The sequence below is a fragment of the Amycolatopsis sp. NPDC001319 genome, from assembly GCF_042896185.1.
Classification (GTDB): Bacteria; Actinomycetota; Actinomycetes; order Mycobacteriales; family Pseudonocardiaceae; genus Amycolatopsis.
This window is the reverse complement of record NZ_JBIAWY010000013.1, coordinates 111,448-168,117: the sequence shown is the minus strand read 5'-3', so window position 1 is coordinate 168,117 and position 56,670 is coordinate 111,448. Positions and strand designations below refer to the sequence as shown.

General features: G+C 70.3%; 53 protein-coding genes (2 of these 53 cut by a window edge). 25 read left to right on the top strand and 28 right to left on the bottom strand.

Annotation, left to right across the window (positions count from 1 at the left end; translation table 11 throughout):
• Positions 1-103: the 5' portion of a hypothetical protein gene (locus ACFY1H_RS38970; protein WP_386954989.1), read on the bottom strand. Its footprint begins 92 nt before the window's first position; 103 of the gene's 195 nt are visible here — the first part of the coding sequence; the start codon lies at positions 101-103; the stop codon falls past the left edge of the window.
• A gap of 71 nt (positions 104-174) precedes the next feature.
• Entirely contained in the window at positions 175-1,146 is a 972-nt protein-coding gene (locus tag ACFY1H_RS38965) for a magnesium transporter CorA family protein (RefSeq protein WP_386954987.1), read from the bottom strand.
• 131 nt (positions 1,147-1,277) lie between these two features.
• Here ACFY1H_RS38965 and ACFY1H_RS38960 point away from each other — a divergent pair, with 131 nt between their 5' ends.
• Positions 1,278-2,267, top strand: coding sequence for an MCE family protein (locus tag ACFY1H_RS38960; RefSeq protein ID WP_386954984.1), 990 nt, complete (start codon positions 1,278-1,280; stop codon positions 2,265-2,267).
• Here the strand turns inward: ACFY1H_RS38960 and ACFY1H_RS38955 are convergent.
• Both ACFY1H_RS38955 and ACFY1H_RS38950 read right to left on the bottom strand, forming a co-directional pair.
• Entirely contained in the window at positions 2,264-3,157 is an 894-nt protein-coding gene (locus tag ACFY1H_RS38955; RefSeq protein ID WP_386954981.1) for a class I SAM-dependent methyltransferase, read from the bottom strand. The two genes, ACFY1H_RS38960 and ACFY1H_RS38955, sit on opposite strands and share 4 nt — an antisense overlap.
• Positions 3,158-3,453: 296 nt before the next feature.
• The gene (locus ACFY1H_RS38950) at positions 3,454-4,374 is read right to left on the bottom strand and encodes a PAC2 family protein (RefSeq protein ID WP_366579505.1); all 921 of its coding nucleotides are present in this window, start codon (positions 4,372-4,374) and stop codon (positions 3,454-3,456) included.
• 179 nt (positions 4,375-4,553) lie between these two features.
• Between ACFY1H_RS38950 and ACFY1H_RS38945 the strand changes: the two genes are divergently transcribed.
• From ACFY1H_RS38945 to ACFY1H_RS38915, 7 genes are all read left to right on the top strand, one after another.
• Complete coding sequence (locus ACFY1H_RS38945; RefSeq protein ID WP_386954978.1) at positions 4,554-5,066, top strand: PH domain-containing protein; 513 nt, start codon at positions 4,554-4,556, stop codon at positions 5,064-5,066.
• Positions 5,067-5,140: 74 nt separating this feature from the next.
• Positions 5,141-6,595, top strand: coding sequence for a PH domain-containing protein (locus tag ACFY1H_RS38940; protein ID WP_386955184.1), 1,455 nt, complete (start codon positions 5,141-5,143; stop codon positions 6,593-6,595).
• Between the two features lie 204 nt (positions 6,596-6,799).
• Positions 6,800-7,495: an IclR family transcriptional regulator gene (locus ACFY1H_RS38935; RefSeq protein WP_386954975.1), complete on the top strand. Its 696-nt coding sequence runs from the start codon at positions 6,800-6,802 to the stop codon at positions 7,493-7,495.
• A 16-nt stretch (positions 7,496-7,511) separates the two neighbouring features.
• Complete coding sequence (locus ACFY1H_RS38930; protein ID WP_386954972.1) at positions 7,512-8,006, top strand: GNAT family N-acetyltransferase; 495 nt, start codon at positions 7,512-7,514, stop codon at positions 8,004-8,006.
• A 152-nt stretch (positions 8,007-8,158) separates the two neighbouring features.
• Positions 8,159-8,356: a hypothetical protein gene (locus ACFY1H_RS38925; protein ID WP_220243923.1), complete on the top strand. Its 198-nt coding sequence runs from the start codon at positions 8,159-8,161 to the stop codon at positions 8,354-8,356.
• On the top strand, positions 8,335-8,760 hold the full coding sequence (locus ACFY1H_RS38920) for a VOC family protein (protein WP_366579513.1): 426 nt from the start codon (positions 8,335-8,337) through the stop codon (positions 8,758-8,760). The genes ACFY1H_RS38925 and ACFY1H_RS38920 overlap by 22 nt, the downstream gene beginning before the upstream one ends.
• A 1,150-nt stretch (positions 8,761-9,910) precedes the next feature.
• Positions 9,911-10,966, top strand: coding sequence for a DUF2891 domain-containing protein (locus tag ACFY1H_RS38915; RefSeq protein ID WP_386954969.1), 1,056 nt, complete (start codon positions 9,911-9,913; stop codon positions 10,964-10,966).
• Here the strand turns inward: ACFY1H_RS38915 and ACFY1H_RS38910 are convergent.
• A complete protein-coding gene (locus ACFY1H_RS38910) occupies positions 10,963-12,219 on the bottom strand; it encodes an aspartate aminotransferase family protein (RefSeq protein ID WP_386954965.1) in 1,257 nt (418 codons plus the stop codon). The genes ACFY1H_RS38915 and ACFY1H_RS38910 overlap by 4 nt on opposite strands.
• 15 nt (positions 12,220-12,234) lie before the next feature.
• Entirely contained in the window at positions 12,235-13,416 is a 1,182-nt protein-coding gene (locus ACFY1H_RS38905; RefSeq protein ID WP_386954962.1) for a CaiB/BaiF CoA transferase family protein, read from the bottom strand.
• Positions 13,417-13,580: 164 nt separating this feature from the next.
• Between ACFY1H_RS38905 and ACFY1H_RS38900 the strand changes: the two genes are divergently transcribed.
• The gene (locus ACFY1H_RS38900; protein ID WP_386955181.1) at positions 13,581-15,554 is read left to right on the top strand and encodes an NPCBM/NEW2 domain-containing protein; all 1,974 of its coding nucleotides are present in this window, start codon (positions 13,581-13,583) and stop codon (positions 15,552-15,554) included.
• A gap of 322 nt (positions 15,555-15,876) precedes the next feature.
• On the opposite strand, the gene ACFY1H_RS38895 is transcribed toward ACFY1H_RS38900, so the two are convergent.
• Genes ACFY1H_RS38895 through ACFY1H_RS38880 form a run of 4 tightly spaced genes read right to left on the bottom strand, consistent with a single transcriptional unit; the run spans position 15,877 to position 22,032 of the window.
• Positions 15,877-16,662, bottom strand: a complete 786-nt coding sequence (locus ACFY1H_RS38895; protein ID WP_386954959.1) for an SDR family NAD(P)-dependent oxidoreductase — start codon at positions 16,660-16,662, stop codon at positions 15,877-15,879.
• Positions 16,663-16,664: 2 nt separating this feature from the next.
• Positions 16,665-18,350, bottom strand: coding sequence for a hydantoinase B/oxoprolinase family protein (locus ACFY1H_RS38890; protein WP_386955178.1), 1,686 nt, complete (start codon positions 18,348-18,350; stop codon positions 16,665-16,667).
• Positions 18,344-20,401, bottom strand: a complete 2,058-nt coding sequence (locus tag ACFY1H_RS38885) for a hydantoinase/oxoprolinase family protein (protein ID WP_386955175.1) — start codon at positions 20,399-20,401, stop codon at positions 18,344-18,346. The genes ACFY1H_RS38890 and ACFY1H_RS38885 overlap by 7 nt, the downstream gene beginning before the upstream one ends.
• On the bottom strand, positions 20,401-22,032 hold the full coding sequence (locus ACFY1H_RS38880; RefSeq protein WP_366579522.1) for a thiamine pyrophosphate-binding protein: 1,632 nt from the start codon (positions 22,030-22,032) through the stop codon (positions 20,401-20,403). The genes ACFY1H_RS38885 and ACFY1H_RS38880 overlap by 1 nt, the downstream gene beginning before the upstream one ends.
• Positions 22,033-22,194: 162 nt before the next feature.
• Between ACFY1H_RS38880 and ACFY1H_RS38875 the strand changes: the two genes are divergently transcribed.
• Entirely contained in the window at positions 22,195-23,571 is a 1,377-nt protein-coding gene (locus tag ACFY1H_RS38875; protein WP_386954956.1) for a wax ester/triacylglycerol synthase family O-acyltransferase, read from the top strand.
• Positions 23,572-23,574: 3 nt separating this feature from the next.
• Here ACFY1H_RS38875 and ACFY1H_RS38870 read toward each other — a convergent pair whose 3' ends face one another.
• Positions 23,575-24,549, bottom strand: a complete 975-nt coding sequence (locus tag ACFY1H_RS38870; protein ID WP_386954953.1) for an aldo/keto reductase — start codon at positions 24,547-24,549, stop codon at positions 23,575-23,577.
• Positions 24,550-24,661: 112 nt separating this feature from the next.
• Between ACFY1H_RS38870 and ACFY1H_RS38865 the strand changes: the two genes are divergently transcribed.
• A complete protein-coding gene (locus ACFY1H_RS38865) occupies positions 24,662-25,900 on the top strand; it encodes an MFS transporter (RefSeq protein WP_386954950.1) in 1,239 nt (412 codons plus the stop codon).
• On the opposite strand, the gene ACFY1H_RS38860 is transcribed toward ACFY1H_RS38865, so the two are convergent.
• Positions 25,878-26,348, bottom strand: a complete 471-nt coding sequence (locus ACFY1H_RS38860) for a MaoC family dehydratase (RefSeq protein ID WP_366579528.1) — start codon at positions 26,346-26,348, stop codon at positions 25,878-25,880. The genes ACFY1H_RS38865 and ACFY1H_RS38860 overlap by 23 nt on opposite strands.
• A 65-nt stretch (positions 26,349-26,413) precedes the next feature.
• Here ACFY1H_RS38860 and ACFY1H_RS38855 point away from each other — a divergent pair, with 65 nt between their 5' ends.
• Positions 26,414-27,121 carry an ArsR/SmtB family transcription factor gene (locus ACFY1H_RS38855; RefSeq protein WP_386954947.1) on the top strand — a complete coding sequence of 236 codons (708 nt, stop codon included), beginning with the start codon at positions 26,414-26,416 and terminating at the stop codon, positions 27,119-27,121.
• 396 nt (positions 27,122-27,517) lie between these two features.
• On the opposite strand, the gene ACFY1H_RS38850 is transcribed toward ACFY1H_RS38855, so the two are convergent.
• The 3 genes from ACFY1H_RS38850 to ACFY1H_RS38840 all read right to left on the bottom strand — a co-directional run bounded on the left by ACFY1H_RS38850 (position 27,518) and on the right by ACFY1H_RS38840 (position 30,152).
• Entirely contained in the window at positions 27,518-27,778 is a 261-nt protein-coding gene (locus ACFY1H_RS38850; RefSeq protein WP_366579532.1) for a hypothetical protein, read from the bottom strand.
• Positions 27,779-27,840: 62 nt separating this feature from the next.
• The gene (locus ACFY1H_RS38845) at positions 27,841-29,223 is read right to left on the bottom strand and encodes an amidase (protein ID WP_366579534.1); all 1,383 of its coding nucleotides are present in this window, start codon (positions 29,221-29,223) and stop codon (positions 27,841-27,843) included.
• A complete protein-coding gene (locus ACFY1H_RS38840; RefSeq protein WP_386955173.1) occupies positions 29,220-30,152 on the bottom strand; it encodes a D-2-hydroxyacid dehydrogenase in 933 nt (310 codons plus the stop codon). Before ACFY1H_RS38840 ends, ACFY1H_RS38845 begins: the two co-directional genes overlap by 4 nt.
• A 163-nt stretch (positions 30,153-30,315) precedes the next feature.
• On the opposite strand from ACFY1H_RS38840, the gene ACFY1H_RS38835 reads away from it, so the two are divergent.
• The 3 genes from ACFY1H_RS38835 to ACFY1H_RS38825 are packed head-to-tail and all read left to right on the top strand — an operon-like array spanning position 30,316 to position 32,536.
• Positions 30,316-31,056: an Asp/Glu/hydantoin racemase gene (locus ACFY1H_RS38835; RefSeq protein WP_366579537.1), complete on the top strand. Its 741-nt coding sequence runs from the start codon at positions 30,316-30,318 to the stop codon at positions 31,054-31,056.
• Between the two features lie 46 nt (positions 31,057-31,102).
• Positions 31,103-31,837: a maleate cis-trans isomerase gene (locus tag ACFY1H_RS38830; protein WP_386954942.1), complete on the top strand. Its 735-nt coding sequence runs from the start codon at positions 31,103-31,105 to the stop codon at positions 31,835-31,837.
• Between the two features lie 3 nt (positions 31,838-31,840).
• The gene (locus tag ACFY1H_RS38825; RefSeq protein WP_366579541.1) at positions 31,841-32,536 is read left to right on the top strand and encodes a GntR family transcriptional regulator; all 696 of its coding nucleotides are present in this window, start codon (positions 31,841-31,843) and stop codon (positions 32,534-32,536) included.
• A 289-nt stretch (positions 32,537-32,825) separates the two neighbouring features.
• Here ACFY1H_RS38825 and ACFY1H_RS38820 read toward each other — a convergent pair whose 3' ends face one another.
• The 3 genes from ACFY1H_RS38820 to ACFY1H_RS38810 form a co-directional block, all read right to left on the bottom strand.
• On the bottom strand, positions 32,826-33,296 hold the full coding sequence (locus ACFY1H_RS38820; protein ID WP_386954938.1) for a DUF4262 domain-containing protein: 471 nt from the start codon (positions 33,294-33,296) through the stop codon (positions 32,826-32,828).
• An 84-nt stretch (positions 33,297-33,380) separates the two neighbouring features.
• Complete coding sequence (locus ACFY1H_RS38815) at positions 33,381-34,439, bottom strand: tartrate dehydrogenase (protein WP_366579545.1); 1,059 nt, start codon at positions 34,437-34,439, stop codon at positions 33,381-33,383.
• Positions 34,436-35,899 (bottom strand): NAD-dependent succinate-semialdehyde dehydrogenase, encoded by a 1,464-nt coding sequence (locus ACFY1H_RS38810; RefSeq protein WP_386954935.1) that lies wholly within the window; start codon positions 35,897-35,899, stop codon positions 34,436-34,438. Before ACFY1H_RS38810 ends, ACFY1H_RS38815 begins: the two co-directional genes overlap by 4 nt.
• Before the next feature lie 111 nt (positions 35,900-36,010).
• Between ACFY1H_RS38810 and ACFY1H_RS38805 the strand changes: the two genes are divergently transcribed.
• Positions 36,011-37,270, top strand: a complete 1,260-nt coding sequence (locus ACFY1H_RS38805) for an aspartate aminotransferase family protein (protein ID WP_386954932.1) — start codon at positions 36,011-36,013, stop codon at positions 37,268-37,270.
• Positions 37,271-37,273: 3 nt separating this feature from the next.
• Complete coding sequence (locus tag ACFY1H_RS38800) at positions 37,274-37,774, top strand: DUF3830 family protein (protein WP_364050084.1); 501 nt, start codon at positions 37,274-37,276, stop codon at positions 37,772-37,774.
• Positions 37,775-37,848: 74 nt separating this feature from the next.
• Here the strand turns inward: ACFY1H_RS38800 and ACFY1H_RS38795 are convergent, their stop codons facing one another.
• Entirely contained in the window at positions 37,849-38,154 is a 306-nt protein-coding gene (locus ACFY1H_RS38795) for a winged helix-turn-helix transcriptional regulator (RefSeq protein WP_366579551.1), read from the bottom strand.
• An 854-nt stretch (positions 38,155-39,008) separates the two neighbouring features.
• Here ACFY1H_RS38795 and ACFY1H_RS38790 point away from each other — a divergent pair.
• Both ACFY1H_RS38790 and ACFY1H_RS38785 read left to right on the top strand, forming a co-directional pair.
• Positions 39,009-40,382: an FAD-binding oxidoreductase gene (locus ACFY1H_RS38790; RefSeq protein ID WP_366579553.1), complete on the top strand. Its 1,374-nt coding sequence runs from the start codon at positions 39,009-39,011 to the stop codon at positions 40,380-40,382.
• A gap of 30 nt (positions 40,383-40,412) precedes the next feature.
• The gene (locus ACFY1H_RS38785) at positions 40,413-41,966 is read left to right on the top strand and encodes an acetolactate synthase large subunit (RefSeq protein WP_366579555.1); all 1,554 of its coding nucleotides are present in this window, start codon (positions 40,413-40,415) and stop codon (positions 41,964-41,966) included.
• A gap of 112 nt (positions 41,967-42,078) precedes the next feature.
• On the opposite strand, the gene ACFY1H_RS38780 is transcribed toward ACFY1H_RS38785, so the two are convergent.
• Positions 42,079-42,654, bottom strand: a complete 576-nt coding sequence (locus tag ACFY1H_RS38780) for a helix-turn-helix domain-containing protein (protein ID WP_366579557.1) — start codon at positions 42,652-42,654, stop codon at positions 42,079-42,081.
• A 126-nt stretch (positions 42,655-42,780) separates the two neighbouring features.
• Here ACFY1H_RS38780 and ACFY1H_RS38775 point away from each other — a divergent pair, with 126 nt between their 5' ends.
• Both ACFY1H_RS38775 and ACFY1H_RS38770 read left to right on the top strand, forming a co-directional pair.
• Positions 42,781-43,515 (top strand): SDR family oxidoreductase, encoded by a 735-nt coding sequence (locus tag ACFY1H_RS38775; protein ID WP_366579559.1) that lies wholly within the window; start codon positions 42,781-42,783, stop codon positions 43,513-43,515.
• A gap of 24 nt (positions 43,516-43,539) precedes the next feature.
• Positions 43,540-44,163, top strand: coding sequence for an NADPH-dependent F420 reductase (locus ACFY1H_RS38770; RefSeq protein WP_386954926.1), 624 nt, complete (start codon positions 43,540-43,542; stop codon positions 44,161-44,163).
• 54 nt (positions 44,164-44,217) lie between these two features.
• Here the strand turns inward: ACFY1H_RS38770 and ACFY1H_RS38765 are convergent, their stop codons facing one another.
• The 5 genes from ACFY1H_RS38765 to ACFY1H_RS38745 all read right to left on the bottom strand — a co-directional run bounded on the left by ACFY1H_RS38765 (position 44,218) and on the right by ACFY1H_RS38745 (position 49,302).
• The gene (locus ACFY1H_RS38765) at positions 44,218-45,627 is read right to left on the bottom strand and encodes an MFS transporter (protein WP_386954924.1); all 1,410 of its coding nucleotides are present in this window, start codon (positions 45,625-45,627) and stop codon (positions 44,218-44,220) included.
• A gap of 186 nt (positions 45,628-45,813) precedes the next feature.
• The gene (locus ACFY1H_RS38760) at positions 45,814-46,290 is read right to left on the bottom strand and encodes a hypothetical protein (RefSeq protein WP_386954921.1); all 477 of its coding nucleotides are present in this window, start codon (positions 46,288-46,290) and stop codon (positions 45,814-45,816) included.
• A gap of 9 nt (positions 46,291-46,299) precedes the next feature.
• Positions 46,300-47,208: a PDR/VanB family oxidoreductase gene (locus tag ACFY1H_RS38755; protein ID WP_386955171.1), complete on the bottom strand. Its 909-nt coding sequence runs from the start codon at positions 47,206-47,208 to the stop codon at positions 46,300-46,302.
• A gap of 20 nt (positions 47,209-47,228) precedes the next feature.
• A complete protein-coding gene (locus ACFY1H_RS38750; RefSeq protein WP_386954918.1) occupies positions 47,229-48,425 on the bottom strand; it encodes a Rieske 2Fe-2S domain-containing protein in 1,197 nt (398 codons plus the stop codon).
• Between the two features lie 73 nt (positions 48,426-48,498).
• Positions 48,499-49,302, bottom strand: a complete 804-nt coding sequence (locus tag ACFY1H_RS38745; RefSeq protein ID WP_386954915.1) for an IclR family transcriptional regulator — start codon at positions 49,300-49,302, stop codon at positions 48,499-48,501.
• Positions 49,303-49,506: 204 nt separating this feature from the next.
• Here ACFY1H_RS38745 and ACFY1H_RS38740 point away from each other — a divergent pair, with 204 nt between their 5' ends.
• Positions 49,507-50,685, top strand: a complete 1,179-nt coding sequence (locus ACFY1H_RS38740; RefSeq protein WP_366579573.1) for an SPFH domain-containing protein — start codon at positions 49,507-49,509, stop codon at positions 50,683-50,685.
• A gap of 48 nt (positions 50,686-50,733) precedes the next feature.
• Here ACFY1H_RS38740 and ACFY1H_RS38735 read toward each other — a convergent pair whose 3' ends face one another.
• Positions 50,734-50,949, bottom strand: a complete 216-nt coding sequence (locus ACFY1H_RS38735; protein WP_386954912.1) for a hypothetical protein — start codon at positions 50,947-50,949, stop codon at positions 50,734-50,736.
• Positions 50,950-50,977: 28 nt separating this feature from the next.
• Here ACFY1H_RS38735 and ACFY1H_RS38730 point away from each other — a divergent pair, with 28 nt between their 5' ends.
• Complete coding sequence (locus tag ACFY1H_RS38730) at positions 50,978-52,171, top strand: hypothetical protein (protein WP_386954909.1); 1,194 nt, start codon at positions 50,978-50,980, stop codon at positions 52,169-52,171.
• Between the two features lie 17 nt (positions 52,172-52,188).
• Here the strand turns inward: ACFY1H_RS38730 and ACFY1H_RS38725 are convergent, their stop codons facing one another.
• Positions 52,189-52,584 carry a DUF3761 domain-containing protein gene (locus ACFY1H_RS38725; protein ID WP_386954906.1) on the bottom strand — a complete coding sequence of 132 codons (396 nt, stop codon included), beginning with the start codon at positions 52,582-52,584 and terminating at the stop codon, positions 52,189-52,191.
• A gap of 254 nt (positions 52,585-52,838) precedes the next feature.
• On the opposite strand from ACFY1H_RS38725, the gene ACFY1H_RS38720 reads away from it, so the two are divergent.
• Positions 52,839-53,933 (top strand): FAD-dependent oxidoreductase, encoded by a 1,095-nt coding sequence (locus ACFY1H_RS38720; RefSeq protein WP_386954903.1) that lies wholly within the window; start codon positions 52,839-52,841, stop codon positions 53,931-53,933.
• Between the two features lie 55 nt (positions 53,934-53,988).
• Positions 53,989-54,537 carry a dihydrofolate reductase family protein gene (locus ACFY1H_RS38715; RefSeq protein WP_386954900.1) on the top strand — a complete coding sequence of 183 codons (549 nt, stop codon included), beginning with the start codon at positions 53,989-53,991 and terminating at the stop codon, positions 54,535-54,537.
• Positions 54,538-54,698: 161 nt separating this feature from the next.
• Here ACFY1H_RS38715 and ACFY1H_RS38710 read toward each other — a convergent pair whose 3' ends face one another.
• Positions 54,699-56,670, bottom strand: partial view of a hypothetical protein gene (locus ACFY1H_RS38710; RefSeq protein ID WP_386954897.1) — the 3' portion only. 821 nt of this gene lie beyond the right edge of the window; the window shows 1,972 of its 2,793 coding nt (coding positions 822-2,793); the start codon falls outside the window, past its right edge; it ends in the stop codon at positions 54,699-54,701.

The following is a 56,670-nucleotide window of genomic DNA, read 5'->3' as shown; positions in this document are numbered from 1 at the left end:
CCACGGCGAGCGCCGCCTTCCGGCGCACTTCCTCCTGGTGCGCCAGGTTTTCCTCGGTCATCAGGTCCGCGGCCGGGTGCAGCCCGGCGCTGAAATCACGCATGCCTGTTCTCCCCGAAGTGCGAAATCCCTTCCGCTCCGGACCTACCCGGGTGCGCGCGGGGTGAAACGCGATCAGAGCCAGTCGCGGCGCTTGAACGACGCGTACAGCCCCACCGACAGCAGCACAATGGCCACTGTGGACACCCAGAACCCGGACGTGGCCTGGAATCCCGGGTACGGCACGTTCTGCCCGTAGAACCCGGTCACCGCCGTGGGCACCGCGATGATCGCGGCCCAGCTGGTGACCTTCTTCATGATCGTGTTGAGCCGGTTGCCCTGCAGGTTCAGCTGCGTCTCGCGCACCGTCGCCACCAGGTCGCGCAACGACTCCGTCCACTCCGACGCGCGCAGCACGTGGTCGTAGACGTCCTGGAAGTACGGCATCATCACGCTGTCGACCAGGTGCTGGTCGCGCCGCATCACGGTGTTCACGACCTCGCGCATCGGCAGCACCACGCGGCGCAGCGCCGTGAGGCTCTTGCGCAGCCGGAACGAACGCCGTTGCAGCTCACGCTGGTCGGGCCGCTCGTCGAAGACCAGGTCCTCCAGCGCCTCGATCTGGTCGTCGAGCGCCTGCACGCTGTCGAAGTGCCCGTCGACGATGTAGTCGAGCAGGCCGTGGAGCAGGAACGCGACGCCGGACTTCGCGAGGTCGGCCGAGGCGTCCCACCGCTGCGCCACGGCGTCGATGTCGAACCCGTCGTCCTTGCGCACGGTCACGAGCGCCTGCTTCGTGACGAACGCGGCGAGCTCCGATTTCGTGACCATGCCGGTGTCGGCGTCGAAGTGCGCCGAGTACGCGATGAGGAAGGAATGCGTGTCGTAGCGGTCGAACTTGGGCCGCTGGTGTTCTTCGGCCGCGTCCTCGACGGCCAGCGCGTGCAGGCCGAGCTCCTCCCGGATCGAGGCGAGGTCGTCTTCGGTCGGCTCGCAGAAGTCGAGCCAGACGGTGGTGGCCGGGTCCTGCAGGTAGTCGGAAACCTGCTCGACCGGGAAGTTCTCTTCGACCAGCACGCCGTCGCGGTAGACCCGCGTGAGTGCCACGCCGCGCCACCTTCCGCCGGGGAACCTTTCGACGAAAAGTACCCGCAGCCGATCTCCGCCGAACCCACCGGCGTCCACCGAAGGTGTTGTGTGACTGGCATCACCACTGCGGCTGCGGCACTGTTCACGCTGTGCAGTCCGCCCGAGGTCCCCGCCACCCCGTCCGCACCGCGCTGGTGGGGCTCACGGTGCTCGCCCTCGGCATCGTCACCGCACTCAACGCCCGGAATCTGCCCGTGATCGGCGACGGCACCACGTACGCCGCCGAGTTCACCGAAGCCGCCGGGCTGCGCGACGGCAACGACGTGCGCATCGCCGGCGTCGAGGTCGGGCGCGTGTCCGCGGTGACCCTCGACGGCGCTCGCGTGCGGGTGTCGTTCAAGGTCAAGGACGCGTGGCTCGGCGACGGCACCACGGCCGCCATCAAGCTGAAAACGGTGCTGGGCCAGAAATACCTCGCGCTCGATCCGGCGGGCGCCGGCTCACTTGACCCGGAAGTGCCCATCCCGAGCTCGCGCACCACCGTGCCCTACGACGTGCTCGACGCGTTCCGCGATCTCTCGGCCACAGTCGACCACATCGACACCACGCGGCTCGCGCACAGCTTCGACACGCTCGCCACGACGTTCGCCGGCACTCCCGCCGACGTCCGGACCGCGCTCGGTGGCCTCTCCCGCCTGTCGGACACCATCGCCTCCCGCGACGCGCAGCTGACCGCACTGCTGGCCAACACCCGCGCGGTGTCCTCGACGCTCGTCGACCGCGACGCGGAAGTGCAGCTTCTGCTCGCCGACGGCAACCTCCTGCTCGACGAGGTCGCGCGCCGCGAGTCCGCCATCTCCACCCTGCTCGACGGCTCGCGGCGCCTCGCCACCGAGCTGTCGGGCCTCGTCGCCGACAACGACCAGACCCTCGCCCCGACGCTCGCCGGCCTCGACCAGCTCACTTCCTTGTTGCAGCGCAACCAGGATTCCCTTGCCCGCGGCGTGAAAGCGCTTGCCCCGCTCCTGCGCCTGGGCACCAATCTCGCGGGCAACGGCCACTGGGTCGACGGCTACCTGTGCGGTCTGGTCCTCCCGTCGATCGGGCCGCTGAACGAGCAGGGCTGCTACCCGCGTTAGGGCGTGATCTTCCTGCTCGCGGAATCCGCCGCCTCCTGCGCAGGAGCCTCGTACCCCGGCACGTGCGTGATCCGCACCGTCACCTGGTTGTCGTTGTACGTATAGGCCTCGTACGTGAACTCGATACCCGTCTTCTCGACGTGTTCCATCCACGCGCGGTACTCGTGGCGCTTCCAGCCGGGGAAGTTGAAGAACTCGTCGAAGTGCACGATGCTGCCCGGGCGCAGGCGCGGGCCGACGTTGTCGAGCACGGTTTTCGCGGAGCTGTAGAGGTCGCCGTCCACGTGGAGGAAGTCGACGTGGCCCGGGTGCTTCTTCAGGAATCCCGGGAGGCTGTCGTTGAAGAGGCCGACGACGAGTTCCGCGCCGGGGACGTCGGGCAGGTCGTCGCGGGCGAAAGCGCCGGCGGGCATGCCGTTGAGCCAGGCCTCTGGCAAGCCTTCGAAGGAGTCGAAGCCGTAGACCTCGACCCCGCCGCGCGCGGCGGCGATGGTGCGCAGCGTGTTGCCCGACGCGACGCCGAACTCGAGTGCCATGCCACCGGTCGGGGCCAGCGACAACGCGAACCTCAGCGTCTCGGGCGGGCTGCCGAAGTGGCGGGCACCGACGAGGTTCTCGCGGGCGAACACGTTGCTCTCGAGCGCGGCGTCCTGATCACCGGCGTACACGATGTCGCGGCGGCTGCGGATCTCGAACTCCACCACCCGGTCGAGCAACCGGTCACCCTGGCGGACGATCTCCTCGCGGAGCTCGTCGCGGATCCGGTTCAGCTGATCGGTGTACGGGTCATGCAGACGGGTGGCCACCCGGTGCAGCACCAGGCCGGCTTTCCGCCGCAGAGCCCCGCCCAAAGTCCTTGCCGTGAAACGATCTTGGTGCGGCTGGGTCATTCCGGGACGATATACAACAACCGGGCACCATTTCGAGGCGGCCGGTTTACCGGCGGGTAACGGCAAGCGTCCACTGTGTACCGATCAGTGGCAGGGGTGGCTGCCCGTGGTCCGAACGTCACCCGCCGCACCCCTACGGGCAGCTTGCCGGAAACCCCCAGGGCCGATCATGGCATGGTGGCGACCATGACGAAGCGAATGTGGTGGGCCTGGCAGACGGTCCGCTCGGCGGCGATCGCGTATCGCACCGGGCGCAGACGGGCCCGCTACTGAGCACAACACCATCCGCCGGCGCGTCAGCGATCCGGTGAGTCCCCACCCTGCTCGGCCAGGAACCGCTCGAACTGCGAACCGAGCTCCTCGGCCGTCGGCATGTGCTCCTGCGACTCGGCCAGCAGGCTGTCGCGACCGGAGGCTTCGACGAACGTGTCGTACTGGCGCTCCAGCGCGCGCACGACGTCGGCGACCTCGTCGGACTCCGCGACCTGGCGGTCGATCTCCGCGGTCGCGACCTGCGCGGCGACGCGCAGCTCACCGTCGGGCAGGTGCAGGCCGGTGGCGCGCTCGAGGGACTCCAGCACCAGCAGCGCCGCCGACGGGTAGGCCGACTGCGCGAGGTAGTGGGGCACGTGGGCGGCGAAGCCCATCGCGTCGTGACCCCATTCGCCCAGGCGGTACTCCAGCAGCGCCGACACGCTCCCGGGCACCTGCATGCGGTTCGGCAGCGGCTGGTGGTCGCCGCCGATGAGGCTCTCACGCGTGGCGTGGGCCGTGACGCCGAGCGGACGCGTGTGCGGGGCGCCCATCGGGATGCCGTGGAAACCGACGGTCAGGCGCACACCCCAGCGCTCCACCAGGTGCTTCACGGCCGTGGCGAAGCGCTCCCACTCGTGGTCGGGCTCGGGGCCGGACAGCAGCAGGAAGGGCACGCCGTCGGTGTCGTGGAGGAGGCGAACGGCCAGCTCAGGGGCCTCGTAGTCCTCCCAGTGGTCCACCGCGTAGGTCATCGGCGGGCGCCGGGAGCGGTAGTCGATGAGGCGGTCGACGTCGAAGCGCGCGATCACGCGGTTCTCGACCTCGTTGGTCAGGTGGTCGGTGACGAGCCTGCCGGTGGAGCCCGCGTCCATGAAACCGTCGAAGAAGTGCAGGAGCACGGCTCCGTCCAGGTCGGGGACGTCCGAGTCCACCTCGTACAGTTCCTCGGGATCGAATCCCACCGGAATCCTCCTGCTGATCGCTGTCGTGCACAGGCTTAAGTGGTTGTAACGCGGCGCCACCGCGAATCCATCCCGCCCGCGGCCGAAATAGTAACGCCACGCACTCGCCGGGGCCCCGGATCGGGGCACAGTGACACTTGTCGTGGCCACGATCACGACAGTTCAGGCACGCTGAGCAGGTGACCGCAGAAGAACCCGCCGCGTTGAGCCTCAGCCTTCGACCACCCGAGCACCGGGTGAGCCGCAAGGCCATCGGCCACTGGACGGCGTCGGCGGCGATCGGCTGGCTCGTCGTGATCGGGGTGCAGGCGGTGGTGGTGGCCACGAGCGACGACCCGCCGTCGTGGCTGTCGGTGACGCTCGTGCTCTGCTGCGTGCTCGGGCCGCTGCACCTGCTCGTGATGCCGCAGTGGCGCTACCGCGTGCACCGGTGGGAGGTCACGGCGGAGGCTGTGTACACGCAGTCGGGCTGGCTCAAGCAGGAGTGGCGGATCGCGCCGATCTCGCGGATCCAGACCGTGGACATCGAGCGCGGCCCGCTGGAGCAGCTGTTCGGGCTGGCGCGGATCACGGTGACCACGGCGTCGGCCGCGGGTCCGCTGCGGATCTCCGGGCTCGACCACGACCGGGCCGTCGCGCTGGCCGACGAGCTGACGCGCACCACTCAGGCCGTGCGCGGGGACGCCACGTGAGCGCGGCGCTGCCGGCGACCACGCAGGCGTACGAGGGCACGGCGGAAGCCCCGTGGCACCGGCTCGACCTGCGGATGCTGCTGATCCGGCCGGTGCTCGACCTCGTGCGGTCGCTGCCCGTGCTCGTCGGCGCGCTGCTGCTGGGCTCGGGCAACAGCTGGCAGTGGATCGGGCTCGCCTTCACCGCGCTGACGATCGCCACCGGTATCTCGCACTGCCTCACCTCGCGCTACCGCATCACGGACACGCAGGTGGAATGGCGCACGGGGCTGTTGCTGCGCAAGCAGCGGGCCGTCCCGCGAGACCGGATCCGCACCGTCGACGTGGTGTCGGAGCCCAAACACCGGTTGTTCTCCCTGGCCGCGGTGCGGATCGGCACCGGACGGCACTCGCACGGGAAGGGGCCGGGCAAGGACGAGCTGGTGCTCGACGCCGTCACCCGCGAGGAAGCGCAACGGCTGCGGACCCTGCTGCTGCACCGGAAAGCCATGCCGGCCGACGTCGTGGCGCCGCCGGAGCAGCTGGTGGCGGCCGTGGACCGGAAGTGGCTGCGGTACGCGCCGTTCACGCTCTCCGGCATCGCGGTGGTGGGCGCGATGCTCGGCACCGTCTACCACTTCGCGCACGAGCTGAACCTCGACCCGGTGCGCTACGGGCCGCTGCGCGAGCTCGCCGACCGCGTGACGCAGGAACCCGTGTGGCTCACGGTGGCCGCGGCGGCGATCGGCCTGCTGCTGCTCGTGTCGGTGCTTTCGGTGGGCGGCTACGTGCTGTCGTTCTGGAACTTCCGCCTCACGCGCGAGCCGGGCGGCACGCTGCACATCCGGCGGGGCCTCATCACCACGCGGTCGGTGTCGATCGAGGAAGACCGGCTGCGCGGGGTCGAGCTGAAAGAACCGTTGCCACTGCGAATGGTCGGCGGTGCGAAGTGCGTGGCGGTGGCCGCGGGCCTGCGCGAAGGCAAGGGCGCCGACAAGGGCGGCGGGCTGCTGCTGCCGCCCGCGCCGCTCGGGCGCGCGCAGGAGGTGGCGGGTGAGGTGCTGGGCGAGGACGTTGCGGGCGCGGCGCTCGTGCGGCACCCGCGGCAGGCGTTGAACCGGCGGATCACACGGGCGCTGACGAGCGTGCTGGTGCCGGCGGCGGCGCTGTTCCTCCTGGCGTGGGCCGGTGCGTTGCCGGACTGGCCGTGGCAGCTCGCGCTGGTGCTGGTGCCGTTCGCGGTGCTGGTGGGCTGGGACCGTTACCGCACACTGGGCCACGCGCTGGCCGGCCGCTACCTCGTCACGCGCTCGGGTTCGCTGGCGCGCACGACGGTCGCGGTGCGGCGCGACGGGCTGACCGGGATCGTCGTGGCACGCTCGTGGTTCCAGCGGCGCGCCGGCCTCGTCACGGTGGTCGCGCCGATCGCGGCGGGGCGCGGCCGCTACCACGTGGTGGACGTCGGGGAAAGCGCCGGACTCGCGCTGGCCGACGCGACGGTGCCGGGGTTGCTCACGCCGTTCCTGGTCTCCGGGAAACGGGCCGAATAACCGGCCGTGATCATTCCGGTGAATTCACTGCACGCGATTGTTCTCCGCATGTGGTAATTTATTCACTTGTCGTGCGCGCGAGTCTGGTCGCAGACCACGAAGAGGTTTCGAATGCCGCCTTCCGAAGAAATCGCTGCAAGCTCTGCAAGCCCCGAGCGGCCGCGCCGAACGGCAGGCACAAGCAGTTCGCGCAAGGTTCTCCAGGTGCTGCTCGCGTTCTCCGAGCACCGCTGGGAGGCGAGCGTCGCGGAGCTGGCCGAGGTGATCGGCAGCCCGGTGGCCACGACTTATCGCTACGTGCAGCTGCTGAAGGAACTGCAGCTGCTCGAAGAGGCGCGCTCGGGCCGCTACCACGTGACCAGCCAGGTGATGCCGCTCGCGCGCGCCGCGCGGCTGGCCAACGACGTCGCCCGGATCGCCCGCCCGACCATGGAGGAGGCGTCGCGCGAGCTCGGCGAGACGATCCTGCTGTTCCAGCATTTCGGCGACCTCGCCGTGTGCACCGATCGGGTCGAATGCGACCGTGCCATGCGGTTCACGTTCCAGCCCGGGCACTCGATCCCGCTCGGCGCCGGCGCGACCGGCAAGATGCTGCTCGCCCTGCTGCCCGACGGCGAACGCGAGCAGCGCGTCGCGGAGATCGCGCGCGAGCACGGGATCGAGGTGCGCGAGGAGCTGAAGCTCGCCCTGGCGAACCGCTACGCGCAGAGCTGGGGCGAGATCGAGGACGGCGTGTGGGCGTGTTCGGTGCCGGTGGAAACGGGGCGGACGCGGCCGAGTGTGCTCTCGCTCGTGGGGCCCGCCGCGCGCATCAGTGACGCCGCGCGGGCCGAGGCGATCAGCGCGTTGCAGGTGTATGCCGAGCGCATCAAGAAAGCAGTTTCGTCGTATTCGATGTAGCGGGTAGGAATGGGGGATGATCCGGCTCGCTCGTGCTTCCGACCTGCCGTTGCTGGGCGAACTCGAACGCGCGGCCGGGGAGCCGTTCCGCGGGCTGGGGATGGCGGCCGTCGCGGATGACGAACCGTTTTCCGTGGCGGAGCTGCTGCCTTACCAGGCCGGCGGGCGGTGCTGGGTGGTGGATGCGTCGGGTGTGGTGGCGGCGTACCTGGTGGCGGATGTCGTGGACGGCAACGGGCACGTCGAGCAGGTGTCGGTGCTGCCGTCTTTCGCGCGCCGGGGGCTGGGCCGGGAGCTGATCGAGACGGCTGAGGCGTGGGCCGGTTCGCTCGGTCTCCCGGCGCTGACGTTGACGACCTTTCGTGACGTGCCGTGGAACGCTCCGTACTACGCGCGGTTGGGCTTCCGGGAGCTGCCTTCGGCCTCATGGGGACCTTCGCTGCGCGCCATCCGCGAGCACGAGGCGGCGCTCGGACTGGACCGCTGGCCGCGTCTCGCGATGATTCGCTGACCAGCGGTGTTACCCCTCCGGGGGACATGCGTCGCCCACGAGGGGGACCCGATTTGCGGGCGCCTTCGAACACGTGTTCTACTGGTCGAGCCGGCCCCGGAGGGGGAAGCTCCGCGGGCCGGCACTCTCGGTTTTCAGCGTTTGGAGGCAGCGTGGCAGTCAAGATCACCCACCTCACCAACGGCCAGCAGGTGCGCTTCGCCAACGCCGACGGCGCCCGCCGCTACGCCGAAATCATGGGCGGCGGCGTCGACAAGTGGGCGTTCACCGACGTGCCGGGCGAGTCCGAGCTGCCGAAAATGTCGGGGTCGGTCGTTAACGTCCCGGTATGGCGTATGACTTCCAGGTGACCGTGGACTCCGCGGAACCGCACACCCAGGCCGACTGGTGGGCCGAGACGCTCGGCTGGACCGTCGAACCCAGCGACGAGGCCTTCATCCGCGAGATGATCGCCAAGGGCTACGCGATGGAGTCCGACACCACCATCCACCGGGGCGCCCTGGTCTGGCGCGAAGGCGCGGCGATCTCCCACCCGGAGACGTCGCGCCGCGTCCTGTTCCAGCTCGTGCCCGAAGGCAAGACCGTGAAGAACCGCCTCCACCTCGACGTCCGCGTCGGCGGCCCGGAGAACATGGAGGAGGAATTCGCCAAGCTCCAGGCCCGGGGCGCGACGTTCCTGCACCGAGGCTCTCAGGGCCCCAACCGCTGGATCACCCTGGCGGACCCGGAGGGCAACGAATTCTGCATCGGTTGACGGGTTGGGCTTCGTTTTCCGCGCTTCCGACCACCTCGGCCCCACCCACCTCACGACTCCGGCTCGGCTGACGTGGGGGCAGCCGAGCCTTCGTGGTGACCACGGCCTTGCCGCTCGGACCACCCTTGCCACGCCGGGCGGAACTTGCCACTGCACTCCGGTCGATGCCACCCCGCACGGCGTCTTGCCAACCCGCGCGAAACTTGCCACTCGGCGGCAACCCACGCCATCCCGTACGGCGCCTTGCCACTCCTGGCGAAACTTGCCGCTCCGTCCCTTCGCCCCACGCCACCCCCTACGGCGCTTTGCCGCGCCTGGCGAAACTTGCCACGCCACCCCGATCGATGCCGCCCGCACGGCGCCTTGCCAACCCGCGCGGAACTTGCCACTCGCCGCGGTCAATGCCATGCCGTCAGGTGTCTCGCCAATCAGCGCGGCATCTCGCCACCTCACGGTGCACATCGCCACAACAACGGCACATGCCAAGCGCACTGCTCTTGCCACCGTCTCGACACCATGCCGTCCGCACGACCTCTTGCGACTCGATGCGGCACCTTGCCAAACCGTGCGGAACCTCGCCGCCGCACGCCTAGTCTTGCCACGGCAGCGGCACTGGCAGTGGCAGTGGCAGTGGCAGTGGCAAGCAGCACCTACGGCTCACCTCGCGCCCGCGCTACGCCTGCGAGACGTTGCCATCGGCGGCCCGTCTTGCCGTTCCTCACAGCACCTTGCCACCTAACCCAGCTCCATGCCGCTCAGAGCGAGACATGCCGGCGGGCGCCGCGCTTTGGCGTGGCGGGGGCAGTGAAGTGGCGGTGGCACTTGCCATACCCCGATGCATGGCGGCGTCCATGGCGTCTTGCCCATCGGCGCGGAAACTTGCCATTGGATGTCGCACGTTGCCGCGGCAATGGCGGGCGAGCGGCACGAAACTTGCCACTCCTCTCAACCCTTGCCACACGTATGGAGCTTGCCAACCCACACCGCCTTGCCGAGTGGAGGTGGGTCTTGCCACCGGGTGTGGCAAGTTGTGGATCGGCTCGCTGAGGATCTTGCGGTCAGGCGAGTCGATGTGGGGTGATGCGGGGTGTCCGTGAGCCGGCAGCAGGGGGCGGCCGGTCCAGGTTCTACGGCAGGAGGCCGCACACCCATGACGTCCCGGCGAGAGAAGCAGCTGTTGGCCCGCGCCGCCGAGTACAGTGCCGCCGCGGTGCGCAACGTCAGGAAGGAGTTCCCCAACGACATTCGCAGCACGATGCGGTTCCCCGGGGACTTCCCGAATCGGCCGCGTGAGCTGTATCCCGCGTTCTACGGTTGTTTCGACTGGCATTCCTGCGTCGAGATGCACTGGTTGCTCGTCCGGCTGCTCCGCGCCACCCCGCGCGCAGTACCGACCGACGACATCCGGACCGTGCTCAACGAGCACCTCACCGCCGACGCCCTCCAAGGTGAGGCCGAGACGTTCCGCACCAACGGATCGAGAGCCCGCCCCTACGGCTGGGGCTGGGCGCTGATGCTCCACCACGAAATCGCCACCTGGGACGACCCCGACGCTCGAACCTGGGCGGCGAACCTCGCACCCCTGTCGGCGGCCGTCACCGACGCCTTCCTCGGCTGGCTCCCCAAGCAGACGTACCCCGTCCGCACCGGCGCGCACAACAACAGCGCCTTCGGGCTCTCCCGGGCGCTGCCGTATGCCAGGAGCCACGACGACCCCGCCCTCCTCACTGCCATCCAAGACGCCGCCACCCGCTGGTTCGGCACCGACACCGACTACCCCGCCGCCTGGGAACCCTCCGGCGCCGATTTCCTGTCGGCCGCCCTCACCGAGGCGGAGCTGCAGGCGAGCCTCCTGCCGGCCGACGAGTTCACCGCCTGGTTCGACCGGTTCCTCCCCGAGCTCCCCGACGCGCTCCTCACCCCGGCCACGGTGTCCGACGACAGCGACGGCCAGCTCGCCCACCTCCGCGGCCTCAACCTCAGCCGCGCCTGGTGCTGGCTGCGCGTGGCCGACCGCCTCCCCGCCGCCGACCCGCGCAAACCCCTGCTGACCCGAGCCGCCGAAGCCCACGCGGACCCGGAGCTCGACCACGTCAGCGGCAGCGACTACATGGTCGAACACTGGCTCGCCTGCTACGCCGTCCTGTACCTGACCGCGGGCACTCGTGACCAGGCGACAAACGCCCCGCTACGCACGGAAACCTAGCCCTGCAGCCGGGAAAGCGCCGCCGGAATCGCCGCCGCCAGCAGGTCCAGCTCCTCGTCCCCCGCCACCAGCGGCGGCGACATGGCGATCCCCTTCCCCAACGGCCGCACCAGAACACCCTCGTCGCGCACCAGCCGCTGCAGCTTCCCCGGCGCCCCGGGGTCCGCCGCCAGCACCTCCGCCGACAGCTCCACCGCGGCCAGGAACCCGAGCCCAGCCCGAACCTCGCCCACCAGCGGATGCGAAGCCGCTTCAGCCAACGCGTCCGCCAGCGGCTTCTCCAGGTCTCGCCCGCGCGGGATCAACCCGTCCTTCTCGTAAATGTCCAAGGTCGCCAACGCGGCGGCACAACCCACCGGATGCCCGGCGTAAGTGGCGCCATGCCGCAAAACCGGCGCCCCGGCGGAACCAGTGAAGAACGGCGCCGCCACCTCCGGCGAAACCAGCAACGCGGCCAACGGGATCGTCCCCCCGGTGAGGCCCTTGGCCGTCGTCACCATGTCCGGCCGAACCGCCCACCGGTCGATCCCGAACCACGTCCCCAACCGCCCGAACGCGGCGATCACGCAGTCCGCCACGAAAAGCACGCCGTACCGGTGGCAAACCTCCACCGCGGCCTCGAGATACCCCTCCGGCGGCAACAACACCCCGCCCGCACCGATCACCGGCTCACAGAAGAACGCGGCGACCCGATCCGCCCCCACCCGCAGGATCTCGGCCTCCAAAGCCGCAACGCTGTCGTACGCCACATGCGAAAACCCCGAAGGCATCGGCCCGAACCCCTCGGCGTTGACGGGAATCCCGCCCACGGCCGTGCCGAACCCGTGCGTCCCGTGGTACCCCTGCGTCCGCCCGATGATGTGGGTCTTCTCCGGCCGTCCAGTGTGGACGAAGTGCGCCCGCGCGATCTTCACGGCCGTGTCGACGACATCACCGCCGCCGGAGCCGAGGAACACCTTCGACCCCGGCACCGGGGCGAGCGAAGAAAGCCTTGACGCCAGCTCCAGCGCCGGCTCGTTCGCGTAGTACCCGAACAGGTTGTACGAATCCAGCTTCTCCAGCTGCGCCGTCACGGCCTGGGTGATCTCGGGCCGTCCGTGGCCGAAGTTCGCGTACCAGAGCGAAGCCGTGGCGTCGAAGTAGCGGCGGCCGGCGTCGTCCCACACGTGCGAGCCCGAGCCGCGCGTGATCACGAAGCGGTCGCCGTCGACGGCGCCCATGTCCGCGAACGGGTGCCACAGCGGGTTCTCCATGTACTCCTCCTTGTGTCACAACGAAAGGAACTCGGCGATCTCCGACTCCGAGTACCCGATTTCCGCGAGCACCTCCGCCGTGTGCTGGCCCAGCACCGGCGGCGCCGACGTCGGCCGCGGCTGCGTGTCCGAGGCCTTCACCGGGAAACCCGTGCCGAGGTAGGTGCCGATGGTCGGGTGCGGCAGCCGCACGACCTGGTCGCGCGCGGCGGTCCACGGGTCGGCGTACACGTCGTCGATGTCGTTGATCGGCGCGGCCGGGATGCTCGCCTCGTCCAGCGCCTTCGTCCACTCGTCGACCGTGCGTGTGACCAGCACTTCCTCCAGCAACGCGTTGAGCTCGTCGCGGTGGGCCGACCGCGCGGCGTTGGTCGAGAACCGCGGGTCCTCCGCGATGTCCAGGCCGAGCACGCCGCAGAAGTTGCGCCACAGCTTCTCGCTGCCGACCGCGATGATCAGCCAGCCGTCGGACACGTGGTACGCCTGGTACGGAACGATGCTCGGGTGCGCCGAGCCCATCCGGCGCGGGCGCGGGGTGTCGTAGAAGTGTGCGCCCGCGGCGTAGATGTGCCAGGCGAGCTGCGCGTCGAGCAGGGAGACGTCGAGGTACTGCCCGCGCCCGGTCGTGTGCCGGGCCTGCAGCGCCATCAGCACGCCGATGATCGCCCACGTGCCCGCGTTGAGGTCGGCCACGGGCAGGCCCACCTTGGCGGGCGCGCCGTCGGGCTCGCCGGTCAGCCCCATCACGCCGCCGAGCGCCTGCGCGACGAGGTCGTAGCCCGGCCGGTCGCGGTACGGCCCGGTCTGGCCGAAACCCGTGATCGACACGTGGATCAGCCGCGGGTTCAGCTCGGACAGCGAGGCGTACGACAGGCCCCACCGCTCCAGCGTGCCGGGGCGGAAGTTCTCGACGAGCACGTCCGCGTCGGCCACGAGCCGGCGCACGGCTTCGCGGCCGCGTTCGGACTTGAGGTCGAGCACGATGCCGCGCTTGTTGCGGTTGGCCGCGAGGAAGTACACGGCCTCGTCGCCGACGAACGGCGGACCCCACAGGCGCGTGTCGTCTCCGTGGCCGGGCGGCTCGACCTTGACGACGTCGGCACCCATCTCGCCGAGGTACTGCGTGCAGTACGGCCCCGCCAGGATCCGGGAGAGGTCGACGACCTTGAGACCGTCGAGCGGGCGGACCTCGGGCATGGGCGGCTCCTCGGGCGTCGTCGCGGACCTACGCCTCCTTTCTACCTCCCGGACAACGGATTACCTACCAACGGCCCATTGACGTGAACCGTTCACTCCTGTTGATTTTTGGGTGAGTATGTGCCGCTTTGATGAGTTGGGTTGCGCACTCTGGGAGGTTATTTATGCGTCGTCTTGTGGGCCTGCTGGCGGTTGCGTGCCTGACAACCGGCCTGGCCACCGCCCTCACCACCGCGAGCGCGGAAGCGGCCCCCGCCGCCCCGAACGCCGTCCGGCAGCAAACCGGCGCGCTGCCGCCGATGGGCTGGAACAGCTGGAACAAGTTCGGCTGCAACATCAACGAAGAGCTCATCCGCGAGACCGCCGACGCGATCGTCAGCAGCGGCCTGCGCGACGCCGGCTACCAGTACGTGAACATCGACGACTGCTGGGCCGAGCAGAACCGCAACACCGAGGGCAAGTTCGAGCCCAACCACGAACGCTTCCCGAGCGGCATCAAGGCGCTCGCCGACTACGTGCACGCCAAGGGCCTCAAGCTCGGCATCTACACCAGCGCCGGCACGCAGACCTGCGCGAAGACGATGCCGGGTGCGCTCGACCACGAGGACGTCGACGCGCAGACCTTCGCCGACTGGGGCGTCGACTACCTCAAGTACGACAACTGCAACAACGAGGGCCGCCCGGCCATCGAGCGTTACACGAAGATGGGCGACGCGATCAAGAAAACCGGCCGCTCGATGATCTACGCCCTGTGCGAGTGGGGCGAGAACCAGCCGTGGCTGTGGGGCAAGACCTCCGGCGCGCAGCTGTGGCGCACCACCGGTGACATCAGCGACAACTGGACCAGCATGACCGGCATCCTCGACCAGCAGGTGGGGCTCGAGAAGTACTCCGGTCCCGGCGGCTGGAACGACCCCGACATGCTCGAGGTCGGCAACGGCGGCATGACCGACGCCGAGTACCGCTCGCACTTCGCGCTCTGGTCGCTGATGAACGCACCGCTGCTGGCGGGCAACGACGTCCGCTCCATGCCGGCCACGACGAAGGCGATCCTGGCGAACAAGGACGTCGTCGCCCTCGACCAGGACTGGGCGGGCGTGCAGGGTCACAAGGTGCGCGACGACGGCGACACCGAGGTGTGGACGAAGCCGATGTCGGACGGTTCGGCTGCGGTGGTGCTGTTCAACCGCGGGATCTCGGCCGCGACGATGACGAGTAACGCGTCGGAGATCGGGTTGTCCGGGCGGGATTTCCGGGTGCGGGATCTGTGGAGTGGTGCGGAGACCGAGAGCGCCGGGACGTTGCGGGCGACTGTGCCGAGTCATGGGTCGGCGGTGTTGCGGGTGTGGCCGGCGAAGTTCCCGGCGGCGGCACCGGCGGCGACGTTGTCGCTTGATGCGGGGTCGTATTTTCCGGCTGGGAAGCCGTTTACGGCGCATGTTCGGCTGACCAATGACGGCAGCACCCCGCTTGCCGCGGCTCGGGTGACGGTGTCTTCGCCGGCTGGTTGGCAGATCGACGGGCGGGGTGAGGTGCTCGTTCCCGTGGTGGCGCCGGGGAAGTCTTGGGATCGCGCAGTGACGGTGAAGCCGGTGAAGCCGGGGGCGCAGGTTTCGATGTCGGCGAAGGCTTCGTACGTGACGGGCTGGGGGCGGCGATCGTTGTCGGCTGATGCGGGCGGACCGGTGGTGACGCCGTTCGCGGCCGGGGTGACGGCGATGTCGAAGGCGCCGTTCCTGCTGACGGAGAACGGGTGGGGTCCGGTTGAGCGGGGGACCAGCAATGGGGAGAACCAGGCTGGTGACGGGAATCCGATCACGATCAACGGTCAGGTGTATTCGGATGGGCTGGGGGCGCATGCGCCTTCGTTGGTGCGGGTGTATTTGGGTGGGGGGTGTCAGGCGTTTCATTCGGTTGTGGGGCTGGATGACGAGTTCGCGACCGGGAGTGTGACGTTCGAGGTTCGGGGGGATGGGAAGACGTTGGCTTCGACGGATGTGGTGCGGCATGGGTCGGTGGCGCAGGTTCTGGATGTGCCGCTCGGTGGGGTGCAGGTGTTGGATCTTGTGGTGACGGATGGTGGGGATGGGAATAACACGGATCATGCCGATTGGGCTGATGCTTTGGTGACGTGCTGAGGGTTTTGGTCCTGCGCAGGGGCGTGTTGCGGTAGGTGTGCACCCCGAAGCTGGATTGTGTTGACGGCCGGTGACGTGTTGTCAAGGCGGGAAAGCGTGCCTTGACAACACGTCGCCGGCCGCAAAGAGGCTTCGGATCGGGGTGCCGGGGAGGGGCTGGGTGCAGGTTTCGTCGCGTAGGTGAGCGGCGGTTGGTGGGGTTTGCGCGGCCCGGGTGAGTGCGTGAGTTGGGCAGGCTGGTGGCCGTTTGGGTGGTGGCCAAGCGCCCCAATGTGGCGTTCGGTGCGTTGAGCGCAACGAACGCCGCATTGGGGACGAGGAGTCAGCGGGCGCCCAGGTCGAAGTCGAGGCTGTAGCGGTTCGAGGGCATGGCGCCGGCGGATTTGGCGCCGTCGATGGGGAGGACGGCGCCGTTGATGAAGCGGGATTCGTCGGTGGCCAGGAAGAGGATGGCTTTGGCGACCTCGGTGGCTTCGCCGACGCGGGCGGCGGGGGTGCTGGCGACGAGTTGGTGTTGCTTGGTCTCGAAGTCGTCCGGGGAGGCGAGGGTCGAGCGGAGCATGTCGGTGTCGATGGCGCCCGGGTTGACGGTGTTGGCGCGGATGCCCTGGTGGGCGTGGGCGACGGCGAGGGACTTCGTGAGGCCGACCAAGGCGTGCTTCGTCGCGTTGTAGACGGGGTCGCTGGGGCGGCCCATGACGCCGCCGTTGGACGAGGTCGTGATGATGCTGCCGGAGCGTTGGGCGAGCATGTGGGGCAAGACGGCGCGCGTGCCGAGGAAGGCGGTGCGGACGTTGAGGGCGAAGATGGTGTCGAAGTCCTGCAGTGTCGTCTCGGTGAGGGGTTTGGCGAGGTGGGCGCCGACGTTGTTCACCAGCACGTCGATGCGGCCCGCGTCCTCGATGACGCCCGCGACGAAGTCGTTGACCGCGGTCTCGTCGGTGGCGTCGACGAGCGAGTGGCGGTAGCCGTCCAGGTGGGCGGCCGGTTCGCGGATGTCGCTCGCGAAAACCACGGCGCCCTCGGCCAGGAACTCCTTCACGGTGGCGAGGCCGATGCCCCGCGCGCCCCCGAAGATCACCGCGACCTTGCCGGCCAACCGACCCATGTTCAGTCCCTCCCTCGAAGTTCGGCCACCTCGTAGTCCTCGGGCAGCCTGACCAGCGCGTCCGGCGCGCCGGTGTAGCGCACCACCACGCCGTAGACGGACTCGGCCGCCTCCGCGGAAACGTACCCCGCCACCACGTCGGCCAGGACGTCCGCCACGGCGCGCCGCCGCGGGTCGCCGTAGCCGCCGCCACCGGGGAGGACGACGTCGACCTCGGCGTGCGGGTCCAGGGCCACGCGGCTCTTGGCGGGGAGGTCGGCGCCGCCGGCCAGCCCGAACCGGCCGACGGCGCCCGGAGCACCACCGTCCACACCGGACGCGGCGGCCCGCACCCGGTCGACGTTCCCGTTGACACTCCAGGGAATCCCGCCCAAGGCCGCCATCGTTGTTCGCTGGCCCAGCCCGCCCCGGAACCTCCCGGCGCCACCCGAGTCCACGCGCAGCTCCCGCACGCCCTGCACCAGCGGCGCGCTCGTCTCGATCACCTCGGTGGGCGTCGAGCGCAGGCCACTGGGGAAACCCGTGGTCGAGAGGCCGTCGCGGGACCCGCGCGCGCCCATGCCGCCGGTCTGGAACACCGTGGACATGAAGCCCTCGCCACGCCAGATCGTCATCCACAGCGCGTCGGCACTCGGCGCGACGGGGCAGTCCGGCAGCGCCCCGATCAGCAACGACGGCAGGAAATGCCCGATCAGGTGCCGCGACGCGACGGGCGCCGGCGGCACGCAGTTGAGTACCGAGCCCTCCGGCGCGGTCACGTGCACGGGCCGGAACGAGCCGGCGTTGTGCGGCACCTCCGGCGAGATCGCGGCCTTCACCGCGAAGGACGCGTACGCCCGCGTGTAGTTCAGCACCACGTTGATCCCGCGCCGGCTCTGCGGCGACGAACCCGCGAAGTCCACGTGGATCTCGTCGCCCGCCACGGTCACCGCGACGCGCAGCACGACCGGTTCGTCGTCGAAGCCGTCGGTCACCAGCTCGTTGCGGTACACGCCGTCCGGCAACGCGGTGATCGCCTCCCGCAGTGCGCGTTCGGAGCGGTTCATGATCTCGGCGGCGACGTCGTCCAGCGACGTCAGCCCGAATTCGTCCAGCAGGCGCACGAGAATCGCCGCGCCGACGTCGTTGCCCGCGACCTGCGCGTACAGGTCGCCGATGGTCTCCTCGGGTGTGCGGACGTTGGCGCGGATCAGCCGTTCCAGATCGGCGTTGACCTCGCCGGCGCGGAGGAACTTCAGGATCGGCAGCCGCAGGCCCTCCTCGAAGACCTCCGTGGCGTCCGCGGACACAAGCCGGCCCCCGATGTCCGGCGCGTGGCAGCACGACGCGAACCACGCGACCAGCCGGCCACCGGCGAAAACCGGCGTGGCGACGGTGATGTCGTTGATCTGCCCGGCCGTCTGCCACGGGTCGTTGGTGAGCAGCACGTCGCCGGGCTCCAGCGTCTCCGGCGGGTACTCGGCGACGAAGTGGCGCAGGCCGGTGGCCATCGCGTTGATGTGGCCGGGCGTACCGCCGGTCGACTGGCCGATCATCTCGCCGCGCGAATCGAAGACGGCGCACGCGAGGTCGAGCGATTCGCGCACCACTGCGGAGAACGCCGTGTTGACCAGCGCGTTCTGCTGCTCGGCGAGGATCGAGTGCAGCCGGTTGCCGATCAGGCCCACGAGGATCGGATCGGTCACCAGCTCACCTCCAGGCTCGCGTCGCCGCGCACCACGCAGCGCGCGCCCGGCGGGACGACCACGGTCGACTCGCGTTCCTGCACGATCGCGGGGCCGGTGACCTGCGCGCCCGGCCGCAACCGGTACCGGTCCACCACCGCCGTGTCGACAAATCCACCCGAGAAGTACACCGGGCGGCGGCCGCTGACGGCGTCTCCGGACGCGGAGTCCTTGAGCCGCAACGAAACCTCGGGCGCCGGAGCCGACGAGACCACCCGCCAGTTCAGCACCTCCACCGCCACCGGCGGTCCGCTTCGCCGGTACAACGAGCGGTAGACGTCGGTGAAATCCGCGACCAGGGCGTCCGGCCAAGTCGCGGCCGAAGCCCGCACCGGCACGCGGATCTCGTATCCCTGACCGGCATACCGCATCTCGGCGACGCGCGCGTGGGTCACGTCGGCACCGTCCACACCGGACTCCCGCAGCAGCGCCGCGCCCTCGGCCTCCATCTCGGCGAACCGCGCGTCGACGTCCTCCCACGACAGGTCGAGCACGGCCGCCCGCGCCGAACGCACGAAGTCGAACGCCAGCGGCGCCGTCAGAAACCCGAGCGCGCTCAGCACACCCGCGGCCGGCGGCGCCACCACCGTCGGCGCCCCGAGCGCGCGGGCGACACCGGCGCCGTGCACCGGACCCGCGCCGCCGAACGTGTACATCGGCAGTTTCGCCGGATCCTTGCCGCGCTCCACGGCGTGCACGCGCGCCGCGTTGGCCATGTCCTCGTTCACGCTCGTGTGGATGCCCCAGGCCGCTTCCTCGACGCTCACGCCCAGCGGTTCGGCGATCTTCGTCCGCACCGCCTCGTGAGCCGCCGAGACGTCGAGCGCCATCCCGCCGCCGAGGAAGTACGCGGGGTCGAGGTAGCCGAGCAGCAGGTCGGCGTCGGTGACCGTCGGCTCGGTCCCGCCGCGGCCGTAACACACCGGGCCCGGCTCCGACCCCGCCGAATCCGGCCCGACGGTCAGCAGCCCCAGCGCGTTCACGCGCGCGATCGAGCCACCGCCGACGCCGATCTCGATCATGTCGGTCACCGGCACCTTCACCGGCAGCCCCGAGCCCGGCAGCAGCCGGTACTCGCGGCCGACCTCGAACTCGTGCGTCACCAGGGGCGCGCCGTCGGCGACCAGGCAGAGTTTCGCCGTGGTGCCGCCCATGTCGAACGCCAGCAGGTCGCGTTCCCCGGCCCCGACGCCGAACGCCGACGCGGCGAGCGCCCCGCCCGCCGGGCCGGATTCGAGGATGCGGATCGGATACCGGCCCGCGGTCTCGACGGTCGCGATCCCGCCGTGGGACAACATGATGTGCGGCGCGGGCCGCACGCCGAGCTCACGCAGCCGGCGCGCCAGATCCGCGAGGTACCGCTCGGCGAGGTCCTGCACGTAGACGTTCGCGACGGTGGTCGACGTCCGTTCGAACTCCCGTATCTCCGGCACCACTTCGGACGACAGCGCCACCCGCAGCCGCGGCGCCACTCGCGCCAGCACCTCGGCCGTGCGCCGCTCGTGCGCGGGATTGGTGAAGGAGTGCAGGAAACACACGGCGACGGCGTCGATCCCCCGGGCTTCGAGCTCACGGCCCAGCCGCGCGACGTACTCCTCGTCCAGTCCCGTGTGGACGGTCCCGTCGGCCAGGACCCGCTCCGGCACGTCGAAGCGCAGGTACCGCGGCACCAGCGGCTCGGGCAGCTCGAGGCGCAGGTCGTAGAGCTCGTAGCGGTGTTCGCGGCGCATCTCGAGCACGTCGCGGAACCCCGCTGTGGCGAGCAACGCCGTGCGCGCGCCCTTGCGTTCGATCAGCGCGTTGGTGACGAGCGTGGTGCCGTGCACGAGCTGCTCGACGTCGCCGAAGTCCAGCCCGGCGCGCGCGAACACCTCCGCCAGGCCCTCGGCGACCGCGAGCGCCGGCTCGCGTTGGGTGGTCAGCACCTTCCCGACCGCGACGACCCCGGATTCGCCGAGCACGCACAGGTCCGTGAACGTGCCACCGATGTCGACGCCGACCCGCAGGCCCGTCATCAGCGCGGTTTCCGCGGCCACCGGGGCGAGGTGTTCACCGGCGGCTTCAGCTTCGCCCGCACCACGAGCACGTTGGGCTCGTCCGACTCGATGAACTCGCCCAGCAGCCGGCGGAACGCGCGCCCGAACCCGGACACGCGGTCGGCGTGCACCCCGAACGACCGCGCCAGGCCGACGAAGTCCGGGCTGTCCCAGTCGACCCCGCGGTGCGGCAGGCCTTCCTGGTCCTGGTCGTAGCGCAGCATGCCGTAGCCGCCGTCGTCGACGACCACGACCGTCACGGGCAGCTGCTCCTCCGCGAGCGTCGCGAGATCGCCCACCGCGTAGAGGAAACCGCCGTCGCCGGTCACGCACACCACGCGCCCGGAACCGGTTGCGGCGGCGCCGAGCGACGCGGGGAATCCGTAGCCGAGCGTGCCCCAGCCCATCGGGTACGCCAGCTTGCGCGGTGCGCGCACGCGGTGGAAACCGCCGATCCAGTAACCGGCCACGCACATGTCGGTGACCAGCATCGAGGGTTCCGGCAGCACTTCCTCCAAAGTGGACAGGAAGTCGGCTGCCTGCGGTTCTTCGGTGCGGATGCGCTGGCGCACGCGGCGGCCGATGGACGCCAGCCGCACGGTCAGCTCGTCCAGGCCCGGCCGGCTGGCCGGGCGCAGTGACTCGACGACGCGGCGGGCGTCACCCACCAACGTGATGTCCGGTTTGTAGTTCTTCGCCGCATCGAAGGCGTCCACGTTCACCGCGATCAGCTTGGGCGGCGCGGGCATCAGCCAGTTCTGCGTCATCAGGCCGTCGAAGTCGGTGCCGATGGCGAGCACCACGTCGGCCTCGTCCCACAGCTCGCCGACCTCCGGCGCGTGCACCGGATTCGGGGCCAGGCAAGGGTGATCGAGCGGCAGCAGCCCGCGCGCGGCGAACGTGGTGACCACCGGGGCGGCCAGCCGTTCGGCGAGTTTGCCGATGGCCTCGCCCGCCTCCGCCCGCAACGCGCCGCCGCCGGCCCAGATCAACGGACGCCGGGCGCCGGACAGGAGATCGGCGGCACGCGCCAGGTCCGGCAGGTCGAGCACCCGCTCGGCCAGCGGCTTCGGCGGTCCGCTCGCCTCCGTGGTCTCCCGCAGGTAGTCCGTCGGGATACCGAGGTACACCGGGCCGGTCTGCGGCATCAGCGCCAGGCGCGCCGCGCGGTGGACGGTGGTGCCGATCTGGTCGGCGCGGTGGACGGTGAAGCCGGCCTTGGTCACGGGCGCGAACATCGCCTGCTGATCGGACGTTTCGTGCAGGACACCGCGCACCACGCCGGGGCGCTTGAGCGTGGACGGGATGTCGGTGGCGACCACGAGCACCGGCGCGGCCGAGGCCATCGCCTCGCCCACGGCGCCGAGCGTGTTGGCCGCGCCGGGCCCGGTCGTCACGAGCGCGACGCCGAGTTTTCCCGTGGCGCGGGCATAACCGTCGGCCGCATACCCGGCGGTCTGTTCGTGCCGGACACCGATGATCCGGATTCCCGTTTCCGCCAACGCCTCCCACAGCGGCAGGTTGTGCACACCGGGAAGCCCGAACACGACTTCGGTCCCGAGTGCCTTCAGCGCGTCGCCCAGATGCTGAGCACCAGTCCGTCCTGCCACGGCTGCCACTGTATCCACCGCGGGGAAAGCACCGCACAGTCGTCACCGGACACCGTTTGTCACCAGCGGTTACGCGGTAATGGGCAAGAAAGAGCCCATCGTGCGTAGACTCGGGCTCCGGGGTGCGCCGATGCCCCCGGCGTGGCGGAAGGTGGTCGGAAAATGCCGTTGATGCCCGTGACCGACTCGATGTTCCTGATGGTCGAGACCCGCGAACACCCCATGCACGTCGGCGGCCTGCAGCTGTTCCGCAAACCGGAGACCGCGGACGGCAACTACCTCAGCGATCTTCGCCAGAAGATGCTTGCGACCGACAACATGCGCAGCGTCTTCCGGCGCCGCCCGAGCCGGCCCGTGAACACCGCCGGGTACGTGCGCTGGACCACCGACGCGGAGCTCGAGCTCGACTACCACTTCCGACACTCCGCGCTGCCGCAGCCGGGCCGCATCCGCGAGCTGCTGGAGGTCACCTCCCGCTGGCACAGCACGCTGCTCGACCGGCACCGGCCGTTGTGGGAGATCCACCTCATCGAGGGCCTGCAGGACGGCCGGTTCGCGATGTACTCGAAGATCCACCACTCGCTGATGGACGGCGTCTCCGCGCTGCGCCACCTGCAGGGCACGCTGTCCGACGATCCGAACGACCTCGACTGCCCGCCGCCGTGGGGCAGCCGGCACAACGGGACCGACGGCAACGGCAACGGCCACGCGCAGCCATCGTTGTTCAACCTCGCAGGCAAGACGTTCGACCAGGTCGCGGGCATCGCGCCGGCCGCGGCCAAGGTGGCGCGGGAAGCGTTCCGCGAGCACACGCTCACGCTGCCGATGCAGGCACCGAAGACGATGCTGAACGTGCCCATCGGCGGTGCGCGCCGGTTCGCCGCGCAGTCGTGGTCGCTCGACCGCGTGCGCGCGGTGGCGACCGCCGCCGGCGTCTCGCGCAACGACGTGGTGCTCGCCATGTGTTCCGGCGCGCTGCGCGACTACCTCATCGAGCAGAGCGCCCTGCCCGACGCCCCGCTGATCGCGATGGTGCCCGTGTCGCTGCGCCGCAAGGCCGACGCGGGCGAGGCCAGCGGTAACAACATCGGCGCGTTGCTGTGCAACCTCGGCACCGACCTGTCCGACCCGGCGCTGCGGCTTTCGGCGATCCACACGTCGATGACCAACGGCAAGAAGCTCTTCTCGGAGCTCACACCGCTGCAGACGCTGCTGCTCTCGGGCGTCAACGTGGCGCAGCTGGGCGCGTCGCCGATCCCGGGCGTCGTGAACAACACGCGCCCGCCGTTCAACCTGGTGATCTCCAACGTCCCGGGCCCGCGCAAGCAGATGTACTGGAACGGAGCTTCGCTCGACGGCATCTACCCGGCGTCGGTGCTGCTCGACGGCCAGGCGCTGAACATCACGCTGACCAGCAACGGCGACAACCTCGACTTCGGCATCACCGGTTGCCGGCGCAGCGTGCCGCACCTGCAGCGGATCCTCACGCACCTGGACACGGCGCTGGCCGAGCTGGAAGGCGCGACGGGGGTCAAGTAGGACTTACGCGATGCCCTCCGGGCTGGCACCGCCGACCTGGATGGCGCCGGCGGTGATGCGCTCGATCTCGGCGAGGTCTTCGGGCGTCAGATCGAGGTCGGCGGCGGCCGCGCTGGCCTCGATGTTGCGCGGTTTGCGCGCGCCGACGATGGCGACGTGGACGCCGGGCTGGGCGAGCGTCCACGCGATCGCGAGCTGGCTGACCGACGCACCCCGTTCGGCGGCGAACTTGGCGAGCTCGTCGACGATCTGCAGGTTGTGCCGCAGGTTTTCCCCTTGGAACGCCGAGGATTTCGAGCGCCAGTCGGACTCGTCGAAGACGGAGTCGGCCGTGAAGGTGCCGGTGAGCAGGCCGCTGCCGAGCGGGCTGTAGGCGAGGACGCCGATGTCGTGTTCCCGCGCGTACGGCAGCGGATCAGTCTCGATGCCGCGGCGGAACAGGTGGTACGGCGGCTGCAGTGTCTCCACCGGGCGCGTCTCGTCGAAGGCCGCGAGCTGGGCGGCGTTGTAGTTCGAGACGCCGACGTGGCGGACCTTGCCCGCGTCGACGAACTCCTGCAGCGTCGCCGCGACCTCCGCCGCCGGCGTCTCGGGGTCGGGCCAGTGGATCTGGTAGAGGTCGAGGTGGTCGACGCCGAGCAGGCGCAGGCTGTTGTCCACACCCTGTGTGAGCCACTCGCGGCGGGAGTCGCGGGCCCGTTCGGCGCGCGGTTTCGTGCCGCCCTTGGTCGCGATGACGACGCTGTCGCGGTCGTGGTCCAGCTCGCTGCGCAGGGCCTTGCCGAGGAGCTGCTCGGCCGCGCCGCCGCCGTAGGCCTGCGCGGTGTCGAAGAGGGTCACGCCGAGCTCGCGCGCGTGCCGGACGGCCGCGATCGCCGTGTCCTCGTCGAAGGAACCCCACTGCCCGCCGAGCTGCCACGTGCCGAAGGCGATCCTCGACACTTCGAGGCCGCTCCTGCCCAGAATCGTCGTACGCATGATCCTCAGGAGAGCACACGGGCCACGGCCACGCACCACACCTGTGGCGCGCGTCCCGGCCAGCGGATATCGAGTTGTGCCGAATGTCCCGATGATCGGATAGTGGCTCACCGTGAGCCTCCTCGAGCCCTTGCGCGGCCGCAGTTTCCGCGCGCTCGCCACCGGACGGACCCTCGCCACCTTCGCCAACGCCGTCGCCCCGGTCGCGCTCGCGTTCGCCGTGCTCGACCTCACCGGTTCGGCCGTCGACCTCGGGCTCGTGGTGGGGGTGCGCTCGGTCGCGAACATCGCGTTGCTGCTGTTCGGCGGCGTGCTGGCCGACCGGCTGCCACGCTCGGTGATCATGCAGGGCACCGAGGTGGCTGCCGGTGTCACGCAGGGTGTGCTCGCAGTGAGTGTCCTTTGTGGATTCGCGTCGATCCCGTTCCTGGTCGGGCTCAGCGCGGTGAACGGCGCGGTGGCCGCGATCTCGCTGCCGGCCGCGGCGGCCATCACGCCGCAGACCGTTTCGCGAGACCAGCTCGGCCAGGCGAACGCGCTGCTGCGGATGCTCACCAACACCGGCAGCGCCGCGGGCGCGGGCGTCGCCGGGATCGTGGTTGCAGTGGCCGGATCGGGCTGGGCGGTCGCCGTGAACGCACTGCTGTTCGTGGGCGCCGCGGTGGCCTACCGCGGCATCCGGCTGCCCCGCGCCGCCCGTCTCGCCGCGAGCCATCCGATCGCCGATCTCGTGGCGGGCTGGCACGAGTTCCGTTCGCGCGCGTGGGTGTGGATCGTGGTGGCGCAGTTCGCCTTCGTCAACGCCGCCGGCCTCGGCACGCTCACCGTGATCGGCCCGGTCATCGCTGACGACACCTTCGGCCGCACCGCCTGGGGTATCGCGCTGGCGCTCAGCACGGTCGGCTCCATGCTCGGCGGTCTTCTCGCCGCCCGCTGGCTGCCGCGGCGCCTGCTCTTCGTCGGCGTGCTGCTCGTGACCGCGGAGTCCCTGCCGGTTCTCTCGCTCGGTCTGTGGCCCGCGCTGGTGCCGCTGCTGGTCGTGATGTTCATCTCGGGCGTGGCGATCGAGCAGTTCAGCGTCGCGTGGGACGTCGCCCTGCAGGAGAACATCCCCTCCGACCGCCTCGCCCGCGTGTACTCCTACGACATGCTCGGGTCGCTGGCCGCCATGCCGATCGGCCAGATCGCCGCCGGCCCGCTCGTCGAGCACCTGGGGCGCGAACCCGTGCTCGTGGGCTGCGGGGTGCTGATCGTGGTGGCGACCCTGCTCGCGCTGACCAGCAGCCAGATCCGCGGCCTCGTCCGCCGCGAACCGGCCGCGGTGAACGCTATTTCGGGCGCACTGCCATGAAGTTGATGGCGTGGGCGCTCATCACGACCTCGTCGTCGGCGTTGAAGAGTTCGATGTGCGTGCGGAGCAGGCCGCGGTCCGGCTTGGACTTCGACAGGCGCGCTTCCTCGATGGTGGCGCGCACGTGGAGCTTGTCGCCGGGGCGGACGGGGCGCGGCCAGCGCACGTCGTCCATGCCGGGGCTGCCGAGGCTGGACACCGAGGACAGGAAGTGGTCCACGAACATCCGCATCATCACGCCCGCCGTGTGCCAGCCGCTGGCGACGAGACCACCGAACGGACCGTGCTCGGCCGCCGCCGGGTCGGTGTGGAAGCTCTGCGGGTCGAAGCGCCGCGCGTACTCGACGATCTCTTCCGCGGTCACCACCGCTTCGCCGAACTCGTACACCGCGCCTTGCGGGTAGTCCTCGAACCAGCGGTCGTCGATCGGCGTCGTGAACTCGGTCATGGCTCGCAGCCTGCCACACCCATTGTTCGCTCCGCAGCGAACAGTCAGCGGGCTAGCCTCGGCCGATGACAGCCGGACCGGACATCGCGACCGTCGCGCAGGCGATCGGCGAACCGGCGCGCGCGGCGATGCTGCTGCAGCTCATGGACGGTGACGCCCACACCGCCCGCGTCCTCGCGACGGTCGCGGGCATCGCCCCGTCCACGGCGAGCGCGCACTTGCGCAGGCTGTGCGAGGCGGGCCTGGTGCACGTGACGCAGTCCGGCCGGCAGCGGCTGCACCGACTCGCAGGGCCGGAGGTCGCCCAGCTCGTGGAGGCCCTCGCCGCGCTCGCGCCTCCGCGGCTGCCCGCGAACCTGCAGCCGGACCCGCCGACGGGCGAGCTGCTCGAGGCCCGCGTCTGCTACGGCCACCTCGGCGGCCGGCTCGGCGTCACCATCGCGGCCCGGCTGCATGCCGACGGCGTTGTCGGCGCCCTCGGCCCCGGCGAGACCGACGCCGTGCGCACCTTCGACCATCCGTTGCTCACCGCACTCGGCATTACCGGGGTCACCGCGGCTCCAGCCGTCCGCGCCTGCCTCGACTGGTCCCAGGGCCGCGTCCACTTCGCCGGCGCACTCGGCACCGCACTGCTGACCGGCCTCCTCGACGCGGGCTGGGTCCGCCGCCGCCCGGCCGGCCGAGCCCTGCGCCTCACCCCGACCGGCCGCGACCGCTTGGCCCGGCTGGCATTTCCGGTCGCCGGCGCTTCCGCCGGTCAGAGCTTCCGGTAGCCAGCGGCTTCCGGTCGCCGGCGTCTCCGACAGTGGGCCCCTCCGCTGGCGAACGTTTCCGACAGTGGGCCCTTCCGCTGGCGAACGTTTCCGGCAGGCACTTCCGCTAGCCGGCGTTTCCGGGCGCCGGCGCATCCGGCAGTGGGCACTTCCGCCCGGTCAACGCTTCCGTAACCAACGACCCCGGTAACGAGCGCTTCCGGCAGTGGGCGCGTCCGCCGGCGAACGTTTCCGGTCGTGAGCGTCCCCGGTCGCCAGCGCTTCCGATAGTTAGCGGCTCCGGTGGCGAGCCCTTGCAGTAGCGAGCGCTTCCGGCAGTGGACGCTTCCGGTGGTCAGCACTTTCGGTAGTGCGCTTCCGGTAATGAGTGTTTCCGGTAGCCCGCGTAACCGGTGGTCAGAGCCCGGGCGAGCGCGGCTCGGGCGCGACGTCGCGGTGGCCGTCGAGCTTCCACCAGCTCTCGAGGGTCTGGCGCAGCGCCTTGAGCAGCTCGCCGCCCGTTTCGAGCGGCACCAGTGCGGTCGGGCCGTCCTCGATGCGGAGGGCGGCCGAGAGACGGTCGTCGCGTTCGATGAGGCCCACGATCACGCGGGTGGGTTGACCGGTCATGTCGACAGTGGCGATCGCCTGCTCGTATCGCCAGCCCGTGGAATGCACGCGCCAGACCCTGGCACAGTTTCCGGCGCTCGCGGCCGGAGTTCACCCCAACGTGCGTCGGGTCAGCGCACCACCCAGGGCCGCACCTCTTCGAGCAGCTTCGCGACGGCCAGCACGAGGTCGTCGGAGTGCCGCGGGCCCACGATCTGCAGCCCCACCGGCAATCCGGCCGACGTCCGTCCGGCCGGGACACTGATCGCCGGCTGCTGCGTCATGTTGAACGGGTAGGTGAACGGCGTCCACTCCGGCCACTCGCTCAGCCCGCTGCCCGGCGGCACGTCGTGCCCGGCCTCGAACGGCGGGATCGGGATGGTCGGGGTGATCAGCACGTCGTAGCGCGTGTGGAACTCGCCCATCAGGATGCCGAGCGCCGCGCGGGCCGCGGTGGCGTCGAGGTAGTCGCTCGCGCTGTAGGTCTTGCCCTGCTCCCACACGCGGCGCAGCCCGGGGTCGACGCGGTCCTCGCTGCCCGGCGGGAACGAGTCCAGCATCTTCGCCGCGCCGGTGGACCACAGGATGTCGAACGACGGCTTCGGGTCCTCGAACCCCGGGTCCGCCTCCTCGATCTGCAGCCCCGCGTCGTCCAGCGCCTTCACGGCCGCCGCGACGATCGCCGCGACCTCCGGGTCGACGTCCACGTACCCGAGCGTCGGCGAGAACGCCGCGATCAGCCCGCGCACGTCACGCCGCACGGCCTCGCGGTAGGTGCTGACGGGCGGCGCCAGCGCGGCCGGGTCGCGCGGGTCGGACGTGGCGATCACGTCGAGCAGCAGCGCGGTGTCGTCGACGCTGCGCGCCATCGGGCCGGCGTGCGACAGCGGGCCGAACGGGCTCGCCGGGTACAACGGAATCCGCCCGTGGGTCGGCTTCAGCCCGACGATCCCGCAGAACGACGCGGGGATCCGCACCGAGCCACCGCCGTCGGTGCCGACCGAGATCGCACCCATGTCCGCCGCGACGGCCGCCGCGCTGCCACCGCTGGAGCCGCCCGCGGTCTTCGACGGGTCGACGGGGTTGCGCGTGATGCCGGCAAGCGCGCTGTCGGTCACGCCCTTCCACGCGATCTCAGGCGTGGTCGTCTTGCCCAGCACCACCAGGCCGGCCTCGCGCATCCGCGCCATGACGGGGCTGTCGACGTCCCACGGCCCCTCGGCCGGGATGCTCGTGGAACCGCGCCGCGTGGGCCAGCCGGCGGTGAGGAACATGTCCTTGATCGACGAGGGCACGCCGTCGAGCCAGCCGATCGGGTTGCCGTCGCGCCAGCGGATCTCGGCGGCCTTCGCCTGTTCCAGCGCGCGGTCGGCGTCGACGAGGCAGTAGGCGTTGAGCTCGCCGTCGCGTTCTTCGATGGCCTGCAGCGCGTCCTCGGTCGCCTCCACCGGCGAAAGCTCCCCGGTGGCGTAGGCGGCGACCAGTTCGCTGGCGGTCAGTTCCCGGTGGCTCATCCGGCTGCTCCCTGAGATTCCGACGGCACGTAACCGAGCCGTTTGTCCACGACGTTGTGCAACGGCTCCCCGGCCACCCAGCGGCGGAAGTTCGCCGTGAACACCTCTACCAGGGTGCTGCGCCAGCCGAGGAAGTCCCCCGACATGTGCGGCGACAGCAGCACGTCCGGCATTGTCCAGAGTGGACTGTCACCCGGCAGCGGCTCGGTGTCGAACACGTCGAGGGCCGCGCCCGCGATCTGCCCGCCGCGCAACGCCGCCACCAGGTCGGACGTGACCACCAGCTCGCCGCGCCCGACGTTCACGAACCGCGCCGACGGCTTCATCGCCGCGAACGCTTCCGCGTCGAACATGCCCTTCGTCTGCTCGGTCAGCGGCGCGACGGCCACGACGTAGTCGAACACCGGCAAGTGCTTCGTGAGCTCGGCGGAGTCGTGCACCGTGCCGAAGTCGGGGTCGCCCGTGCGCGGACGCCGCCCGGCCCCGGACACGCGCAGGCCGGCCGCGCGCAGCAGCCGCGCGATCGAGCGGCCGATGGGCCCGGTGCCGACCACGAGCACCTCTTTGCCGGTGACGCGTTCGGTCTCGCGGTGCTGCCACGTGCCGGCGCGCTGCAGGTCCAGCGATCGCGCGAAGTCCTTGGCGAAGGCCAGAACCACGCCCAGCACGTACTCCGCGATGGCGTCGTCGAAGACGCCCCGCGAGTTCGTGAGCACGACATCGCTCTCGACCAGCCCGGGGAACAGCACCGGGTCGACGCCCGCGCTCGCGATGTGCAGCCAGCGCAGGTCGCCGGCCGCGTGCCACGCGCCGGGCACGGCCGTGGAGAGGAAATCGTAGACGAACAGCCCCTGGGCTCCGGTAAGCGCTTCGGGTAGTCCTCGCGCGTCGGTGTAACGAACCACCGCCGCCTCTTCGATAGCGGCCATGTCCGGTGGTGGAGCCGACCCGCACAGCACCGCCAGCACGGGAAATTCCGAGGCGATCACATTGACACCGTAAAAGTGGCTCGTATGATTGTCAACAATCCGAGGAACGACCCCCGGAGCACCGGACGTGTCATCTGCACAGGCGTATTCCGGAGGCTGAGCCTTGGATCTTGACTTCCTCGCGTTCGAGGGCCCGCTCGCACAGCGCGGCATCGGCGTGATCGCGCCGTTCGACCTCGCCCTCGAACGCGAACTCTGGCGTTGGGTGCCGATGGAGGTCTCCCTCCACCTCGCCCGCACGCCGTACGAGCCCGTGCCCGTGAGCATGGAGATGGCGCAGCTCGTGAGCGACAGCCGCCACCTCGCGGCCGCGACCCGCGACGTGCTTCACGTCGAGCCGGAGGTGGTCGCCTACCTCTGCACGTCGGGCAGCTTCGTCAACGGCATCGACTACGAGCGTTCCCTCACCAAGGCGATCTGCGACGCGGGCGCGCCCGACGCCGTGACGACCTCGGGGGCGCTGGCCGAGGTGCTGCAGCAGCTCGACCTGCATCGGATCTCGGTGCTCACCCCCTACGACGCCGACCTCACCGGCAAGCTCCACGACTTCCTCGCCGAGCTCGGCGTGACCACGGTGTCCAGCGACCACCTCGGCCTGGGCGGCGGCATCTGGAAGGTCAGCTACCGCACCATCGCCGAGCGCATCCTCGCCGCCGATCACAGCGACGCCGAAGCGATCTTCGTCAGCTGCACCAACCTCCCCACGTTCGACTTGATCGAGCCCCTCGAGACCGCGCTGGGCAAGCCCGTGCTCACGGCCAACCAGCTGACCATGTGGGCCTGCCTGCGCCGCATGCACCTGCCGATCGTCGGCCCCGGCAAGTGGCTGCGGGAGGTCTCTTGACCCATCTGACTAAGATTGTCGACAATCTGCTCATCCCGGAGGTTTCGTGACCACGATCGGCTTCATCTACCCCGACCATGCGGCCGAGGACGACTACCCGCTCGCCGAGCAGCTGCTCGGCGGATCGGACGCCGACGAAGGCGACATCCGGCTGCCGGTCGAGCACATCTACGGCACCGACCTGCACGCCGTGCCCGAGCTGCTCGACCTCGGCAGCGAGGCCCGGCTCGCCGACGGTGCCACCCTGCTCGCCAAGCACGAGCCCGACGCGGTGATCTGGGCCTGCACGTCCGGCAGCTTCGTGTACGGCTGGGACGGGGCGCGCGACCAGGCCGACCGCCTCGCCGCGGTGGCCGGGGTCCCGGCATCGAGCACGTCGTTCGCCTTCGTGCACGCGGCGCAGGCCCTCGGCGTGAAGCGGGTCGCGGTGGCCGCGAGCTACCCCGACGACGTGGCGCGCCTGTTCGTGGACTTCCTCGCCGCCGGCGGCGTCGAGGTGCTCACGATGGCGAGCGCGGGCATCGACACCGCCGCCGAGGTCGGCCGCCTGGAGCCCGAAGCCGTGGTGCGCCTGGCCGTGGAGAACGACCACCCCGAGGCCGACGCCGTGCTCGTGCCGGACACCGCGATGCGCACGCTGGGCGAGATCAACACCATCGAGACGGCGCTGGGCAAGCCCGTGCTCACCGCGAACCAGGTGACGATCTGGGAAGGCCTGCGGCTCACCGGCACCACGCGCCTGGTGCGTTCGCTGGGCGCGTTGTTCCGGGTGAGGAGCTGAGCCGTGGTCGTCCTGCCCGACATCGAACCGGTCAGCCGGGAGTCGACCGCCGCGGTGATCGCGCGCCAGCTGCGCGACGCGATCATGACCGGCGCGCTGCCTCCCGGCACCCAGCTCGGCGAGACCGACCTCGCCTCCCGCTTCCAGGTCTCGCGCGGCCCGCTGCGCGAGGCGATGCAACACCTCGTCTCCGAAGGCCTGCTCCGCAGCGAGCGCCACCGCGGCCTGTTCGTGATCGACCTCGAGCCGAGCGACGTGTTCGACATCTACCTCGCCCGCTCGGCCGTCGAACGCGCCGCCCTCCTGTGCGCCCTGCGCGGCGACCGCGAGCTCATCGCGGCCTCTCTGGAGCAGTTCGTGGCCGACATGGCCACCGCCGCGAACGACGACGACCCCGCCGCGCTGTCGGCCGCCGACCTCGCCTTCCACGAGGCCCTCATCAACGCCTCCGGCAGCAAACGCCTCGTGCGCATGGCCCGCACCCTCCTCATCGAGACGCGCATGTGCCTGACGCTGCTGCAAAGCACCTACCAGGGCGTGGAAGACCGCGTGGACGAGCACACGCGCATCATCGACGCCCTGCGCACCGGCGACGCGGACGCGGCCCTGCACCTGCTGGACGCCCACATGGACGACGCGATCGGCCGGCTGGTGCCGGGGACGAGCCTGAAGGAAGGCGAAGCACCGGCTCCGGCCTGACCGCGAGCCGCGTGCGGCAGCCCGGCTCACGGGCCGCCGCACGCCGCGCTGCCGGATTTCACCAGCCGCCGCAAGGAGAAACCGAGAGTAGCGGACAACCGCACCCGACAGTCCGCGGCCAAGACGGCGCCACGCCCGCCGAGCCTTCGGCCGGCAGCCGCCGGACCGGCTGAGGGGCACGGCCGCCACGGCAGCGCGAGCGCCCGTGATCCGCCGGCGGCGGTTGCCGGAGCCCGATTCTCTTGCCATGCCGCACAATCGCCCGGCGCGAAGACGCGGCCATCCTCGCTCAGTCATCGGACCGCGTCCCCAGCACCGGCTGGCCGCCGAGGCCGTCGCGGTAGGACGGGGACCACGGGAAGCGGCCGGCCTCGTCGGCGTGGACGAGCTGGAGCGCGCGGATGTCGTGGCCGTACAGGGAAACCGCGACCGACAGGTGCGTCGACGGTGACGTGAGGGCGACGACCTCGACGGAAGGCATGCCCCGCAGGGAAAAGATCTCGCCGGGCCGCGGTGGGCCGGAGTCGAAGGAGCGTTCGGCGGCGGCGCCGAGCAGCAGGATGGACGGGTGCGGCGGCAGGCCGGTGACCACCAGCTCCGGCAGCCCGTGGGCCGTCAGGCCGACGGTGTAGGCCCAGGGCGGCCGGGGACCCGCCCCCAGCACGCCCTGGACGCACCAGCCGTACTCCTGGATCCGTTCCAGGACCTCCGCCAGGTAACTCGCCCCGGGTCTTCTCCCGTTCTCGCACTGCTCGCACATCGGTGCTCCCCCTCGCTCGACGAAACCGGTCCGGCGGGAGCCGGTCGGTCGAGGAGTAGTGAAGCGGGGAGCACCGACGAAAAATCAGCGGAGCGCTTCGGCCACCGCCGTGCCGAGGCGAGTTGTGGTAGCGGTGCCGCCGAGGTCGGGGGTGAGCTCGGCGCCGGCCGTGAGCACCTCGTCGACGGACGTGCGGATCGCTTGCGCGGCAACGGTTTCGCCCAGGTGTTCGAGCAGCATCGCGCCCGCCAGGATCTGGGCTACCGGGTTGGCGATGCCCTGGCCGGCGATGTCCGGAGCGCTCCCGTGGACCGCTTCGAACATCGACGGAAACTCACCCGATGGGTTGATGTTTCCGGACGGCGCCATGCCCAGTCCGCCCGTGACGGCGGCCGCCAGGTCACTCAGGATGTCGCCGAAGAGGTTCGACCCGACGACGACGTCGAGCCGGTCGGGCGCCTGAACCATGCGTGCTGCCAACGCATCCACGTGCATCTGTCCACTTTCGACATCCGGGTACTTCGCCGCGACCTCGGCGAAGATCTCGTCCCAGAACGGCATCGAGTGGATCAGCCCGTTGGATTTCGTCGCCGACGTCACGCGAGAAGAACGCGTACGCGCCAGCTCGAACGCGTACCGGATGATCCGCTCCACCCCGACCCGCGTGAACACGGATTCCTGCAGCACGAACTCGTCGGGCCGCCCGGAGTTGTGCCGTCCGCCGATCGCCGAGTACTCGCCTTCGGAGTTCTCACGCACGATCACCATCTCCAGCTCTTCGGCCGTCCGCCCCGAAAGCACCGATGTGGTGCCCGGCAGCAGCCGCACCGGCCGCAGGTTCACGTACTGCTGGAACGCGCGCCGCAGCGGGATCAGCAAGCCCCACAAGGAAATGTGGTCCGGCACGCCGGGGAACCCGACGGCACCCAGCAGGATGCCGTCGAACGCCGCCAGCTGCGCCACGCCGTCGTCCGGCATCATCGAGCCGGTCTGCGTGTAGCGCTCGCAGCTCCAGTCGAACTCGGTCCACCGCAAGGAAAATCCGTGCCGAGCGGCGGCCGCGTCCAGGACCTTGCGCGCCTCGACCGTGACGTCGACGCCGATCCCGTCGCCCGGGATGCTCGCGATGCGGTACTCGCTCACAGGCTCACCGCGATGTACTTGGTCTCGAGGAACTCCTCGATGCCGACCGTGCCACCCTCACGCCCGAGGCCCGACTGCTTGATGCCGCCGAACGGCGCCGCCGGGTTCGACACGATGCCCTGGTTCAGCCCGATCATCCCGGCCTCGAGCCGCTCCGACACGCGCAGCGCCCGCTTCACGTCGTTCGTGAACACGTACGACACCAGGCCGTACTCGGTGTCGTTGGCCTTCGCGACCGCCTCGTCCTCGGTGTCGAACGAGGTGATCGGCGCGACCGGCCCGAAGATCTCCTCCGACGCCATCCGCGCGTCGACCGGCACGTCCGTGAGCACCGTGGCCTGGTAGAAGTGGCCGGGCCCGTCCACGGTCGCGCCGCCGGTGAGCACCCGCGCGCCGCGGTCGGTGGCGTCCTTGACCAGCGCGGTCACCTTGTTCACGGCGGCTTCGTCGATCAGCGGGCCGACGACCACGCCCTCCTCGGTGCCGCGGCCCATCGCCAGCGCCTGCATGCGCTCGGTCAGCCGCCGGGAGAACTCTTCGGCCACGCCGCGCTGCACGTAGAAACGGTTGGCCGCCGTGCACGCTTCGCCGATGTTGCGCATCTTCGCCTGCATCGCACCTTCGACGGCGGCGTCGAGGTCCGCGTCGTCGAAGACCAGGAACGGCGCGTTGCCGCCCAGCTCCATCGACGTGCGCAGCACCTTCTCCGCGCACTGCTCCAGCAGCTTGCGCCCCACCGCGGTGGACCCGGTGAACGACAGCTTGCGCGCGCGTCCGTCTCGGATCAGCGGCTCCATCACGCCACCCGCGTCGGTCGTCGTGACGACGTTCAGCACGCCCTCGGGCAGCCCCGCCTCGGCCAGGATCGACGCCAGCGCGAGCATCGACAGCGGCGTCTGCGCGGCCGGCTTGATCACCATCGTGCAGCCGGCGGCCACGGCCGGGCCGATCTTGCGCGTGCCCATCGCCATCGGGAAGTTCCACGGCGTGATCAGCAGCGTCGGACCCACGGGCTGCTTGGTGATCAGGAAGCGGCCGGCGCCGTTGGGCGCCGTCGCGTACCCGCCGTCGATGCGCACGGCCTCCTCGGCGAACCAGCGGAAGAACTCGGCGGCGTAGGTGATCTCGCCGGCGGCCTCGGCCAGCGGCTTGCCCATCTCGAGGGTCATCAGCAGCGCCAGCTCGTCACGGCGCTCGATCAGCTTGTCGTAGGCCCGGCGAAGAATTTCACCTCGTTCACGGGGCGCGACGGCGGCCCAGCCTGCCTGCGCGGCGACGGCCGCGTCGAGGGCCGCCATGCCGTCCTCGGCGCCCGCGTCGGCCACTTCGCACAGGGCGGTGCCGGTGGACGGGTCCTGCACCTCGAAGGTGTTCCCGCTCTTCGCGGGCACCCACTTGCCGCCGATGAAGAGTTCCTTGTCGACCGCGCCGACGACGCCGGCTTCAGTGATCGCGCTCATCCAGCTTGCTCCTCCGTGTTGTCCCGAGGCCATGCTATGGATATTGTCAACAATCGACAACCGCTACCGTGCTTTCCCAAGCAACCTCACACCAAGAACCAGGAGCGCCGCATGGCCGAGCTTTCCCCGCTGCTCAAGCAGGCAACTCCCGTCGTGGTCGACCACGGTGAAGGGGTGTACCTCTACGACGTCGACGGGAAACGTCACCTCGACTTCACCGCGGGGATCGGCGTGACCAGTACCGGCCACTGCCACCCGCGCGTCGTCGAGGCCGCGCGCGACCAGATCGGCAAGCTCATCCACGGGCAGTACACGACCGTGATGCACAAGCCGTTGCTGGAGCTCACGAAGCGCCTCGGCGAGGTGCTGCCGGCGGGTCTCGACTCGCTGTTCTACGCCAACTCCGGCAGCGAAGCCGTCGAAGCCGCGCTGCGTCTCGCGCGCCAGGCGACCAAGCGCCCCAACGTGATCGTGTTCCAGGGCGGCTTCCACGGCCGCACGGTCGCGGCGGCCACCATGACCACGTCGGGCACCCGGTTCAGCACCGGCATCGGCCCGCTGATGGGCGGCGTGCACGTGGCGCCGTTCCCCTACGCCTTCCACTACGGCTGGGACGAGCAGACCGCCACGAAGTTCGCGCTGCGCGAGCTCGACTACCTGTTCCAGACCGTCTCCGCGCCGAGCGAGACCGCCGCGTTCTTCGTCGAGCCGGTGCTCGGCGAGGGCGGCTACGTGCCGGCCAACAGCGAGTTCATGACCGGCCTGCGCGAGCGCGCCGACCGCCACGGCATCGTGCTCGTGGTCGACGAGGTGCAGGCCGGCTTCGGCCGCACCGGCAAGTTCTGGGGCCACGACCACTTCGGCATCACGCCGGACGTCGTCCTCATCGCGAAGGGCCTCGCCAGCGGCTTCCCCCTGTCCGGCATCGCCGCTTCGCAGGAGCTGATGGCGAAGGCGTACCCGGGTTCGCAGGGCGGCACGTACGGGGGCAACGCGGTGTCGTGCGCGGCGGCGATCGCGACGCTCGACGTGATCCGCGACGAGAAGCTGGTGGAGAACGCCGCCGAACGCGGCCGTCAGCTGCTCGAAGGCGCGCGGCTGATCGCGGACAAGACGCCGGCGATCGGCGACGTCCGCGGCCTCGGCCTGCTCGTGGGCACGGAGTTCACCACCGCCGACGGCGAGCCCGACGGCGCGACGGCCGCGGCCGCCCAGCAGCTGGCGTCGAAGAGCGGCCTGCTGCTGCTCACCTGCGGCGCCTACTCGAACGTGGTCCGCATGGTTCCGCCGCTCGTCGTGAACGCCGAGCAGGTCGACGACGCACTGAAGATCTGGGGCGACGTGGTCGCCTCCGTCACCGCGGGGAGCTGAGCAATGGCGCGCTACATCACCATCACGCTCGACAAGCGCGGCGTCTCCTGCCGCGCGCGGCTGCTCGACGCCGAGGCGCCGCGTACCTGCCAGGCCGTGTGGGACGCGCTGCCGCAGAGCGGCTCGGCCTACCACGCGAAGTACGCGCGCAACGAGGTCTACACGCTCGTGCCGCCCTTCGCGAACCCCAAGCCGGGCCGCGAAAACCCGACCATCACGCCGATCCCGGGCGACGTCGTGTACTTCGGGTTCGAGGCGTGGGAGATCGGCAACCCCGCGTACGGCTACGACGACGACAGCGAGGCCCACGGCGACCAGGGCGCCACGGACCTCGCGATCTTCTACGGGCGCAACAACCTCCTGATCAACGGCGACGCCGGCTGGGTGCCGGGCAACGTGTTCGCCACGATCGAAGAGGGCCTCGCCGAGATGGCGGCGGCCGCGCAGGACCTGTGGCTGCGCGGCGTCGAAGGCGAGACGCTCACGTACGCGCGCGCCGAGTAGCCCCGCCGGCGGAGGCCTCCGCGTCCGGTGTCCGGACGGGCGCGGAGGCCTCCGTCGTCCCCAGCATCCCCAGCTCAGTTGGCGCCGTTGAGGTAGTTCTCGTACAGCGCCGTCCACACGTCGAGGTCGGCGAGCTCGTCGGCCAGGCACCGGCCTTCTTCGGTGAGCGCGAACCGCGTGTCCGGCGCCGGGCGCTCGTCCCACGAGCCGGTCCCCCGGACGAGCCCTTCGGCGGCGAGCACCCTCAGCACCCGGGTGAGCCAGTGACGCGACAGTCGGGTGCGCCTGCGCAGTTCGGTGAAGCCCGTCTCACCCTCGGTGAGCACGTCGATCACCTCGACGGCCTTGCGGTAGCCGGTCACGTGCAGCGGTCCGGGCACGGCACACCTCCTTCGCCCGCGACGCTAAAGCGGTCGGGCACAAGGAACTCGGGCCGTTGACGAAGCTTTGACGCGGCCGTCGCGGGCGTTGACACCACGCCTCCGTCACCCGGGCGTGTGAACCTCCGAGACTCACCATTCGTGGCAGCCCCGTCACCGGTTCGGGTAACGACGACGCCCGGTTGTCGCAACGCAGGTCTGCTACCCAGAGTGATCAACTCGACTCTCGGCTACCTACGGTGGCCGTCCGTCCACAATGGCACCCCGCCGCAGAACACGAAAGCCTTACGCGTTTATGGTGGGAAGATTCGTGACGCCCGGCCCGGCCGGCGAATGGCTTTTTGACACCACGCCAGGGCGGTGAAAATCTTCGGTCGCTCCTCGCGAGAGCACAACTGAACACAAATCAGAACAAGGAGCCCCTCAATGCACACGTTCATCCAGCACGCGCACCACGGCCACGACCTGATCACGGGTCTGCTCGCCCACCTGGCGCACGTGCTCGGCTGGCTTGTCTGATCTGGCGGCAAGGTTTCACCGGGGGCCGGCCTGTTGGCGCGGGCCGGTCCCCTCGGTCAGCGCTTTACTGAATCAACTGCCACGCCGAGCGCAACGGCGCGGCACAGTTTTCTTTCCGGCCATTTTTCGGCGACTCGCGGGGCGTCGCCGAAATGGTCGTTTTTTCATTTCCAGGCGAAGGAGACGCGGCACCGAGGCCACCGGTCGCCGCAGGGGCGCGAACGGTCCCTTCGCGACACCCCTCCGACGAACGTGAAGAAGTTTCATAGCGAGCCCTCCACGCGACGTACTACGCTTCGGTAACCAGGCACCGGCGCGTGAGGGAGTGGCAGCTGATGGGTACCGTCGCGGCACGGCTGGCGGACATCGTCGGGGCGGAGAACCTGCTGGTCGGCGACGCGATCTCCGACGACTACGCCCACGACGAAGCGCTCAGCGTGCAGCAGCAGAAGCCCGCGTACGTCGCGAAGCCCCACAGCGCCGAGGAAGTCGCGGAGCTGCTGAAGGCCGCGTCGGAAGCCGGGCTGCCCGTGACCGCGCGTGGCTCCGGCACCGGGCTCTCCGCGGCCGCGCGACCCGTCGAAGGCGGTCTGCTCGTGTCGTTCGAGCGAATGAACTCCGTCCTCGAAATCGACACCGTGAACCACGTCGCGGTGGTGCAGCCGGGTGTCACGCTCGCGGAGCTGGACCAGCGCACGGCCGAGGCCGGCCTGACCTACCCCGTGTACCCCGGGGAGCTGAGCGCGAGCGTCGGCGGCAACGTCGGCACCAACGCGGGCGGCATGCGCGCGATCAAGTACGGCGTGACCCGCAGCAACGTCCTGGGCCTGCAAGCCGTGCTGCCCACCGGCGAGATCATCCGCACGGGCGGGCGCACGTCGAAGATCTCCACGGGCTACGACCTCACGCAGCTGATCGTCGGCTCGGAGGGCACGCTCGCGCTCGCCACCGAGGTCACGGTGAAGCTGCACCCGCGGCTGCCCCACGGCGCCACCGTGCTCGCGCCGTTCGACGACTTCGACCAGGTGATGGCCGCGGTGCCGAAGGTGGTGACCAGCGGCCTCGCGCCGCACATCCTCGAGTACATCGACAACCTCACGATGGCCGCGCTCGTCTACAACGAGAAGCTCGAGCTCGGGGTCCCCGACGCGATCCGCGACCGGGTGCAGGCGTATCTGGTGGTGGCGCTGGAAAACCGCGACACCGGCCGGCTCGCCGAAGACGTCGAGACGCTCGGCGAGCTGCTGGGCGAACTCGGCGCGATCGACGTGTACGTGCTCGAAGGCGGCTCCGCGCGCAAGCTCATCGAGGCGCGGGAAAAGGCGTTCTGGTCGGCCAAGTCCGCGGGCGCCGACGACGTGATCGACGTGGTCGTGCCGCGCTCGTCGATGTCCCCGTTCCTCACGAAGGCGCGCGAGCTGGCACAGGCGGCGGGCGCCGGCGCGATCGGCTGCGGGCACGCCGGCGACGGCAACGTCCACCTCGCGATCTTCTGCAAGGACCCCGAGGTGCGCACGAAACTGCTCACCGACATCTTCACCTGCGCCATGGACCTCGGCGGCGCGATCTCCGGCGAGCACGGCCTCGGCCGCACGAAAACCAAGTACCACAAGGAACTCGAAGACCCGGCGAAGCTCGAGCTGCTGCGGCGGATCAAGCAGGGCTTCGACCCCGCCGGCATTCTCAACCCCGGTGTCCTCTTCTCCTGAGCCCTGAGCCTGACCCAGAAAGTGAGCAGCATGAACGGCGCCCAGTCCCTGATCCGCACCCTCGTCGACGCCGGGGTGGAGGTCTGCTTCTCGAACCCCGGCACGTCGGAGATGCACTTCGTCGCCGCGCTCGACTCCGTGCCGGAGATGCGCGGGGTGCTCGGGCTGTTCGAGGGCGTGGTGACCGGCGCGGCCGACGGCTACGCGCGCATCGCCGAGAAGCCCGCCGCGACCCTGCTGCACCTCGGCCCGGGGCTCGGCAACGGGCTCGCCAACCTGCACAACGCACGCCGCGCGCACACGCCGGTGGTCAACGTCGTCGGCGACCACGCCACCTACCACAAGCAGTACGACGCCCCGCTCGAGTCGGACATCGACGCGCTCGCGGGTTCGCTCGAAGGCTGGGTGCGCCGCTCTTCGCACACCAAGGACGTCGGTGCCGACGCGGCCGCGGCCGTCGCGGCTTCGCAGGACGCGCCGGGCCGGGTGGCCACGCTGATCCTGCCCGCCGACGCGTCGTGGGGCGAAGGCGGCGAGACGTGCGCGCCGATCCCGCCGCGCGCGCCGCAGGCGGTGGACGCGACGACCGTGAAGAACATCGCCGAGGTGCTGCGCAGCGGCGAATCGGTGGCGCTGCTCATCGGCGGACCCGCCTGCCGTGAGGCCGGGCTGCTGGCCACCAGCCGCATCGCCGCCGCGACGGGCGCCAAGGCATTGGTCGAGACGTTCCCGGCGCGTCTCGAACGCGGCGCGGGCCTGCCGAACATCGAGCGCCTCGGGTACCTGTCGGAGCAGGCGATGTACCAGCTCGACGGCGTGAAGCACCTGATCGTGGCCGGCACGCGCGCGCCGGTGTCGTTCTTCGCCTACCCCGGCAAGCCGAGCGTGCTCGTGCCCGAGGGCGCGAAGGTCCACGTGCTGGCGGAGGTGGGGCAGGACGTGGCGACCGCACTGGCCGACGTCGCCGCGATCGTCGCCGCCGACGTCGAGCCGGTGCTGCAGGAGGCTTCGCGGCCGAAGTTGCCGAGCGGACCGCTGACGGCGCAGAACTGGGTCGAGGTGATCGGCGCGCTGCTGCCGGAGCAGGCGATCATCGCCGACGAGGCCAACACGTCCGGACTGCTGCTGCCCGGCGCCACGGCCGGCGCCCCGCGCCACGACGTGCTGACGCTGACCGGCGGCGCGATCGGCTACGGCATGCCGGTGGCCACGGGCGCCGCGATCGCCGCGCCGTCGCGGCCGGTGATCAACCTGCAGTCCGACGGCAGCGCGATGTACACGATCTCCGCGCTGTGGACGCAGGCGCGCGAAAACCTCGACGTCACCACGGTCATCCTCAACAACCACGCCTACGCGATCCTGCGCATGGAGCTGCAGCGCGTCGGCGCGGCGTCGGACGGGCCGAAGGCCAAGGATCTGCTGGACCTCAGCCGGCCCGACATGGACTTCGCGAAGATGGCCGAGGGCATGGGCGTGCCCGCCACGCGCGCGACCACGGCGGAGGAGCTGGCCGAGCAGTTCCGCCGGGCGCTGGCGGAGCCGGGACCGCACCTGATCGACGCCGCGGTGGCGCCTCTCCTCTGAACCCCGAATTGCCCGCGTCAAGCCGTGTTGCTGAACCCGGTGGCGGCGTGGCAGTTACGGATGGACTTGTCTGACCCGGTTCACCCTCGACGGTTGGCCCTCGCCGCCGTCATCACCGGGCTGTCGCGGGGATGGCGCTGTCGATGAGGGCGGCAGCGATGGCTGCGGCGGTCGTGAACACGTCGGTGTTCAGGACTCGGGTGCGGGCTGCGGCGCCGTCCAGGAGCAGCGCCAGTTGCTCGCCGAGTTGCTCGGGGTCGGTGGCGCCGGCCTCGCGGGCGGTTTCGGTGAGCCGGGCGGCAAAGGCTTTCTTGTAGTCGCGGGCGTACACGCGTGCCGGGTGGCCCGGGTCGGGGATTTCGACTGCCGCCTGGATGAAGGGGCACAGGGGCGCGTGCACCTCGAACACGGCGAGGAGTCGTTCGCGCGGTGTGAGGTCGGCGCGGTCGAACACCTCCGGCAGGATGTCGGGATCGAATCGGTGCAGGCATTCGGCGATCAGCTCGTCCTTGCCGGCGAAGTGCTGGTACAGCGTGCGTTTGGATACCTCAGCCACCGCGCACAGCTGGTCCATGCCCGTGGTGTTGATGCCCTGATCGCGGAACAGTTGCTGTGACGCGCTGACGATGCGCTCTCGTGCGCCCCTGCCGCGACGCAGGCCTCGCGGCCCCTTCTCCACCTCTGTCACGCGCTCAGTGTAGCCGACTTGGGTACCGACCGGTGTACATAGCTTGCATCCCGCGCGCCCGCCCGCTACGTTAAGCACTCAGATCGGTGTACATAACATCGACTGGGCAACCGAAACGGAGTGGCTGTGGGAAAGCTCGACGGCAAGGTAGCGGTGATCACCGGCGGATCCACCGGCTTGGCACTGGCCGGCGCCAAGCTGTTCGTCGAGGAAGGCGCGCACGTCTTCATCCAGGCTCGGCGGCAGGAAGCATTGGACGACGCCGTCAAGCTGATCGGCCGCAACGTCACCGCCGTACAGGGTGACGCGGCCGACCTGGCCGACCTGGACCGCTTGTACGACACCGTCAAACGGGAAAAGGGCTCGATCGACGTGGTGTGGGCCAGCGCCGGAACGGGCGAACCCGCCGTCCTCGGCGAGATCACCGAGGAACAGTTCCACCGCGCCTTCTGGCTCAACGCGCGCGGCACCCTTTTCACCGTCCAGAAGGCACTGCCACTGATCAACGACAACGGGTCGATCTTCATGACCGGATCCAACGCCTCACTCGGCGCGTTCCCCGGCTGGAGCCTCTACGCGGGAAGCAAAGCCGTTCAGCAGGCGTGGGCCCGCGTCTGGCTCAACGAACTGCGCGACCGCAATATCCGGGTCAACGTCCTGACCCCCGGCCAGGTCGCCACCGCCAAACAGGAAGAACTGTTCGACGAGGCCACCAAAGCCGCATTCGAGTCCCTCATCCCCCGCGGAAAGATGGGCCGCCCCGAAGAAATCGCCGCCGTCGCGCTGTTCCTCGCCTCCGACGACTCCAGTTACGTCAACGGCCTGGAACTCGTCACCGACGGCGGCGCCACCGCCATCTGACCCACGCAGAAGAGAGCGCACCTCATGAGCAGCATCACCCTCATCGGTACGGGAAACATGGCCCGCACCATCGGCACGCTCGCGGTGGCGGGCGGCAACACCGTCGAGGTGATCGGCCGCGACGCGGCCAAATCCGCGGCCCTGGCCAAGACACTCGGCGGCGGCACCACGGCCGGGACATTCGGTGCCACCCCGGCCGGCGACATCGTCCTCCTCGCCGTGCTGTTCGACAGCGCCGTGCCGGTCGTCCGCGAGTTCCGGGACGCGCTGGCCGGCAAGATCATCGTCGACATCACCAACCCCTTCAACGCCACCGGCACTGGGCTGGCGCTCCCCCACGACACCTCCGTCGCCCAAAGCGTGGCCGAGGCCGCGCCCGCGAGCGCCCGGGTCGTGAAGGCCTTCAACACTCTTTTCCGCCACGTCCTGGCCCAAGGCGGCCCCGTGGACGTGTTCCTGGCCGGCGACGATGCGCAGGCCAAGGCGAGCGTGTCGACGTTCATCGAGAGCCTCGGACTGCGCCCGCGCGACACCGGCGATCTGAGCATGGCCCACTGGCTGGAGGGAGCGGGCCTGTTGACGATGGGCTTGGCCCGCCACGGCGTGGGGAACTTCGACTTCTCCCTCGGCATCAACAACCTCGGCTGAGCCGCCACATCCGGCACGCGGATACGCCCACAACCACGGCGCCGCCCTCTTTCCCTAGACGACAGCCGGTTCCGGGGCGGCTGTCTTCGCGCGCACCCGGGGCACGAGGGCCGTGAGGCCCAGCCCGATCACCGCGGCGACGGCCGCCACCGCGAACGTCGTGCGGAAGCCCGTGAGAGAAGGGACGGTCAGCCCGCCGACGGTGATGGTCAAGCTCGCGAGCAGCGTGGCCATCACCGCGCTGGACGTCGAGGTGCCGACCGACCGCATGAGGGAGTTGAGACCGTTGGCGGACGCGGTTTCCGTCACCGGCACCGAACCCATGATGAGCGCGGGCATGGCGGCGTAGGCGATGCCGACGCCCGCACCGATGATCACGGACGCGGTGATGAGCTCGACGACGTTGTCCATCAGCAGGATCGCGAAGACGTAACCGATCGCGATCACGATCGACCCGGTCATGAGGGTGACGCGTGCGCCGTAGCGGTTGGTCAGGCGCGCGGAGACAGGTGACAGGGCCATCATGACCAGGCCGTTGGGCGCGAGGCAGAGGCCGGCCTGCACCATCGTCTGGCCGAGTCCGTAGCCGGTGGCCGACGGTGCCTGCAGCAGCTGCGGGAAGGACAATGCCATGGCGTACATGGAAAACCCGACGAGGATCGACGCCAGGTTCGTGAACAGCACCGGCCGCCGCGCCGACACGCGCAGGTCCACGAGCGGGTCCCGGCGGCGCAGCTGGTACCAGCCCCACCCGAGCAGCACGACGACGGCCGCGGCCGCGCTGCCGAGCGTGCCGGCGCTGCCCCAGCCCCATTCGCCGCCCTTGACGATCGGCAACAGCAGGCACGTCAGCCCGACGACCAGGCCGAACGCCCCCAGGTAGTCGAACGGCGCGGGCGTGTGCACGGGCGATTCGCCGACGTAGCGCAGGATCAGCGCCGCACACACCACACCGAGCGCGGCGGCGCTCCAGAACAGCACGTGCCAGTCGGCGTTCTGCGCCACGACCGCCGCCAGCGGCAGGCCGATCGCGCCGCCGACACCCAGCGTCGCGCTCATCAACGCGACCGCGCCGCTCACGCGCTCGGGCGGCAGCTCGTCGCGCATGATGCTGATCCCCAGCGGGATCACGCCCATCGCGCAGCCCTGCAGCCCGCGGCCGACGACCATCAGCGCCAGCGAGCTCGTCAGCGCCGAGATCACCGAGCCGGCGACCAGCACGGCCAGGCTCGCGAGCAGCACGCGCCGCTTGCCGTAGAGGTCCCCGAGCCGCCCCGCGACGGGCGTGATGATCGCGCCCGCCAGCAACGTCACGGTGACGACCCACGACGCGTCGGTCGCGGATGCGTTGAGCAGCTTCGGAAACGCCGGGATGAGCGGCACCACCAACGTCTGCATGAAGGACGCGACAAGGCCGCACGAAGCGAGCACAGGAACGATCGCTCGTCCGCTTGTCTGAGCCACGTTGTGCCCCCGGTTCAGTCGTACGCCGTACCGGAAGGAACGCTACCGCTTAGACCGGCCTCGAAGGGAGGTACGTGATTGATCCGACTTACCGGATTGGGCTGAACGGAGCAGTCATTCCGGACAACGGCGGATCAGGGCCAGGTACCGTCGCCGCCGGAGCAGTAAAACAATGACGCGCCCGCGTCACCGTCCGCCGGGGACAGCGCTCAGGCGGGCCAACTGTTCCCGCAGCGCCACCGGATCGACCGAGACGATCCCCTCGCCCGCGTCCACCGGAACCAGCAGGCCGTCCGGTGGATCGGGGAGGTGGCCGAGGTCGTGGATGGCGTCGTCGATCCAGACCCACGGACGGCCGGCCGCGTAGGCGCGGATGGCGCCCAGCTTGCGGAACTGCACCGGCAGGAACGGCCACGGCTCGGCGGGCAGATCGAGCACCTCGCGCAACGCGGGATGGGCGTTGTGGGACCACGAGCTCGCCCACACCACATCGAACTCCTCGGCCAGCTGTCGCAGCACGGCGGACGCACCGACCGGGATGCTGATCGGCCTGGCCCAGCGGTGGCCGTAGGTGTGGACGACCGTCTCCACGACCGGCACCTTCGGGTCGTCCAGCGCGAGCACGCCGTCGACCTCCACGACCGCGATCGGGCGTGAGCTCACGATTTCCTCCTACAGGTCGAGAACCAGCCGCGGCGACGTGCAGCGGGACACGCAGATGAACATCGTGTCGCCGGCTTCCCGTTCCGCGTCGGTGAGCACGGAGTCGCGGTGGTCGAGATCGCCCTCGAGCACCCCGGTTTCGCAGGTGCCGCAGATGCCGTCCTCGCAGGAGTACGCGACGGGCAACCCGGCTTCCTCCAGCACCGACAGCACGCTGCGGCCGGGACCGACGGTCACGGTCAGCCCCGAGCGTGCGCAGACGACCTCGAACGGGCCCGCCGGCCGCGGCGGGCCCGGTGGCCGCGCGGCGAAGCGTTCCAGCCGCAGCTGCCGCCCGTGCTCCGCGCACCGCTTTTCGACCGCCGCCAGCAACGGTTCCGGGCCGCAGCAGTAGACGAGAGTGTCCGAAGTGGTCTCTTCCAGCGCCTCGTCGAGGTCCAGCAGCCCGAACTCGTCCTCGGGACGAACGAGGACCGCCGGGCCGAGACCCTCGAGAACGTCCAGGAACGCCATCGACGCGCGCCGCCTGCCGCCGTACACCAGCCGCCACCGCGCTCGGGACGCGGCCACCTCCGCGATCATCGGCAGCAACGGCGTGATGCCGATCCCGCCCGCCAGGAACAGGTAAGCCGGTGCGTCGGCCAGCTCGAAGTTGTTCCTGGGCGCGGAGACCGTCACCAGTGCGCCGGGACGCAGTCGCGTGTGGACGAACTCGGAGCCGCCGCGGCCCGCGGGGTCGCGCGACACGGCGATCTTCGCCGTCCGCAGATCACCCGGGTCACCGCACAGCGAATAGCTGCGCCGCAGTCCCGGGCCGAGGTCGAGGTCGAGGTGCGCGCCCGGCGTCCACGCGGGCACGGGCGCACCGCCGGGATCCGCCAGCAGCAGGGAGAGCACACCGTCCGCCTCCCACGTCATGCTCACCACCCGCAGCTCCGTCACGGGGTGGCCCCGGCTTCCGCCGGCACGCCGTCGAAGTAGCTTCCGGCCACGACGTGGTAGGTCGTGGTCTCGCCCTCGCGTACGACACCGACCGGGTCGTGGCCGTCGGCGACCGCCTTGATCTGCTTGGCCATCATGCGCCGCAGCATCGCGACACCCTGGTCGGTCGTCGTCAGGAACTCGCGCGAGTGCACGGCGATCGCGCCCTGCGATTTCTGTGCCTCGTAGTCGCCGGGGTAGCGCTGGTGCTCGTCTTCGGTGAGCTCGTGCCAGAACTGGTCGTCGCCCAGCTTCAGGCCCTCGGTGCGCAGGTAGCCGGGGTCGGCGGCCCGGAACAACGTGAAGACCTTGAAGTGCGTGTCGTCGAACGGCACCGCCCACCCGACGATCGTCGTCGGCCCCAGCACCTGCAGGCGCGGCCCCGGGATCAGCCGGACGTTCGGGAAGACCACGTCGGTCAGCCGCGTGAGCACGCGGCCGCCGGGAAAATCGCGCAGCGCCGTGACGCGCACGCCCTGCTCGGTGTAGGAAAACGTGCATTCGGGCAGCGCCGCCATCTCCGGGATGAACTGGTTGCCGGAGAAGCGCGCGTGCAGGATGGGGATGTGGAACGGGTCCATCACGTTTTCCCAGTGCTGGAGCCAGTTGAAGTCCACTTCGGCCGGTCCGCCGGCGCCGAAGCTCTTGTCGTCGGCATACACGGCTTCACCTTCGCCGAGGTTCTCCAGCACGTCGTAGACGGGGAACGCGGGTTTGCGATCCGGCGGGCCCAGGTAGGCGAAGATGAGCCCGTGGTACTCCTTCAGCGGGTACCACGGCTGGCGCACACGGTCGCGGTGGCGGCCCAGCTCCGGTTCGCACGGCTGCTCGAGACAGTGCCCCTCGGTGTCGAAGACCCAGCCGTGGTAGCAGCAGCGAATGCCGTTTTCCTCGACGCCGCCGTAGAACAGCGACGCGCCCCGGTGCGCGCAGTCCGGCGCCAGCAGGCCGGGCGCCCCGCGGCGGGTGCGGAAGAGCACGAGATCCTCGCCGAGGATCCGCAGCCGTTGGGGGGTCGTGGTGGCGTCGGCCGACAGTGCGACCGGCTGCCAGTAGCGGCGCAGAACCTCGCCGTACGGCGTGCCGGGTCCGACCTGGGCCAGCTCCAGCAGGGACTGCCCGGGCCGGCGTCCGTAGGCGGTGCCGACGTCCATGGGAACTCCTCGCTCGTGGTGGTGAAAACCCACTCAAGCGCCCGGGAACGCCGCCGCTCAACGGCGACTCCGATCAATGGAGTGCCGGCCGGTCCGGCCACATGCGCGTCGGCCTCGCGGGCACCGGCGAACGCAACGCCCGCCCGATCCCGTGCGCCGCCGCGAGCAGCGCCGGCACCAGCGCCATCGGCTGGATGCCCTTCGTCGGGGCGACCACGCCGATCGCCGCCACCACGGCACCGTCGCGGCCGGTCACCGGCACCGCGACGCTCACCGCCCGTGAGCTCACGAACCCGTCGCACACGACATAGCCGTGCTTGCGTGCGTACGCCCACAGCCGCCGTAGCTCACCCGGCTCGGTCGGGGTCTTGTCGTTGAACCGCGCCAGCGGTCCCGCGAGCACTTCGTCCCTCAGCTCGGCACCCGCGTGCGCCATCAGCACCGCGCCCGCGGCCACGACGTGCGCGGGCACCCGCCGTCCGGCGTGCAGGATCAGCTCCTTCAGCACGTTGCGGGCCTTCAGCCACTCGACCACGAGCACGTCCTTGCCCTCCAGCACGCTCAGCTGCGTGTGCTGGAGGGTCGCGACGTGCACGTCCTCCAGGTACGGCATCGCGGCCTCGCGCAGATCCAGCGCGCGGGCCCCCAGCGCGGCCAGCTCCCACAGGTGCAGTCCGATCCGGACCCGGTGGTCCTCGGCGCGCTCCAGGAACCCGACCTCGAGCAGCTGCGCCACGAGCCGGTGCACCGTCGGCACCGGCAGGCCCGCCTTCCGCGCGATCTCGGCGACCGTCAGGACCCGATGCTCCTCGTCGAACGCCTCCAGCACGCGCGCACCTCTGGCGAGCACCGACTCGCCCGTCGTCCAGCGCGCCACCGTGCCTCCGCGTTCCCGTGTGCCTGCGGTTCCGGCCGCCGCCGGAAGGACTCGCTTCCCGCCACTCATGATGACCGATTTCGGGCACCGCGGTCCGCCGCCCGACGGGCCCGCCCCATCCGGCCGCGTCCGGACGGGGCGCGCGGTACTGTGTCGACGGGCCGGGGAGCGCCCGGAACGACGGAGGCGACGGGGGCCAAGTACGTGGGGATTTTCGACAAGATCCGCGGCGAGTTCATCGACATCATCGAGTGGACCGACGACAGTCGTGACACGATCGTGTGGCGTTTCCCGCGCTACGAGAACGAGATCAAGATGGGCGCCAAGCTCACCGTCCGCGAATCGCAGGCGGCGGTCTTCGTCAACGAGGGCCAGGTCGCCGACGCCTACGCCCCGGGCATGCACACGCTGCAGACGCAGAACATGCCGATCATGTCCACGCTCAAGGGCTGGAAGTACGGGTTCAACTCGCCGTTCAAGGCCGAGGTCTACTTCGTCAGCACCCGGCAGTTCACCGACCTCAAGTGGGGCACGCAGAACCCGATCATCCTGCGCGACCCGGAGTTCGGCATGGTCCGGCTCCGCGCGTTCGGCGGATACGCGGTGCGCGTCGTCGAGCCGGTCGCGCTGCTCAAGGAGCTCGCGGGCACCGACCCGCAGTTCCGCACCGAGGAGGTCTCCGAGTACCTCCGGCAGATGATCATCGGCAAGCTTGGCCCCGCCATCGCCGCGGCCAAGGTGCCGATGCTCGACCTCGTCACCCAGCAGGACCGGATCGGCGGCGCGATCGCCAACGCGCTCAACCTCGAACTGCACGCCAACGGCATCGAGATCTCGAAGTTCATCATCGAGAACATCTCGGTCCCGCCCGAGGTCGAGGCCGCAATGGACAAGCGGACCCAGATGGGCGTGGTCGGCGATCTCGACCAGTACACGAAGTTCCAGTCCGCCAACGCGATCGAGGCGGCCGCGAACAACCAGGGCGGCGCGGGTGAAGGCCTGGGCATCGGCCTCGGCATGGCGCTCGGCCAGCGCGCCGCGGGGCCGCAGGGCGCGCCACAGCAGTACCAGCAGCCGCAGCAGTACCAACAGCCCCAGTACCAGCAGCAGCCGCAGCAGTACCAGCAGCAGCCGCCGTCCGCGCCGACGCCGCAGATGCCGCCGCCGCTGCCGCAGTCCGAGCAGTGGTTCGTCGGGGCCAACGGTCAGCAGCTCGGCCCGTTCGACCGGAGCCAGCTCGGGCAGCAGATCTCCTCGGGCACCCTGACCCGGGAGACCCTCGTGTGGAAGTCCGGAATGCCGCAATGGACGCCGGCCGCGCAGGTGCCGGAGGTCTCGCCGCTGTTCGGCGCGACCCCGCCGCCGCTGCCGCCGCAGTCCTGAGCCGTCCTGACTCGTCCAGCGGAGGGGAGCCGCCATGACCAACCCGAACTACCCGCACCACGGCCCGATGCCGAGCGGGCCCATGCCCGGTAGCCCGATGCCCGGTGGTCCGCTGCCGAGCGGACCGATGCCTGGCGCACCCATGCCAGGTGGCCCGATGCCGAACGGCGCCATGCCCGGCGGACCGGCGTCCGGTGGCCCGATGCCGAGCGGACCGATGCCCGGGGCACCCATGCCGGGTGGCCCGATGCCCGGCGGACCCATGCCGGGCGCACCAATGCCAGGCGGACCCGTGCCCGGCGGTCCCGTGCAGTCCGGTCCGCCACCCGCGTTCGCGCCGGCGCACACCGCCGCGAGCACCTACCCGTGCGGCGGCTGCGGCGCCCGCCTGGAGTTCGCGCCGGGGTCGACGTCGATGCAGTGCCCGTACTGCGGGTACCGCCAGGAGATCACGGCGGGCGACCGGCAGATCCGCGAGATCGCGTTCGCCGAGCTGACCGACCTGGCCCGCAAACCGGTGGCCACGATCGGCCAGTACGTCTTCAAGTGCCAGCGCTGCGGCGCCACCACCGAGACGAACGAAACCGCCAGTCTGTGCCAGTTCTGCGGTGCCCCCTTGGTGATCGACGCGCACGCGTCCGGGCAGCTCGTGCCCGAAGGCGTGCTGCCGTTCCAGTTCGACAAGGGCGCGGTGAGCACGCACCTGAAGAAGTGGACGAACTCGCGCTGGTTCGCGCCGAACGCGCTGAAGAAGGTCGGCACGGCCGAGTCGACCAAGAGCACCTACATCCCGCACTGGACCTACGATTCGCAGACGGACACCGTCTACTCCGGACAGCGCGGCGAGCACTACTGGGTCACCGAGACCTACTACGACAACGGGCAGCAGAAGACCCGCCGGGTGCGGCACACGCGCTGGTATCCGGCGGGCGGCCAGGTCGCCCGGTTCTTCGACGACGTGCTGGTGCCGGGCAGTACCCAGCTGCCGGCCAAGGAGCTCGACAAGCTCGCGCCGTGGCCGCTGGAGCAGGCCGAGCCGTATCAGCCGCAGTTCCTCGCCGGGCATTTCGCGCTGCGCTACGACATCGAGGCCGAAACCGGCTTCGAGGAGGCGAAGCGCCGCATGACGCCGGTCATCGAGGACGACTGCCGCCACGACATCGGCGGCGACGAGCAGCGTGTGCAGTCGATGAACACGCAGCACCGCGACGTCACCTTCAAACTGATGCTGCTCCCGGTCTGGGTCGCCACCTACGTCTACGCCGGCAAGAACTGGCGAATCCTCGTCAACGGCCGCACCGGCGAAGTCCAGGGTCAACGGCCCTACAGCAAGGCGAAGATCGCCATCGCGGCCCTCATCGCGCTGATCGTCGTCGCGGCGATCGTCTACTTCGTCGCGATCCGGGGCCACAGCAGCGGATCGACGCATTCGTCGACCACCCACTCGACGACGACTCACCACACCACGGTGACGCACCACCATTGACGCAGGCGCACCGGGAATCAGCTCGCGGGGCGGGCGATCCAGGTGAGGACCCCGCCGTGGCCGGAGCAGGTGCCGGAGCGGTGCTGGCTGTAGCTGTAGCTGCCGTCTTTGCACTTGGCGGTCGCACCGGCGGGGTTGGACGACGGGCGGTGGACGCACACGCCGGACGAATTGCGGTAGTAGTCGGCGCTGCAGGCAGTCGAGTTGGTTTTCGGCGGCGCCGCGGTGGTTTTCGGAGTGGTTTTGGCTTTCGCCGTGGTTTTCGGAGCCGTGGTTTTCGCAGCTGTGGTTTCCGGTGTGACGTAAGCCGGCACCGAAGTGGTCGAAACGGGCGAATCGGTCGTCGTCGGCGTCGCGGAAGTGCTTTCCGGCAACGCAGAACTGCTCGGAGCCGAGGTCGTGGTGGCCGGCACGACGACACCGGTGTTCCCGGTCGGCGCCGGTGCCGCCCCGCAGCCCGCGACCAGCAGTCCGGCAGCCAGCACCATTCCTTGCCGGGCCACGAAAGCGACCCGGCGACAGACCACGTGTCAGCCGCCGACCTGACTCGCGGCCGTGCGGGCGCGCCTCATGAACTGCCGGTAAGCCCCGTTCCGGAAGGTCTTGAGAGGTCTGGACACCTTTTCCGGGTTGTCACGGCGCCGATTCCCCGAGGAAGATGTGGCGCGTGCGAAAACGAGCTGTGGTGGCCGGGGGCGGCGTCGTCGGGCTGACGACGGGGCTCGCGCTCCGGCAGGCGGGGTTCGAAACTCTGGTGTGCGAACAGGAATCCGAGATCCGCGGGGTCGGCGCCGCGCTGGGGCTGTGGGCCAACGCGCTCGCGGTGTTCGACCGGCTCGGCGTGGGTGGCACCATCCGGGCGGCCGGCGCGCCGAGCGCGATCCGCTACCAGGACCCGGCCGGGCAGGTCATGGACGAGTACTACGGCGACCTCGCCGACGTCGACTACCTCATGGTCACCCGCCAGCGCCTCAACGAGCTGCTCGCCGCCGCGCTGAGCGCCGACGAACTGCGCACCGGCGCCTGCGTGACCGGCTACCGGGACCACGATGACGGCGTCACCGTGGAGTTCGCCGACGGTTCCACCGAGGAAGCCGACCTCCTCGTCGGCGCCGACGGCGTGTACTCACGCGTCCGCGAGCAGCTCTCCCCCGGCTCGGCCGCGCAGGAGTACCCGGGCCACCTGGCGTGGCGCGGGATCGTCGCGGAGAGCGCGATCCCGGAGATCACCGTGGAACGCTTCGTCGTCGGCCGCGAACGCACCCGCGGCGGTGTGGTCCGCAGCGGCGGCGGCACGGCGTTCTGGGTCCTCGCGCAGCTGGGTTCGCCGCCCACCACGCGGTCCGCGAAGGAGGAAGCCCTCGCCCGCGTCCCCCACCTCTACGACGGCGGCTGGCCGTTCCCCCTGCGCGAAGCCATCGACGCGACGCCGGAGGACCGCGTGGTCAGCAACCGCGTGATGGCGCTGCCCCTGCAGTCCCGCTGGGTCTCCGCCCACGTCGCCCTCGCCGGCGACTCGGCGCACGCCGTGTCCCCGCACATCACGTCGGGCGCGTCCCTGGGCATCGAGGACGCGCTGGTGCTCGCCGACCACCTCACGCAGGCGGACGTCCCCGCCGCGTTGCGCGCATACGAAGCCGATCGGCTCCCGCGTTACGCCGAGGTCTACCGCTGGGTCGACGAGGTCGCCGCGGCCGCCGACGAACCCCACTTGTACGCCAAGGAGTTCTTCGACTTCGTCAGGTGGATGCTCGGCCGATGAGTTTTCGGGCGCCCGGCAGTCAGTACGGGCACACCGAAAACGAACGGAGGCCCCCATGGGCAACGTGCGCTGGCACCTGATGATGTCGCTCGACGGCTTCGCCGCCGGCCCCGACCACTCGATGGACTGGATGGCCGGCACCAAAGTCGACCCCGCCACCCACCACGACGCCATCTCCACCCTCGGCGCCGTCCTCGGCGGCCGCCGCGGCTACGACGCCCTCGCGCAGCAATTCCCCGGCCAAGCAAGCCGCCAACCCTACGGCGGCGCGTGGACCGGCCCGGTGTTCGTGCTCACCCACCATCGCGAAGACGCGGCGCCGGACGACGGCATCACCTTCCTCGACTGCGGTTTGGCCGAGGCCGTCGAGATCGGCCTGGCCGCCGCGAAAGGCAAGGACCTGGAGATCCACAGCCAGGACATCGCCCGCCAATGCCTCGAACTCGGCCTGATCGACGAGTTCCGCGTGCACCTGGCCCCCGTGATGCTCGGCTCGGGCGTACGCCTCTTCGACAGCCCAGGCACGCCGCCCGTCCGCTGGGCCCGCATCCACGACGGCGACCCGGCGCTGGCGGTGGATCTCCGGTACCGCCCGCTGAGGTGAGCCGTGGCCGCCGACCCACGTTCAAGTCCGCGCGGCTCGACGAAGGCGCTGAACTCGGCTGCGCCAGGCACCGCTGGAAACCACCCCGCCAGGAGCCCGCCAGCGGATGATCTGCCTGATCGACTACGCGCTCGGTCCGCTACTGGCCTTCCGAGTAACTCTCACGAATCCGCCGGGCACCAAGCGTCCGACGTGCGCCCCGCCGCCATGCCGCAGAAGCCCTGCAGCCCACGCACGACCTCGCCGCCCTCGACGCGCAGTACGGACACGGGCTTGGCTTCCGGGACGTGGCGGCCGATGTCGCCGCCGTAGTCGATGGTGCCGCTGACGCCTTCGATGTATTTGTTCGTCTGGTGGTCGTCGGGGCGGGAGGTGTGGATGGCGGTGATCTCGCGCCACACCGCTCCCGGTGTCACGGGGATGTCGGCGGACGTCTCGCGCAGGTAGGCCGTCGCCGTGATCATCACCAAGGCGGCGTCGTAGGACAGGGCGGCGTGGCCGTCGAAGGAACGGCCGCGTTCCGTTTGCTCGAACGGGAACAGTGTTCGGTCCAAAGTGGTGTAGAAGTCCCGCGCCAGGCCTTGCGGGTCGGTCGCCGGTTCGCTGGCGAAGGACAGGTAGTAGTACGGCAGCGCCCGGTTCTGCTCGCGCGCCACCTGGTCCGCCACATATCGGGACACGTCGTCGTCGCCGATGATCGTGGCGGTGCTGCCGCACTGGGCGGCGCCGGTGGCGAAGTCGCCGAAGTCCGGGACGCCGCGGCCGGCGAAGAGGACGAAACCGTTGTAGGAGCAGGTGTCCCGGCCGGCCGCGGCGGCGTTGCCGACGAGGCGCTCGCCGTAGCGGTCGTGTGACGACGGGGCCTGCTGGCCGCCATCGGGCGTGAAAGCCCTGGCCTCGACCGAGAAGCCCTTGTCCGCGAACGACTTCATGACGTCGTCGCGCAAATTGGTGCTGTAGGTGTCGGAGTCGTCGTCCGAGTAGTACACGCGCAAGACCTTCGGACCCGGCCGGGTGGCAGCGAAAGCCGCGGCCACCGCGGCCTCACGACGGTTCTGCGGCGCCACCTGGAAATACACCGGGTTCTGGTCGGCGAGGCCGTCGGCCGACAACGTCGAAGCCACCACCGGCAGGCCGGCGTCGCCGAGGGCGCGGATGGTCTGCTGCGTCGGCAGGCTGCTCATGTCCAGCCCCACCACGCCGACGATGCTCCGGTCCTGCTCGGCCATCCGGCTCAGCTGCCGCGCGACGGCCACGCCCTGCCGCATCCCGAGGCCGCCGTTCGCCACGAGCACGCGCACGATCGGCTCGGCCGTCGCCGTCGCGGTGAGCTGCCGGAGCTGCGCGACCGCGACCCCTTCCAGCGACTCGCGTTCGGCGGTGAGACCTTCGGCGGTGCCGTTGGGCGACGTCAGCGCTTCGAGGTCGACGAGCGTGATGTACGGCCGTTCCGGGTGCGCGCCGTGCAGCTCGGCCGCGCGCCGGTTCTGGTCCGTGATCACGGAAAGCACCTGCCGGATGGTGTCGTCGGCCGGCTGGTACACCGAGAACGAGCCGTCGGAGATCCCCACGCACTCGGTGCCCGTCCACGTGAGCCACTCGCTCGACGTGCCGCAGTGACTGGTCCGGTAGTCCTGGTACCGCACGCCGACGAAACTCGCCACCAGCGCGACGATCAGCAGCGGCACCCCCAGCCGCATCCACCGCGTCGCCCACCACGGCGGACTCGACTGCCTGCGGCGCAACACATACGTGTCCCCCAGCGACTGCAAGTGCTTGCGCGCCCGGCTCTGCTGCTCCGGCGTGCCCGGGTCGAGGCCGATCGGCAGGTACCACGCGGCGGCGTCGCGGGCGCGGCGGTCGCGGAGCAGCTCGTGCTGCCACGAGCGGTAGGCGTCACCCGCGTCGGCCGCGGTCCACCGTGGACGGTCCTGGCTCGGCCGGTCGTCCGGGGGCGGCGCGTCGCTCGTGCTGACCACCAGCAGCGGGTCGAACAGGCCGGTCTGGTTGCGCACGTCGTTGATGAGCTCCAGCAGCCGGTAGCCGCCGTTGGTGGTGGTGACGTGGTCGAGCAGCAGCACGGGATAGGTCATGCGCCGGCGCCGGAAGAACTGCCGCCGGTAGCCGCGGCGC

Excerpts from the sequence above, each read along its gene's own strand:
- ACFY1H_RS38955 (WP_386954981.1), bottom strand. The coding sequence starts at position 3,157 with ATGACCCAGCCGCACCAAGATCGTTTCACGGCAAGGACTTTGGGCGGG.
- ACFY1H_RS38940 (WP_386955184.1), top strand. The coding sequence starts at position 5,141 with ATGCTGCTGATCCGGCCGGTGCTCGACCTCGTGCGGTCGCTGCCCGTG.
- ACFY1H_RS38930 (WP_386954972.1), top strand. The coding sequence starts at position 7,512 with ATGATCCGGCTCGCTCGTGCTTCCGACCTGCCGTTGCTGGGCGAACTC.
- ACFY1H_RS38920 (WP_366579513.1), top strand. The coding sequence starts at position 8,335 with ATGGCGTATGACTTCCAGGTGACCGTGGACTCCGCGGAACCGCACACC.
- ACFY1H_RS38915 (WP_386954969.1), top strand. The coding sequence starts at position 9,911 with ATGACGTCCCGGCGAGAGAAGCAGCTGTTGGCCCGCGCCGCCGAGTAC.
- ACFY1H_RS38910 (WP_386954965.1), bottom strand. The coding sequence starts at position 12,219 with ATGGAGAACCCGCTGTGGCACCCGTTCGCGGACATGGGCGCCGTCGAC.
- ACFY1H_RS38905 (WP_386954962.1), bottom strand. The coding sequence starts at position 13,416 with ATGCCCGAGGTCCGCCCGCTCGACGGTCTCAAGGTCGTCGACCTCTCC.
- ACFY1H_RS38900 (WP_386955181.1), top strand. The coding sequence starts at position 13,581 with ATGCGTCGTCTTGTGGGCCTGCTGGCGGTTGCGTGCCTGACAACCGGC.
- ACFY1H_RS38895 (WP_386954959.1), bottom strand. The coding sequence starts at position 16,662 with ATGGGTCGGTTGGCCGGCAAGGTCGCGGTGATCTTCGGGGGCGCGCGG.
- ACFY1H_RS38885 (WP_386955175.1), bottom strand. The coding sequence starts at position 20,401 with ATGACGGGCCTGCGGGTCGGCGTCGACATCGGTGGCACGTTCACGGAC.
- ACFY1H_RS38875 (WP_386954956.1), top strand. The coding sequence starts at position 22,195 with ATGCCGTTGATGCCCGTGACCGACTCGATGTTCCTGATGGTCGAGACC.
- ACFY1H_RS38870 (WP_386954953.1), bottom strand. The coding sequence starts at position 24,549 with ATGCGTACGACGATTCTGGGCAGGAGCGGCCTCGAAGTGTCGAGGATC.
- ACFY1H_RS38860 (WP_366579528.1), bottom strand. The coding sequence starts at position 26,348 with ATGACCGAGTTCACGACGCCGATCGACGACCGCTGGTTCGAGGACTAC.
- ACFY1H_RS38855 (WP_386954947.1), top strand. The coding sequence starts at position 26,414 with ATGACAGCCGGACCGGACATCGCGACCGTCGCGCAGGCGATCGGCGAA.
- ACFY1H_RS38845 (WP_366579534.1), bottom strand. The coding sequence starts at position 29,223 with ATGAGCCACCGGGAACTGACCGCCAGCGAACTGGTCGCCGCCTACGCC.
- ACFY1H_RS38840 (WP_386955173.1), bottom strand. The coding sequence starts at position 30,152 with ATGGCCGCTATCGAAGAGGCGGCGGTGGTTCGTTACACCGACGCGCGA.
- ACFY1H_RS38820 (WP_386954938.1), bottom strand. The coding sequence starts at position 33,296 with ATGTGCGAGCAGTGCGAGAACGGGAGAAGACCCGGGGCGAGTTACCTG.
- ACFY1H_RS38810 (WP_386954935.1), bottom strand. The coding sequence starts at position 35,899 with ATGAGCGCGATCACTGAAGCCGGCGTCGTCGGCGCGGTCGACAAGGAA.
- ACFY1H_RS38805 (WP_386954932.1), top strand. The coding sequence starts at position 36,011 with ATGGCCGAGCTTTCCCCGCTGCTCAAGCAGGCAACTCCCGTCGTGGTC.
- ACFY1H_RS38800 (WP_364050084.1), top strand. The coding sequence starts at position 37,274 with ATGGCGCGCTACATCACCATCACGCTCGACAAGCGCGGCGTCTCCTGC.
- ACFY1H_RS38790 (WP_366579553.1), top strand. The coding sequence starts at position 39,009 with ATGGGTACCGTCGCGGCACGGCTGGCGGACATCGTCGGGGCGGAGAAC.
- ACFY1H_RS38785 (WP_366579555.1), top strand. The coding sequence starts at position 40,413 with ATGAACGGCGCCCAGTCCCTGATCCGCACCCTCGTCGACGCCGGGGTG.
- ACFY1H_RS38770 (WP_386954926.1), top strand. The coding sequence starts at position 43,540 with ATGAGCAGCATCACCCTCATCGGTACGGGAAACATGGCCCGCACCATC.
- ACFY1H_RS38755 (WP_386955171.1), bottom strand. The coding sequence starts at position 47,208 with ATGACGTGGGAGGCGGACGGTGTGCTCTCCCTGCTGCTGGCGGATCCC.
- ACFY1H_RS38750 (WP_386954918.1), bottom strand. The coding sequence starts at position 48,425 with ATGGACGTCGGCACCGCCTACGGACGCCGGCCCGGGCAGTCCCTGCTG.
- ACFY1H_RS38735 (WP_386954912.1), bottom strand. The coding sequence starts at position 50,949 with ATGGGTCCGCCGGGCATCGGGCCACCCGGCATGGGTGCCCCGGGCATC.
- ACFY1H_RS38715 (WP_386954900.1), top strand. The coding sequence starts at position 53,989 with ATGGGCAACGTGCGCTGGCACCTGATGATGTCGCTCGACGGCTTCGCC.